The following is a 55,750-nucleotide window of genomic DNA, read 5'->3' on the forward strand; positions in this document are numbered from 1 at the left end:
TGATCTGCTTCGACAGCAGCATGCCATTGCCGAACACATCACCCGACATGTCGCCGCAGCCGATCACGGTAAACGGTTCTGTCTGGATGTCCTTGCCCATCTCGCGGAAGTGACGCTTCACCGCTTCCCACGCGCCGCGTGCCGTGATGCCCATCTTCTTGTGGTCGTAGCCAGCAGACCCACCCGAGGCGAATGCGTCGCCCAGCCAGAAGCCATGCTCAAGGCTGATCTCGTTCGCAATGTCAGAGAAGGTCGCGGTGCCCTTGTCGGCCGCAACCACGAGGTAAGGGTCATCTCCATCCCAGACAACGACATCAGCAGGCTGGTGGACCTTGCCGTCAATCAGGTTGCCGGTGAGATCGAGGAGAGAGCTGATGAAAGTGCGATAGGCCGCGATACCCGCCTGGTTGCGTTCCTCGCGGCTGGCATTCGCCGGGATCTGCTTGGGAAAGAAGCCGCCCTTGGAGCCAACTGGAACGATGACGGCGTTCTTCACCTGCTGGGCCTTCACGAGGCCGAGAACTTCAGTGCGGTAATCATCGCGCCTGTCAGACCAGCGAAGGCCGCCGCGCGCCACCTTGCCAAAGCGGCAATGCACGCCTTCGACCTGTGGGCTCGCCATGAAGATTTCACGGAACGGCTTTGGCGCCGGGAGGTCTGAAATCTCCTGGCTCGCAATCTTGAAACTGATGAATGGGTGGGCCGTGCCATCAGGCCGCGTCTGCCAGAAATTCGTGCGCTGAATCGCCATGATGAGGCGTGCGATGCGCCGGATCACGCGGTCCTCATCCAGCGAGGAGACTTCATTCAGGCGTGCCTCGATGTCGAGGCGCTTTTCCTCGGCTTTCTTCGCGCGGATTTTCAGGTCCTCGCCCGTGCCCGGGTTAAACCGGATTTCGAAGAGTTCGAGCAGGGCGCGGGTCAAGCCGGGATGGCGCTGCAGCGCTTCAATCTGCGTGCCGCGAGCCGGGTCGAGACCCGTCTGGTGCCTGTAAGCACAGAGCGTGCGCAGCAAGGCCGCTTCGCGCCATGTCGCCGAGGCGGTGAACACAAGACCGTTAAAGCGGTCATTCTCTGCCCGCCCATCCCAGATCGCTACAAAGGCCTCTTCGAAACGGGCTGCAATATCCGCTGGGTCGAGCGCCGTGCGGCCAGCGGTACGCATCTTCAGCGCGTGAACCCAGTACGTGTCTGGCCCATCTGCGGCAGGCTTGGGCTTCGGGTTGACCGGATAGCCGGTCTCGAAATCGACGAACAGGCCCATATTTTCAAAGATCGGGACACAGTCCGACAGGGCGATTGCGCCACTGCGCGAATAGATCTTGGCAGAAATCTCCGATTCCGGCGCGCCGTCAGGTCGGAAGGCGCGCAAGCGGATGGGCCGCGCCGGTCCAAGGGCGCGGATCGCTTCGACATCGAGCAGCGCTTCTGCAGGCGGAAAGGCTTCGCGATAGGCGGCGTTGAACGCACCGCGGAAAGCGTTCGCTTTCTCAAACTCGCTGTCAGGGACGCCAAGCCCGGCCAGTGCTTCACGGAAAGCGTCATCCCAGGTCCGCGCAAGGTTGGCCACATCGGCTTCAAGCTGTTCGACATCCGGCTGGACCGTCCCATTCGGCAACTCGATCAACAGGTGCACCCGCGCTAGCGGGGAAGCGTCAAAGCGCGGCTGGAAGGAAATAAGCTTGCCCTTGAACGCCTTCGTGACATGCGCGCTGATACGTTCCCGCACAGCGGAATCGTAGCCATCGCGCGGCACGAAGACGAGGACTGAAACAAAGCGGTTGAACCGGTCACGGCGCACAAAGAGACGCGTGCGCGGACGCCCGACCAGATGCAGCGCACCCTGTAGCAGCGGGATCAGCGTCTCCGCGTCGGCCTGCAACAGTTCATCACGTGGCCAAGTTTCTAATATGTTGGACAGCGCCTTGAAGTCATGGCTGCCTTCAATTGCGCCGGTCGCTTCCAGCACGCTTGCAACGCGCTGGCGCACCAGCGGAATGTCTCGCACGCTCTGATTATAGGCTTCGGCGGTATAGAGCCCGAGAAAGCGCGTCTCACCGACGACGTTTCCTTTGGTGTCAAAATGCTTGACCCCGATATAGTCGCAGAGGGCACGCCGGTGCACGCGCGAGGTCAGCGTCGATTTCGCCGCGATCAACGGGTCAGGCTCCGACAGGAACGCCCCGATGGCCGGGGTCAGCATCAGCGGCTCTGAACCGCGCCGAAGAACGTTGCGGTCCTCGTCGCGCAAGAGGCCCAGATTGGAACCCTCGACCATAAGCGGCTCTTCAGGCAGCACTGTGCCATCTTCGGCGGTTTCGAACCGGTAGTCGCGCACACCCAGGAAGACGAAATGCTCATCGGCCAGCCAGTTGAGGAAGGCGATGGATTCCCTGCATGTCTCGTTTTCACAGGAGGGGTCGTTCTCCAGTCGCTCGATCTCGCGCTGCATGCGTGCCTGCATCTCGCCGAAATCGGCAACTGCCATGGCGACGTCGCGAAGCGTCGCGTCTGCACCGTCCTTCAACGTCCTGCATTCGGCCGCGCTCAACGCTGGCACATGAATCTGGATCAGCGACAGGCGCACGCCTTCGCTTGTCGTCAGGATGGGGTGGAAAAGGGCGCGGACCTCAAGGCCCTGTTCAGCACAAAGACCCAGTAGCGAGTCGACCAGGAACGGCGTGTCACGGGTGACTGTTTCCAGCACGCTCGTGCCGGTCAGGCGGTCTTCATCGCCGCGCCCATCCCGTACGCGGATGCGCGCGCTCTCGCCATCATAGCTGGCGGCAAGTTCCGCCATGCTCGCCGCCTGCACTTCGATGTCCTTTGCAGACAGCAAGGACAGGTGTTCGGTCTCGGCAGTGTCGCGGAAGTTCTGCAGGATATCTTCCAGTCGCACCTCGCCGATGGGCGGGGTGGCGTTTTGACCGGCGTCCGACATGTCGAAGCTCCTGATTGGCTCGTTCAAAGCCCGCTTCTATCTGCGTCGGAAGGCCGGGGCCAGTGCCCTTCGCACGCTGCAGGTGCGAAGGGCAGGGGCGTTTTAGTCCTCAATATCGCCGCTGAGCGCTGCGGAAAGCTCATCAATCTTCTCGCTACGGAAGGCTGAGCAGAGGTTTGCCGCTTCCTCAGCCTGCGCCAGGGAGCGCTCATAACCGGGAATGAGGTCTGCATTGGTCACGAAGAAGTTCTTTGCTTCGGTAACCGCTTCGGCTTCACAGAAGGACGCGACAGCGCCAGCAGACTGGGCCTTCCTGATTTCAGGCGTGCGCGTGATGACATCGTTGAAGTTGGCCTGATAGAGGGCCCAGGCCTGTTCGCGGTTCGCGTCATTACGCAGCGACTGCTGCATCACTGACCAGGCTTCCTGACCCTGCCAGTCCTCGCCGCTGATTTCTTCATAAAGGGCCCGCAGCTCATCTTCCCCGACATTCTGCGCCAGCACGCTGAGGACGATACTGCGTTCACGCTGGTCGCTGGTATTGCGGGCATAGTCGAGCGCGGCCTCATAGAAGGCTTCGCCGCCATTGAGGGCGCCGTACTTCATTGCAGCTGCGAACTCTTCCGGCGACACGGCAGACGGGTCCGCTTCACCTTCGACGCCAATAAAGCTGTCGGCGCGGTCTGCAAGTTCGCTGCGCTCTTCGTCCATCTCACCCATTTCAAGAAGCGCGACATAGAGGTCCGAGAGCAGAAGCGTTTCGTCCTGGCCAAGGCTGTCTTCGCGGGCCTTCAGCGCCTCATAGACGGGCCGATAGGTCTCCTCGACCCAGTCGGTCATGCCGCCGCGGTCCTGTTCAGGCAGGCTGCCATAAAGGCCCCGCGCGATCTTGATCGATTGAAGGGCGACGTCCCATTCGCCCTGCGCGCCAGCGGCCAGTGCATCGAGCAGCGCCCGGGCCGGAGCGTCGCCCGCACGGAAGGAGGCTGAGACGCTGTCGAGCATGGAAAGCTGTTCCTGTGCGCTCAGCGTGTCAAAGTTATCGGTCAGGGCGCTCCAGTTTTCGTCGGATAGGTTGAAGCGCCAATATCCCCCAGCCGCGTTTGGCATGACCCAGTTGGCGCAACCTGCTTCGAGCGGGAACTCGGTCGTCTTGCCGGTGAGCATCCGGCGAACCGTCTGATCGCCCGCCGGGCCGTCGATGCGCATGGAGAATGGCACCTGCCAGGTCTGGCCGTCTGGATTGATCTGCGACCCGAGCGGCGCATAGCGCTGCTGGGTCACGGTGATGAGACCGGTCTCGTCTTCGTTACACGTCGTCTCGACGTTGAGGTACGGAATGCCTGGCTGGAAGATGAAGGAGCGGAAACTCTCGACAACGCCATTGTCGCCGCTGCCTTCAGCCACCGATTGCATGAAATCGTCGACGTCGGCTGCATCGTCTTCGAAGCGCTTCATGTGCAAGCGGATGCCTTCACGAAATTCTTCGACGCCCAGATAGGATTCAAACATCGACAGGACGTGCCCGCCCTTTGAATATGTGATGCCGTCAAAGGCATCATTGATATCGGCGTTGCGTTCGATCGGGTTACGAATCTGGCGCGCATTCTTCAGACTATCTGCGCCCATTGCGGCAATGCCGCGGCGTTGGGTGGCGCGGTCAAAACCCTGGTCAGGATAGATCTCATCCATGGTCTTGTAGCTCATCCATGTGGCGAATGCCTCATTAAGCCAGATATCGTTCCACCATTCAGGGGTGACGAGGTTGCCGAACCACTGGTGGGCAAGCTCGTGCGCATGCGTGGTCAGGATACCGCGCTGGCGGTCCACAGGCGTGCGGTCAGAGATGAGTAACGCGCTCTCGCGATAGATGATCGCGCCTGCATTCTCCATGGCGCCATAGGCAAAGTCGGGTACCGCGATGAGGTCCAGCTTCGCGTACGGGTATGGATAGTTGAAATAGGTTTCCTGCTGGTCGACCATCTCATCGGTGATGTTCATCGCGACCTGAAGCTGGTCGCCTTTGCCGGCGGGGGCAAAGCCGCGAAACGGCACCTGCTTGGCGCGCAGGGAGTTGGCCGCAAGCGGCGCGCCCTCGCGCATGTCGTATGGGCCGACAGCCAGCGCGACGAGGTAGGACTGGATTTCACGCGTCGTCGCGAAGGAGTGGCGCACCATCCCGCCATCGAGCTGGGTCGTGCCGGTCAGCGGCGCATTGGTGATGACCTGATTGCCCGTTGGTGCGGTGACTGTCAGCGTCCACGGCGTCTTGAAGCGCGGCTCGTCGAAGCCCGGGAACATGCGACGTGCGTCGATGGGCTCCATCTGGGTGGCAAGATATGGACGCCCATTCTGCGTCGCCTTGTAGAGGCCCGCGAGACCGAAATTGTAAGGCGCACGATAGTCGATGATGAGCGTCGAATTGCCGGCCGGGACAGGCTCGGCAAAGTCGATCTTGGACACGCCGCCATCGGCAAGGCTGCCTTCGAACGTGCCTTCGATTTCGGTGCCATCGTCAAGGCGTACAACAGCGCTGTTGATCGTCTGGTCCAGCGAATGCAGCCAGATGCGCGCATGCGGTTCTTCAAGTCGGATGTCGATTTCAGCGGTACCGGTAAAGCCATCCTGCGCAGGGTCCGTCGTCAGGTTCAGGCGGTAGGCCGTCGGGCGCACGCCCTCGGGCAGCTGGCCTGCAGGCGGCGTTTCAAGTCGAACCGGCTCATTCTCGGCGGTGGTGGTGTCTTCTGACTGGCCGCCTTCGCCCGGACCACATGCAGCAAGCAGCGCAAGGCTGGCGGCAGTTACTAGGATGGACGTTTTGAACCTGTTAAGCGACATGCACGAGTCTCCGGGCAGAATTAATGGGCGTTGATCGGCGCTACTGATCGCGCAAAGTCGTTACAGATAAAAGGTCTGAACTGGAATGAACGTGTCCAGAAAGGAAACTTCATGAAACGTCTCTGGCACTGGCCGCTCGATCCGGGGTGCAGAACGGTTCGGCTGGCCCTTGAGGAGAAGAAGATCGCGTTCGACGCCAAGGTCACCTGGCCGGGCGCAACGATCAGCGAACTTGCGAACCTGCCGCCCGGCAGCGACCTGCCTGTCCTCCTCGATGCATCCGGCGAACAGAAGATCATTGCCTCCGGCACGCATGCAATCCTCGAATACATAGAGGAAACCGATGCCGCGCCGCGCCTGATGCCGCTGCTCGCAAAAGACCGCGCCGAAGTGCGCCGCCTCTGGCAGTGGAGCGAGACCTCCTTTGCCGAAGTGAACCGCTCCCTCCTGGCAGAGCGTGAGAACCAGTGGGTCCGCCGGTCCAAACAGTCCGACACGACCCGCCTGCGTGAAGGCATTCATGCCCTGAAAAGCAAGCTCGGCTTCCTCGAAGGGCTTGCCGGTGTGCGCACTTATATGGCGGGGCGCACGCTCAGCCTTGCGGACCTTTCCATCGCCGCGCACCTGTCGGCCTACGACTATTTCGGCGATGTCCCGTGGGACCTCACGCCCGATCTCAAGCAGTGGTATGCCCGGATGAAGTCGCGCCCCTCCTTCCGTCCGCTGCTGGCCGACAAGGTGGAGGGAACGCGCCCGCCGCGCCATTATGCTGACCTCGATTTCTAGATGGCAGACGCCGCCGAGACGCTTGAAGCCTGGCTGAAGGAAGCGGCGCTGGAGCTTGGCTTCTCGGACTGCCGCATCTGTCGCGCCGATGAGGCCTGGCCAGTGGGAGAGCGCCTCGCCGAATGGGTTGAGGAAGGCCGCCACGGCGACATGGCGTGGATGGAAGCGACGCTCGAGCGGCGCAAACACCCCACCAATATGTGGGAAAATGCCCGCTCTGCCATCATGCTGGCCGTCAATTACGGCCCCGAAACCGATCCGCTAGAGGCGCTGGAGCAGACCTCCCACGGCAACATCTCGGTCTATGCGCGCGGCGGCGATTATCACGACCTCATCAAGAAACGCCTGAAACAGCTTGCCCGCGCCTTCGTCGAGAAAGCTGGCGCCGAGGTGAAGGTCTTCGTCGACACCGCGCCGCTGATGGAAAAGCCGCTGGCCGCGCGTGCCGGGCTCGGCTGGCAGGGCAAGCACACCAACCTCCTCAGCCGTGAGTTCGGCAACTGGCTGTTTCTTGGCTCCATCCTGACCGATGCAGAGCTGACCCCGGATGCCCCGGAGGCCGACCATTGCGGCTCCTGCACCTCCTGTATCGAAATCTGCCCGACGCAAGCCATCACCGCGCCATACCAGCTCGATGCCCGCCGCTGCATCTCCTACCTCACCATCGAGAATGCAGGGCATATCCCGGTCGAGTTTCGCGCCGCGATGGGTAACCGGATCTATGGCTGCGATGATTGCCTTGCCATCTGCCCGTGGAACAAGTTCGCCAGCCGTTCGGCCGAGACAAAGCTCTGGGCCCGGCCAGAGCTGAAGTTGCCAGAACTCTCGGACCTCGCCGCCCTCGATGATGCAGCCTTCCGTGAGGTCTTCTCCGGCTCCCCGATCAAGCGCATCGGGCGGAACCGTATGCTCCGCAATGTTCTTATAGCTATCGCAAACAGTGGCGACGCCTCGCTGGTAGAGCCGTCCGTCATCCCGCACCTGGATGATGAGGCAGCGATTGTGCGGGGCGCGGCGATCTGGGCGCTCGCATGCCTTGATACCGCCCGCTTTGCAGTCGAAAAGGCCGCGCGCAAGGCAACAGAGACGGATGAGGAAGTGAGCGCCGAATGGCAAAAGACACCGGCATGAGCCAATCCTCGCGCGGCCCAGTCCTCAAGTGGACCCTGCGCATCCTTAAAATCTTAGCCGCCCTCTTCGTGCTGGTTCACCTCTATACGCTCGCTCTCAAATGGGTGCCCGTGCCCGGCACGATCCTGATGGGCCAGCGCATCATTGAGGGAGAAGATTTCCGGCGCGTCATCGTCCCGCTGGAAGAGATTTCGCCCAACCTCGTCTACGCCGTCATCGCCGCTGAAGATGCCCGGTTCTGTGAGCATGACGGGATCGATTTCGAAGCCGTCGGTCAGGCCCTTGAAGAGCGCCGCCAGGGCCGCTCACAGCGCGGCGCGTCGACCATCACCCAGCAGACGGCCAAGAACGCTTTCTTCTGGAATGGCGGCGGCTTTGTCCGCAAGGGTGGCGAAGCCTGGTTTGCGATCTTCATCGACGGCATCTGGGGCAAGCGCCGCGTGATGGAGCAATACCTCAACACGATCGAGTGGGGCGATGGCATCTTCGGCGCAGAAGCGGCGGCCCGCGTTCGTTTCGGCAAGCATGCGAGTGAGCTGACAGAGCGTGAGGCCGCCCTGCTGGCCGCAGTCCTGCCTAACCCGCATGAATGGCGTGTCGACCCGCCCGGCAACTATGTCAGCGGCCGCGCGGGCACGCTGCAATCGCGCCTGCGGGTGGTTTCCAATGACGGTCTGGCGAACTGCGTTCTCTAGGGCGACCTAGCAGCGCTCTGCCGAACTGATGGCAAGTGACCCGGCCATCGACCCTGCCCCCTGAAGGAACGGGCTGTCATTCTCCACCACGACGTCCGCAATGACGCCATCCGCCTCCGGGCACCATTTCTCTTGCACCGGCACATTCAAGTCGGCCCATTCCTTTGGCGCAATCTGCGGCGTCTCTGCGAAGGCAGGGCGCGTCGCCACCTCGATCACATGACTGTCGGCCGCGTCATCACACCAGGCAGGCCGCTCTCGGCCAAGACGCGCACAGGCAAGTGCCTGCAAAGCGTTTTTGGCGCGCGCGTTGGGCGGCGCAAAGACAGGAAGGTCCGCCTCCGATGTATCCTCGATATGCGTACCTGTCATGGCCTCGGCCTCCACGGCTTCGTCAGCCCGTGCGATGACAGGCGACTCGATGGCGCTTCGCGGTTCAGTCTGCGAGGCTGGTGCAGGGCCGGTCGCAGGGGGCGGCGCTTGCTCTGCTTCAATTGGCAGAGGGGTTTCGGGTTTCGACTCAGGTTCGGCCCCTTCATGTGGCAGTTCGACCAGCTCGACCGGAATAAAATCTGGCGCACTCTCCGCACCCTCGAGTGGGTCGGTCGGAAAACCCAGAAATAGCGCAATCATCGCTCCATTGACGCCGATCGACGCCAGCACTGGCCAGCTGCGTCTTGTCAGATGCAGCGGCAAGGCCCCCACGTGTCCGCTCAGCCCTCAGCGTCGACGCGCTGGGCTTCCCGAATGTGGCCCCTCAGGAGCAGCGTGTCGATGTTTTCCCCGTCGAGCAGCAGCGCGCGATTGATATCGGCCTCCGCGGCGTTGAGCTTGTTTTCCTCAAGGAAAAGTTGCGCCCGCATCTGCAGCGCGTCGACAGAATTCGGCACCAGGGCGAGGGCTTCGTCGAGGTCAGCCTGCGCCAGCTCATACTGGTCGGTGCTGAGATAGGCCGCTGCCCTGTCTGTCAGGACGCCGGGGTCCTGTGGTTCGATCTTCAGCGAATTGCTCAGCGCGACGATGGCAGCATCCGGATAACCTGCGATCAGCCAGGCATTGCCAGACTGCGCCAGGTACACTGCGCGGTCACCAAGCCCGCCTGCGTCAGGCGCATTGGCCAGCTCTTCAAGCCGTGCCGCCGCCTCGCGGTACTCGCCAAGACCCAGCAGCGCTATGGCGTTGCAATAGCGCGCTGCTGGCCGCGCGCCCTCACCGATCCAGGCAAGGCTTTCTTCCAGCGCGGCTTCCGGCCTTTCATCGGCCAGCGCGAGACAGTCATTCAGGCGCTCGCGCTCTGCGCGCACGATGTCTGCTGTCGATGTTTGCGCCACTGGAAGCGCGGCGATGAGCAAGGCAATGAAGGCTGACAATTGGAATCTGGTCCCCGAACTCTAATCTGAGGCTCTTGACTAATGGGCAGGAAGACAGGCCGCAAATGACAGTTGTTTCACGCAAGCTATTCCTGATCGGGCCGGGCTATTCCGCCCGCGAACTGGCAGCGATCTGCAAGGCTGAAGGCGGCTGGACGGTGCTCGGCACCGCCCGCAGCGCCGACAAGGCAGATACCTTGCGCGAGCAGGGCATCAAGCCTGTGATGACAGACGATGAAGGCGCCATCGAGGCGGCTTCACGGGATGCACATCTCGTCATTTCCACCCCGCCCGGTGACGAAGGCTGCCCCGGCTTTGAATTGGCCGGTGCGCACGCGGCAAGTGCGGCCTCTGTCACCTACCTCTCCACCACTGGCGTCTATGGTGACCTCGATGGAGGCTGGGCTTTTGAATGGCTACCCGCCAATCCGGGTTCCAACAGGGGTGAGAGAAGAGAGCTCGCAGAGCGCCAGTGGCTCAGTGTGCGCCCCGATGCGCGCCTCATCCGCTTGCCGGGTATCTACGGGCCCGGCCGCTCACCGATAGATCGTCTGCGCTCAGGTAAGCAGGAGCAAATGGTCAAACCGGGACAGGTGTTCTCCCGCATCCATGTCGATGACCTTGCCAGCGGCCTGATGGCCCTGATCGCACGGCCGCATCTGTCCGGCGTCTTCAACCTCTGTGACGACGAACCGGCGCCGCCTGAAACCGTCATGGATTTCGCCGCCGACCTGATCGGCCTGGAGCGGCCAGAACACGTCACTCTGGACGAGGCCGATGCCAGCGCCATGGCTCGCAGCTTCTATGCCGAATGCAAGCGCGTGCCGAACGCAAAGCTGAAGGCGGCGACTGGCTGGCGGCCGCAATACCCGACCTATCGCGAAGGCCTCACCGCCATTTTCGAGGCTGAGAAAAGCTGAACAGTCCTATCACAAAGCCTTGTTCCGATTGAATGCGCCTTGGCGCTCATTACCTCCCTGTGCGACAAGTTCGCACAAAGCGAGGAAGGAACAGCCAATGAGCGATACCGAGTACACCCCACCGAAAGTCTGGACCTGGGACAAGGAAAGCGGCGGGCGCTTTGCCAAGATCAACCGGCCCATTGCCGGTCCAACCCATGACAAAGAGCTGCCCATCGGCAAGCATCCGATCCAGCTTTATTCGCTCGGCACACCCAACGGGGTGAAGGTCACCATCATGCTGGAAGAGCTTCTGGCCGCCGGTCATACGGGCGCCGAGTACGACGCCTGGCTGATCAATATCGGTGAGGGTGACCAGTTCAGCTCCGGCTATGTCGACCTCAACCCGAACTCCAAGATCCCGGTCATGGCCGACCATACGACAGACCCGGTCACCCGCGTTTTCGAGAGCGGCTCGATCCTTCTCTATCTGGCTGAAAAGTTCGGCGCCTTCCTGCCGGAAGATCATCACAAGCGCACAGAGGCCATGAACTGGCTCTTCTGGCAGATGGGGTCAGCACCCTATCTCGGCGGCGGTTTCGGCCATTTCTACGCCTATGCCCCGTTCAAGATCGAATACGCCATCGACCGTTTCGCCATGGAGGCAAAGCGCCAGATGGATGTGCTCGACCGCAACCTCGCTGACCGCGAATATATGGCGGGCGATGAATACTCCATCGCCGACATGGCGATCTGGCCATGGTATGGGGCCCTCGCCAAGGGCATCATCTATGAGTCCGGCGAATTCCTGCAGGTCCACGAATACAAGAACGTGATCCGCTGGACCGATCAGATTGCCGAACGCGAAGCGGTCAAACGCGGCCGCATGGTCAACCGCACCTTTGGCGACCCAAGCTCACAGCTACGCGAACGCCACGACGCCAGCGACTTCGAAACGAAGACGCAGGACAAGCTGGAAGGGTAGCTTTCGGCATGAAGAGAAACGGCCTGCTGCTTTCCGCGCTATTGATAGGCGCATGTGGCAGGCCGTTCGATCTGGAATAAGCTGCCGAGATTTACGAGCGCAATGAAGCACCATTGGCAGAAATAGTTTCGGCGGCCAATGAGGGAGTTGGTGCGGCTGAACTTGAGAAGCAAGCGAAACGTCAATTCGGATTAGAAAGCCTGAGCGTATTTCGGGGTGACGATGGTGTCGTAGACAGCATTCAATTGACACTGAAAACCTATGGCCTTTCGATTAGCGGTCGCGTCGTTAGTCTGTGGTACTCAAATGATATCGACGCTGCTGAATACGAAGCACTAGGCAATCAGTATTTCGACCGTTGCGATGAGACGGCTATCGACGCCTCGAAGAATATGAAGGGAAATGGAGCGGTTCTGTGCCGTTTGTCCGCTAGATGGATGGCGGTCCAGGTTTCCAGCTGAGGCTGTAGGGGGGGCAACTTTTGAAACGCCACAAGCTCATGCTCGCCTCTTGCGCAGTCCTTTTGCTGTCAGGCTGCGGGGCAACATCATCGAAAACAACTATTGCTGACACCGTTGCCTTTTACGAGCAGCATGCAGTTGTGCTTGGGCGCAGTATTGAGGCCCTTCAACAGGGGGCGCCGCACGGTTCTATAGAGGCGGAATTGCGTCAGCAACTCAAGGTCGCCGGCGTCAGTTTTTACCCGGCAGAAGCAGGTGTTTCAGACTTCGGCTACATCACGCTCTCACGCAGCGGATCAACTAATCCAGAACATTCGGTCTCCCTCATGTATTTTGCCGACTATGATCGAAGCATGCTCCCATATTGGACCGGACAGGTGTTCGATACTTGTGGACCAGAAGCTGCCGACGCCGTTGCGCATCCGAAGCCGAATATCTCCCAAGTTTACTGCCGCATAAATGATGAGTGGCTGGTCGTAGAGACATTTACGCCTTCATCGTGAGCCCGGCTGTAAAGGCACAGGATCGGCTGGAAGGGTGGGGCGAGGCTGGGCGGGCGTTCTATCGAAACAGACCGCGCTACCTCGACACCGCCTGATCGCCCTGAAGCGCTGAAACATTTTCCTCATCCGCTGCATCAACAGAAGGGGTGAGGTTATCGTAGCCATAGCGGGAGGCGGTTTCCCCCAGCTCTGTCCAGACCCGGGCCGCTTCCTGTTCTGTCAGGACCTTGCGCCAGCCATTCAAAAAGAGGCCAGGATTGCGGTCGGGATTCATTTCCTTGCTGACCGCCAACGGCATTTTCCGTATAAATTCAGGGATGGGGCGGTCGATGAGCGTACTGACCGGGCGGATCAGGACGCCCGGGTCGCCGACTACGTCTTCATAGCGCACAGTAACATTGGGCATGTCGCAGGCGTCCCAGGCTTCGTGCCAGTCATCATAGCGCCCACCAGCATACGACCCGGCAAGAATGCTGCTAAGGTCATAGCTGGTGCGAAGTTTCCTGAACGAGGCGACGGCGCGGACCGGGTGCCGGGTCATGCAGATATAGGCTTCGCCCTCAATCGGCTCTTCGGGCGGAAGTTCATGGGTTTTGACGAAGAATATTTCGCTGAGAGCTGCGCAGTCACGTCGCAGCTGCGGATTATCTTTGAGGCGCTGAAGCGCGTTGTTCTGGAGACCGATATAGGGCGGGTAACCAACTTGGTAATACCGGACAAAGTCGCCGAAATACTCTGGTTTCAACCGCTCGGATTTGGGCGCGTCTGAAGGGTATCCATTCGCCGTCAAATTGCGAAAGTTGAGAAACAACAGGTTGCGCGTCAGCGCATTTCCGCAGCGCGGCCATGTGGCGACATAGACAAGCATTACAGCTCCTTGGCAGGGCTTCGGTTCCTAGAACACGATGTTCGCCGCGCCAACATCAGACCTAGAAAAAATGCGTGCCGTCAATGCTGGTTGGGGGGCTCGGTCAATCGAAATCGTGAAAGAAACAATTTCATCCACCCCCTTCTTATCCACCATTAGGCTCGCGCCATGATCAGCCGCGAGCAGATACGCCTCATGCACGCCCATGTGCCGCCAGTCTTCTGGCCGGTGCTCTGGCTCTACATCTTCCGGCTCTGGCTAACGCTGTTGAAGGCCGCGCTGGAAGGGCGCGAGACCGTGCTCTATACGGTCGGGCGCACCGGTATCATCTATGTCACGCATATGGCTGACAGCGAGGCAGAGCGCCGCGCGCGTTGCCCGCTCGGCGAGGACTTCGACCGCACGCCGTAGACGCGGCTCCTTCCGCTCGACCTTGGCGAACTTGCCGCGCTCCTCCAGCCGCAGTTTCGTGAAACACCGCTGCTGCACCATGCGTGCACCGCCAGTACACCGTCACTGCACCACCTGGCGGCACCGCCTTAGAGCGGGTGTCCCATCGAAATTGGAAATTGTCCCCGCTGAGCCCCCCGTTCAGCGGCCGCACGTGCTGGCATTGCGTACTTCGCGCCCACCCGGTTGCGGCGAGGGTCGGGGTGGGGCTAGGCCGCCTCGTCCGTATTCACCGCGAATGGATCATAGTTGAGTATCGGGGCGAGCCAGCGTTCGGCAGTCCGGGTGTCCCAGCCCTTGCGGCGCGCATAGTCCTCGACCTGATCGCGTTCGATGCGGCCAACGGCGAAATAGGCGCTTTCAGGATGGGCAAAATAGAGGCCCGAGACCGACGGCGCCGGGCTCATGGCAAAGCTGGTCGTCAGGGAGACGCCGATCCGTTCTTCGGCTTCAAGAAGCTTGAAGATCAGCTCTTTCTCGGTGTGGTCGGGCTGGGCCGGATAGCCGGGGGCAGGGCGGATACCGCGATACTTCTCCTTGATCAGCTCATTATTCTCGAGCTTTTCATCGGCGGCATAACCCCAAAGCTCTTTCCTGACCTTCTCATGCATGTATTCGGCCATGGCTTCGGCGAAACGGTCGGCCAGCGCCTGGACCATGATGGCGGAATAGTCGTCGCCATTGGCTTTGAACTCTTTCGCCATCTCGTCGGCTTCATTGCCCGAAGTGACGCAGAACGCGCCGATATGGTCGCCCTCCGGCGACAGGAAGTCCGACAGCGCCAGGTTTGGCCGCTCATTGGTCTTCTTCATCTGCTGGCGCAGCGTGTGAAGCCTCTCGCCCGAAGCAAGCTCGATGTCGTCCCCAACGCGCTTTGCTTCCCAGAAGCCGATAGTCGCTTTGGGTTTGAACCAGCCTTCACCGAGAAGGCGCTGAAGCATGACCTGCGTATCGCGCCAGAGATCTGAGGCAGCCTCGCCGACTTTCTCATCCTCGAGGATCTGCGGGAAGTTGCCGGCCAGATCCCAGCTCATGAAATAGGGGGTCCAGTCGACATAGGCGGCAAGCTCTGAGAGATCGACGTCCTCAAATGTTCGCACCCCGGTGAAGGTCGGGGCCGGGGCAGAGGCTTCAGTGGCTTTGAATGCCAGCTCGCGAGCTTCGCCAATCGGTAGGCGCGGGGTTGGCGGCCCGCCTGCGCGGCTCTCGCGGATACGGTTATAGCGCGATTTCGTCGCGCCCCAAAGGGTTTCGCGGTCTGCTTCGTTCATCATCGCGCTGACGACGCCAACTGCGCGGCTGGCGTCGCTGACATGAATGACCGGGGCTGAGGGAAAGACCGGGTCGATCTTGACGGCGGTGTGGGCCGGCGACGTCGTTGCCCCGCCAATCAGAAGCGGCAGGTGAATGCCCTGGCGCTCCATCTCTGCAGCGACAAAAACCATCTCATCCAGCGACGGCGTGATCAGGCCGGAAAGCCCGATCATGTCGGCTTTTTCCTCGATAGCTGTCTCTAGGATTTTCTCTGCCGGAACCATCACGCCAAGATCGACAATGTCATAGCCGTTACAGCCAAGAACCACGCCGACAATGTTCTTGCCGATATCGTGGACGTCGCCCTTCACCGTGGCGAGAACGACCTTGCCATTGGACACCTTGTCGAGGCCAAGCCGCTTCTGCTCTTCCTCGATATACGGCGTCAGATGGGCCACGGCGGCTTTCATGACGCGGGCCGATTTCACGACCTGCGGCAGGAACATCTTGCCGGCGCCGAAGAGGTCGCCGACGACATTCATGCCGTCCATTAGCGGGCCTTCAATGACGTGAAGCGGACGCTCTGCTTTCTGGCGGGCTTCTTCCGTGTCCTCGACGACGAATTCGGTAATACCCCGTACCAGCGCGTGTTCGAGGCGTTTTTCGACCGGCTGCTTGCGCCAGCTCATATCCTTTTTTTGCACCTCGCCTTTCTGGCCGCGATACTTCTCGGCAAGCTCCAGAAGGCGTTCGGTGGCGTCGTCTCGGCGGTTGAGGATCACATCCTCGACGGCATCGCGAAGCTCGGCGTCGATATTGTCATAGATATCGAGCTGGCCAGCATTGACGATGGCCATGTCGAGGCCGGCCGGGATCGCGTGATAGAGGAAGACCGAATGCATCGCCCGGCGCACGATCTCATTGCCCCGGAACGAAAAGGAGACGTTCGAAAGACCGCCGGAGATATGGCAGTGCGGCAGAGTCGCCCGGATCGCCTTGCAGGCGTCGATGAAGTCGACAGCATAATTATTGTGCTCCTCGATACCGGTCGCGACAGCGAAGATGTTCGGATCGAAGATGATGTCTTCGGGCGGGAAGCCGACTTCTTCGGTCAGCAGCTTGTAGGCGCGGGAACAGATCTCGATCTTGCGCGCCGCCGTGTCTGCCTGGCCGTCCTCGTCAAAGGCCATGACGACTGCGGCAGCACCATAAGCGCGGATCTTGCGGGCGTGTTCAAAGAACTGGGCCTCGCCTTCCTTCAGCGAGATGGAATTCACGACCGCCTTGCCCTGAACGCATTTCAGACCCGCCTCGATCACCTCCCATTTGGAGCTATCGATCATCACCGGCACGCGCGCGATATCTGGTTCGGCAGCGATGAGGTTAAGGAAAGTCGTCATCGCCTCGACGCCGTCGAGCATGCCTTCATCCATGTTCACATCAATGATCTGGGCACCATTCTCGACCTGCTGGCGTGCGACATCGACGGCGGCATCATAATCGCCCACCTTGATAAGGTTGCGGAATTTGGCCGAGCCGGTGACGTTCGTGCGCTCACCGATATTGATGAAGGTTTGGGAGGCGGATGAATTTGTCATGATTGATCCTTTTACGGACCCTCTTTTCGTCGTCGTGTTGTTGAGAAAACCGTCAGGCGGTTCTTGCTGCGCTTTTGCGGCCAGCTGACCAGAAACCTGATCTTACCATGGGCCGGCCCGCGACCGGACGGTTGTAGACATAGGCCCAGGCTTTCGTGCAGGGGCGGCCAAAATCGTCGAGAATGGAGACCTTCTCGCGCCGGTAAAGGGCTTTTACGGGGGCATCGGTACGCACACCTTCGAACGCGTCGAGTTTGCGGGCAATGCGCGGATGATCGAGCCGGTAAAGCATGCCGTGGCAGATGCCTTCCTTGCGTAATACGCCGGGATAAGACCCCATGTCGAACATCGCGCCCTTGAAGCGACATGGGCCGAGGAATTCACCGTGGCGCTCCAGGTCCACGCCCTTCGGGCCGCCCGGCATACCCTGCTTGAGCAGGCCGTAGAAAACGAAGTGGTCTCCGGCAGATACAGGTGGTGCAATCATTTCGCGGCCTCCGAACGGCGGGTCATACCGGGGAGCCCGTCGATGCTGGAGGCGTTCTTGGTCAGGCGGCTCTCTCGCCATTCCTCGACTGGCTTGTTGTCGACATAGCGCTGCAGCTGATCGCGCTGTCCCTTGAACTCATAGAAGGGGACGCCCCAGCCACAGCTATCCGAGACGCTGGTAATATCGACATAGATTATATTTCGCGCGCGCTCATGGCCTGGCGGGAAGCGACCGATCTCTGCCTCGAAGTCCGGGTGATTGAACTGGAGGGTTCGCCCCTTCCCATAGATGCGGACGATATTGGCCGGGCCTTCAAATGCGCAGAACATGATCGTGATCCGGGCATTCTCATTCACGTGGGCGAGAGTCTCGATGCCTGACCCGCCAAGATCAGCATAAGCGACGGTCTTTTCATCAAAGACGATGAAGCTGTCATAGCCTTTGGGCGAGGCGTTTACGTGCCCATCCTGCGACAGCGGGGCCGTCGCGACGAAGAACATCTTCTGCGCCTTGATGAAGGCGATCAGCTTGTCATCGAGTTTTTCGTACGTCTTGCCCATGGCTCTCCCCGTCAGCTTGCGAGCTGGAAGGGTTCTAGCCCGGAGAGGCGCATGGCGCGAGGTGGCTCCGGGATAATTCGGGGCGCTTTACCCTCAACTGCCTTGGAAATAGCCGCGATGTGCGGGGGAGTGGTGCCGCAGCAGCCACCAAGCAGGTTGACGAGGCCGGATTTCGCCCATTCCTCAAGCTGTGAGGCGGTCTGTTCTGGTAATTCGTCATACTCGCCGAATTCATTCGGCAGGCCTGCGTTCGGGTAGGCGATGACCCGCGTGTCAGCGATCTTGGAGATCGCCGCGATATGTGGGCGCATCATCTTGGCGCCGAGCGCGCAGTTGAGGCCTATGGCCCAGGGCTCGGCGTGGCGGACCGAATGCCAGAAAGCTTCAGCGGTCTGGCCAGAGAGAGTGCGCCCGGAGGCATCGGTGATCGTACCTGAGAGGATGACAGGCGTGCTGTCGCCGCTCTCAGCGCGATAATCCATCACGGCTTTGATGGCGGCCTTTGCATTCAACGTGTCGAAGACCGTCTCGATCAGGAAGAAGTCGATATAGGGCGCCATGGCGCGGGCCTGTTCGAGATAGGCCTCGCGGACATCATCAAATGTGACTTCGCGGTAGCCTGGATTGTTCACGTCGGGCGAAAGCGACAGCGTCTTGTTCGTCGGGCCAATCGCACCGAGTACGCCGACGGGCTTGCCGGCTGCGTCAGCGGCTTCGCGGGCAAGACGTGCACCTGCGGCGGCGATTTCAGCCGCGATGTCCTGCATGTGATAGTCGCCCTGTGCAATCGTAGTGGCGCTGAACGTGTTGGTTTCGATGAGATCGGCGCCCGCCTCGATGAATTTCGTGTGGATGGCGCGAACGGCATCTGGCTGGGTCAGGTTCAACAGGTCATTATTCCCCTGAACCGGGCTTTTCCAGTCAGCGAAACGCTCACCGCGGAACTGCTCCTCAGAAAACGTGTATTTCTGGAGCATCGTGCCCATCGCCCCATCAAGGATGAGGACGGCGCTTTGCGCTTTCTTTTCGAGATCTGCGATCAGTATTTCGCTTCTCATCAGGCTGCCTCCGCCGTTGCAGGTTTAAGGCCGAGCAGGTGGCAGGTGGACAGTGCAAGGTTTGCCCGGTTCAGCGTGTAGAAGTGGAATTGCGTCACGCCGCCATCGGCAAGCTTATGGCAAAGCTCGGCAGCAATGTTTGCGGTGATGAGGTCGCGCGTGTCGGCGTCATCATCGAGACCCTCGTAGAGCTTGTGCAGCCAGTCAGGCACGCTCGCCCCGCAAAGACCTGCAATACGTTTCAGGCCGTTGAAGTTCGGCTGGAGCATGATGCCCGGCACGATGGGCATGGTGATCCCAGCATTGCGGGCACGGTCCAGGAACTCGAAATAGATATCGGGTTCAAAGAAGAATTGCGTGATCGCGCGGTCGGCGCCGGCATCCTGCTTTGCCTTGAGGTGGGCGAGATCAAACTCCCAGCCGCGCGTATCCGGGTGGGGTTCGGGGTAACAGGCGACGGAAACTTCGAACACTTTCCCGAGGTCAGGACGGTGTGCACGAAGGCTCTCGATCAGCTCGATCACATTCTGGAAGCCACCGGGCGCCTGTTTCCATTCAGCGCCCATGCCGTCAGGGGAGTCGCCGCGCAGGGCGACGATGTGACGGACCCCGGCTTCCCAATAGTCCTCTGCGGTCTGCAGCACGTCTTCTTTCGTTGCGCTGACGCAGGTGAGGTGAGCGGCTGGGATGAGCGACGTCTCGCTGGCGATCCGCGCAACGGTGTCATGGGTGCGCTCACGCGTGGAGCCGCCCGCACCATAGGTGACGGAGACAAAATCGGGCTGCATCGGCTCAAGCCGGCGCACGCACTCCCAGAGGCGCTCATCCATGGTTTCATTCTTCGGCGGGAAGAATTCGAAGGAGACGCGTGGCCTCTCCTCGGCCTGACGGGTGGCAACAGACAGATGGCTCATGCTGCGACGTCCTTTTTCTCTTCAGTTTTACGGGCCGACCAGATGAGGACTGCAATCCCCTGGTCGAGATCTTTTGGCGGCTCGAACCGCGTCACATCGTCGAGTTTGAGCCCCGACTGGCTGGTCCAGAAGCTCATCGCATCTTCGCGGATGCCGAGACGGCGATGCCCGAATGCTTCGCGCATGAACTCGTGATTGTGCGAAGCGAAGTCCACGATGATAAGCTTGCCGCCGGGTTTCAGAATGCGGCCGGCTTCGCGTACGACTTTTTCGGGCTCTTCTAGATAATGAAGGACCTGGTGGACGATGACGATATCTGCACTGGCCGTATCGAACGGCGTTGCGGTCACGTCGCCCTGGCGGACGCGGGCCTGTGTAATGCCGGCCTCAGACAGCTGCGAACGGGCTAGCGTCAGCATCTGGTGGGACAGGTCCAGCCCTTCCGCCTCGCGGGCGCGGCCACTAAGAAGGGCGAGCATGCGCCCGGTACCTGTGCCGAGGTCAATGATGCGCTGGAACGGGCCCGGGCCAACCGTTTTCAGGATCGCAGCTTCGATCAGTTCCTCGGGATAGTGCATGGCACGGATGCGGTCCCAGTCGGTTGCGATGGAGCTGAAATATGTGTCGGCCGACGCCTGCCGGGTACGGCGGACGGCGTCCAGCCGGGCGCGATCATTCGGAAAATCGCCGCTCGCTTCATCAATAAGTTCAAACAGGCGGTCGAGCAGCGCGCGTGCCCAGTCCGTACCCGGCAGGCGATAGAAGACCCATGCCCCTTCAGGCAGGCGTTCTGTGAGGCCGGCAGAGGTCAAAGCTTTGAGATGGTGCGACAGGCGCGGCTGGCTCTGGCCAAGGACGGTGACAAGCTCACCAACCGACAACTCGCCATGCTGGAGAAGCGCCAGGATGCGCAGGCGTGTCGGCTCACCTGCCGCGCGCAATGCGTCTACAATGGAGGGCGCTGCCTGTTTCATATCAGCATATAAACATGTCTTTATATGTCTGACAATACGGGGGTGCGTCGTGCCCTTGTTGCAACGCTTTCGGGGCTCCTTGCCCAACTTCCTCTGGGCCGACATTGAAAGCGACGCGTATTCAACTCATATGCTGCGACCAGAAGACGGAAAATATCAATGAAGACTGCAGCCCTCGCCTCCCTCGCGCTTTTGACTGTGACCGCTTGCGCGTCGACCCAAACGGGGGGCGATGCCTCCTCTGGTGTGAACGATCCTTTCGAGGGTGTGAACCGCAATATCTACGCCTTTAACGAAGCAGTCGACAAAGCCGCCATCGAGCCAGTCGCGCGCGGCTATCGCGCCGCAGTGCCTGAGCCGGCCCGGGACGGCGTGCACAATGTGCTGACCAATATGCGCCAGCCTATCGTGTTCACCAATTCGGTGCTGCAGGGGAATGCAAACGCATCCGGCGAGACGCTGAGCCGCTTCCTGATCAACTCGACCATCGGTGTTGCCGGTATATTCGATGTCGCCAGCACGCTGGGCATTGAAGAACATGATGAAGACTTTGGTCAGACGCTCGGTGTCTGGGGTGCGGAGCCCGGACCATTTATCGTCCTTCCACTGCTTGGTCCAAGTAGCGTTCGCGACACGGTCGGCATCGCGACAGACCGTATGTTCGATCCGCTGACCTGGACTGAATTCGAAGATGCCGATCTCGACGATGATATCGCCGTGACCCGTACGGTCCTCGGGGTCATTGATACGCGGTCAAGGCTTATCGAGGTCATCGAAACCCTGCGCTCCCAGCCGGAACCCTATATCGCTCTACGCCGGAATTATCTTGGCCAGCGCGAGGCTGCTGTGAGAAATGGGCAGACTGAGGCAGATCCGTACAAAGATTTGCCTGATTTCGATGTATACGATGATGCTGGCGCCCAGGGGACGGGTGTCGAGGACGAACAGGACTAAACAGATGAAGTTTGCCAGACATGCAGTGGCTGCGCTGGTTTTGGCGGCAGCCACCAGCCCCGTATTTGCCGATGCAAAAACGGAATCCTTCGTTGAAGAGAATGCCAATGAGGTGCTCGAAGCGCTCAATGATCCGACATTGAGCCGCGAGGAACGTACCGAACTCTTCAGTGGATATATGGAAGAATTTGCTGACTTTAACGCCGTCAGCCGTTTTGTGATCGGGCGCTATGCAAACCGTTTCACGCCGCAGGAGCTCTCGCGCTTCCAGCGCGCGTTCCGGAGCTATGCACTTGCGGTCTACGAAAACGAGCTCGATGCCTATCGTGGTGAGCAGGTCGTCGTTGATCGCTCCATTGATCGCACGGCAAACGACTCCATCGTCGATACGCGCATACCGCGCGCCGATGGCCAGGCAATGAATGTGCGCTGGCGTGTTCTCAAGCGGAATGGCGAGTACCAGGTCGTTGATGTTGCGCTGAATGTGAACGGCAACCTCATCTGGCTGGCCATTGAGCAACAGGCACAGTTCCTGTCGCTGCTGGATCGCACGAACGGATCCGCTGACGCGCTGATCCGCAAGATTGAACAGATGACGCGCGAAGTCAGGGCAGGCCGCCGCTAGCGCCAAAGCTTTTTACACGGGTATAAAAAAGCCCTGCCATCGCTGGCAGGGCTTTTTCTGTTCGGTATTAGCGGCGATTAGCCGTTATCGTTCATCGCACCATACGTATCGTCATCCGAAGAGTTGTCCCATTCGGTTGAGCTCTCGCGCTCGGTATCCATGCTGATCTCGTCCTGCTCATAGCGGAAGACCGGCATCATCTCGAGATCTTCTGACGACGCGTTGATCATGATGGTGTCGTTATTGTCAGCATCCTGCTCGACCATGATCATATCGAAGCCAATCTGGCGGTCTTCGCCGAGGATCGGGTCGCCGATGATGGCGTAAAGCGCTTCACCGTCTTCAGACACGATCACATCATTGATGCGGGCCGAGTCGTCGGAATTAGTGAAGTCAGCGGTCGTGCCGATCATCTCGGAGACCAGACGGTAGTCGTTCAGGCCTTCCTGGTCGAACTCGGCAACGTTCTGGATGTTTTCCTCGGTCATGGAGATGGTGAAGGCGGGCTCGCCGTCCTCAACCATCGCTACGTCCAGATCGGAATAGGGCAGGGAGCCCTTCATGCCGGCGAGGTCAATGAAGTCGCCGCTGCGGAACACAACGGTTTCGATCTGACCATTTTCGCCGATCAGGAGGTCGTCGACCGTGGCGATGTCTTCACCGTCCGCGCCGATGACCTTTGCCCCGACGATCTCTCCAGCGCTGAGATTGCCAGCGACCAGATAAACCGTTTCATAATCCGGCGCTTCAGTGTCAGCCTCGGCGTACTCGCCGTCTGTTTCATCGGTTTGCGCCATTTCGGCGGTGTCGGTGTCATAAGCCGCCTCATTCATTTCTGTTTCATTCGAGCATGCGGCTGCCCCGAACATGAGGCCGGATGCTGCTGCAGTAATCATGAGCTTCTTCATGATAAAAGTCTCCTTCTGAACTAGTGGATATAAAACGACAGGTGCGCTCACCTTGTTCCAAGACGGCTATATTTCACTGTGCAGAGTCGAGGGGATAATCTGACTTGGGCGTCTTGTGCCTGACAGGCTGTCTCGCCATTGTGCGCCTCAGTTCAAAGGAGTGCCTCACCATGAAAACCCGCGCCGCCGTCGCCTTCGAAGCCAAGAAACCACTCGAAATTGTTGAGGTAGATCTGGAGGGCCCGAAAGATGGCGAAGTGCTGGTTGAGATCATGGCGACCGGTATCTGTCACACTGACGCGTACACGCTTGATGGTCTCGATAGTGAAGGGCTTTTCCCGAGCATTCTGGGCCATGAGGGTGCAGGCGTGGTGCGTGAGGTTGGCAAGGGTGTGACTAGCGTGAAGCCGGGCGACCATGTGATCCCGCTCTACACACCGGAATGCCGCCAGTGCAAAAGCTGCCTGTCAGGCAAGACCAATCTTTGCACCGCGATCCGCGCGACGCAGGGCAAAGGGGTGATGCCGGATGGCACCAGTCGTTTCTCTTACAAGGGTCAGAAGCTGCATCACTATATGGGCTGCTCGACATTCTCGAACTTCACGGTGCTGCCTGAGATCGCAGTTGCGAAAATCGACCCGGAAGCCCCGTTCGACAAGACCTGCTATATCGGCTGCGGCGTGACCACCGGAGTCGGTGCGGTCACCAATACGGCCAAGGTGACGCCAGGCTCGAACGTCGTCGTTTTTGGCCTTGGCGGTATTGGTCTCAACGTCATTCAGGGCGCGAAGATGGTCGGTGCTGACATGATTGTCGGTGTCGATATCAACCCCGCCAAGGAAGAATGGGGTCGGCGCTTCGGCATGACCCATTTTGTCAATCCGAAGGAAGTAAAGGATGTGGTTGCTCATCTCGTTGAGCTCACCGGCGGCGGCGCCGACTATTCCTTCGACTGCACCGGCAATACCGACGTGATGCGGCAGGCGCTCGAATGCGGCCACCGTGGCTGGGGCGAAAGCATCATTATCGGCGTCGCTGAAGCGGGTAAGGAAATCGCGACCCGTCCGTTCCAGCTGGTCACCGGCCGCGTCTGGAAAGGCTCTGCCTTCGGCGGCGCGCGTGGCCGCACCGATGTGCCGAAGATTGTCGAATGGTACATGAAGGGCAAGATCGAGATCGACCCGATGATCACGCACGTCCTGAAGCTGGAAGACATCAATAAAGGCTTCGATCTGATGCATTCCGGCGAGAGCATCCGGTCAGTGGTCGTCTACTAGACGTCAGGCGCCAATGCCGCACAGTTTTCCAAAGGGAGGAAGAGGAAAAGTATGTACAGTCACATGATGGTCGGATCGAATGATCTCGACAAAGCCAAGACGTTCTATGACGCGACCTTTCAGGCGATTGGCGGCAAGCCCGGCGTGATGGATCCGAAGGGGCGTCTGGTTTACCTGCACAATGGCGCGGTCTTCCTCGTCACCAAGCCAATTGATGGCGCGCCGGCGACGCAGGGTAATGGCATGACAATCGGCTTTGCGATGAAATCGACCGATGAGGCCGATGCCTGGCACAAGGCGGGCGCAGCGGCAGGCGGCAAGGAAATCGAGGACCCGCCAGGCTGGCGCGAAGGCGGCGGCCAGAAGCTTTACCTCGCTTACCTGCGTGACCCGGATGGCAACAAGCTCTGCGCGCTCTGCCGCTGACGGGTTGCGATCTGACCAAGCAATGACTGGCGCCGTCTCGACTTGGTTGAGGCGGCGCTTTTCTTTGAGATGATGGCTGGCGATGCGATCCGTCGGCGGCTCCGCGGCGTATATGGGGTTCTGAGACAGGAGTTTATTCCATGCGCCGTATCTTGTTTGCTGTTTTCATCTTTGCCGGGTTCGCCATGGCAGCCAGTGCCACCGAGGAACCAGAATTCGAAACGGTGGCGAGCGATGGCCGTATCGAGGTTCGTCAATATGAGCCGATCATTGTCGCTGAAACCGAGGTCACTGGGGACATGCGTGCAGCAAGTGGTTCGGGCTTTCGTGTGCTGGCTGACTATATTTTTGGAAATAACACGGCACGCAGCGAAATCGCGATGACTGCACCGGTCACACGGACCCGCTCAACGAAGATCGACATGACGGCCCCAGTGACACGTTCGATGTCCGATGACGGAAACTGGACAGTGTCTTTCACCATGCCATCCAAGTGGACAATGGAAACGTTACCCGTTCCAAACAATCCGGCTGTATCCATTCGCGTAGTTCCGGGTGAACTTCTGGCGACAATCAGGTTTTCAGGGGCCGGGCGCATGGAAACTCACCGCCAGAAACAGGCCGAGCTTGAGGACTGGATCGCAGCACACAGCTACGAGATAACCGGCCCGGCGCGTTATGCCGGGTATGATGCGCCATGGAAGCCTTCGCCTCTGCGCAGGAACGAAGTTCTGATACCTGTCGAACCCACCGGCCCCGAGAGCTGATTTTCAGGCCAGCACAACCTGACAGTTTTCACGTTTGAGGCGGGCAGGCAGGCAGAAGGTTTTCAGGTCCTCGCCGCCAACGCGGCTCAGTAGCGCATCCGCACGCGCACGCTCCGCCTCGTTCATGGACCCATAGACATCAAGCGCGGCCTGAAGGCGCCAGAGCGGAAAGCTGCGTGCCTTGGCAGGGCCGCTATGGCCTTCGATGTCGATCGTGATGTCCCCCAGTGCGCGCGGCACCCGGTCGCCCGAGGCAGCGTTCGCGGCCCAGTCGTTGTACAGCGCGGACGTCGCCATGATAGCGGGGAGTTGTTCCTGCATCTGGCGGTGCAGGATCGGTTCCAACGTCTCTGGCACCGCATCGTCGCTGAGCAACTCACCCCTGCCTTTGCCGCCGCCGGCTTTCATGCGTTCAACCCAGTCAGCAACCTTTGGGGCGAGCTTATGCATAAGCTCACCTGACGCCGGATCGCGGTAGAGGTGCGCGTAGAGCGGGCCGTAGAATGCAAAGTCGGCAAGCGAAGGACGGCTGCCGAGCAAATAGGGATACTGATCCAGATGGGCTGAGAATTCGGAGAGGAAAGCCTCGTAGCTTTTCTCGATGCCGGGCACCGTGTCCGCACTGACACCAAGGATCGGAAGCGCGCCCTTGAACCGTGCGCCATTCTTGCGGCCGATCTCGTATTGCTGCTCCGGTGTTTGGTCAGGCGCTGAAAGCGCGCCAAATTCTGAATAGGCCCAGTCCTCATTATAATTCCAGCGATAGTGCATGGCAGGCAACATGAGCCATTCATCACCATAGAGTTGGAGAAGTTCAGCGACAAATCTCTGAAGGGGGGAAGCGGGCCAGGCGGGCGGCTGGGCGTTTTCGCGCGCTTCAATGGCCCCGATAATGTCAGTCGTGTCCTGAATGACAGTTCCGTCCGGCAGGGTTGCGACCGGTATGACCGGCCAGCCAACATTTGGCAGGATGACGTCGCGATAGACGGCCTGTGTCGCCGGTTTTTCCGTATATTCGACCCCGCGCCAGTCCAGATAAGCGCGTGCCTTACCGGTGAAGTAGCTGACTTCGGCGCCGTATAATGTGTAGCTCGTCATATGATTTATGAATTCCCGTGCCTATCGTGAGCCTGAGGGACAGACAAAAAGGCTATCTGATGTCGGAGTTCAAGCATTTCTGCCTCGTGGCGGGGGGCGAGACCATGGAGGGGCACGCTGTCCCCGATGGCCGCGTCGGCCCATCCGTGATGTCACTGAAGGTCTGGGCGGCCTCAGTTGAAGAGGCGGTCGAGGTCATCATTTCCATAGGGAATGAGATCGGTTTCAAGATCGAGCAGAACGTCGAAGTCATTCGCTCCAAGGCAACGCAAATGGCCCGCGACGAGGCGTTTGCCTATGCAGTCCGGGTCACGCCGTGCACGGACGGTGAACTGGACCTGTGCGTGGCCGAAGAGGCAGAGCGCATCCAGAACGAATAGGTCGGCGGGCGGGAACCGCCTTTGACCACACCCCGTTTTCTTCACATTGGCCCCGGCGTCTGATCGCCGGGCTGCCTGCCAGAATGGAAGGAAACGCTTATGAAGAATCTCACAATGATTGCGGGTGCCATTGGTGCGCTAAGCATGGCGGCATGCGCCGCAAATCCACCGCCAGCACCAGGATCGGGTGGTCCGGGCTATAGTGGGAATGCGGGTTATGACGACGGTTACCGCGGGCCGCCGCGCGCCGACCGAGGCTATGGCGACCCTCGATACGAGGGCCGCTACGGCAATAACCGCTATAATGACCGGCACGACCGCTACGACCCTTACGACGCCCGCTATCATGGCCAGCGCTATTACGATGACCGAGCACGGCGCTATTACTATATTGACGCACGCACCGGCGCGACGATCTGGGTAAATGGCGATTTGAGAGGCCGTTAGAACGCCACTCAATCCCTGACAGGAAAGGGCGCATCCGCCGCGATGCGCCCTTTTCGCATTCGTGCTGCCGGTGGGAAGTCAGCCGAGTTGTGTTACATAAAGGGAGAAGCAACCACAGGAGACCTTCAGGTTTTGGAAACAGTATCAGACTGGACGAGTTTTGGCGGTGATCTCAGCGTTTACGATCATGAAAGCGAGACGCTCGGTTGTACAATGCGGTTCGCCGTATTCGAGCCGCCGCAGACCGATGAGGAGCCTGTTCCTGTTCTCTGGTATCTTTCCGGACTGACCTGCAACTGGTCGAACGTCATGGAAAAGGGCGGCCTGCAGCGGAAGGCGGCTGAGCTTGGCGTGATGATCGTCGCCCCCGACACCAGTCCGCGCGGCGAGGACGTTGCAGACGATGAAGCCTACGACCTTGGCCAGGGGGCCGGCTTCTACCTAACAGCCACGCAGGACCCATGGACCAAACACTACAAGATGGACCAGTATATCATGGAAGAGCTTCCTTCCGTGATCCGGTCAAACTTCGCGGCCGATATGCGCCGTCAGTCCATTTTCGGTCACTCCATGGGCGGGCATGGCGCGCTGGTCCTTGCGCTCCGCAACCCGGGCCACTTCCGCAGCGTGTCGGCTTTCTCACCGATCGTTGCGCCTTCGCAGGTGCCCTGGGGCGAGAAGGCATTTTCAGCTTATCTCGGCGATGAGAAGGAAGCCTGGAAGGAATGGGACGCGTGCGAGCTGGTCAAGAAGACGCAACTCGATACGACCATCCTCATAGATCAGGGCGAGGACGACCAGTTCCTGGAAGAGCAGTTGAAGCCGGGCCTGTTCGAGCAAGCTTGCCGCGAGACGGGGCAGCCGCTCGCGATCAGGCTGCGGCCGGGCTATGACCATTCCTACTATTTCATCTCAACCTTTATGGATGACCACATCATGCACCATGCCAAGGCACTCTACGGCTAGAGTGCTGGCATCTCGAAATGACGAAGCCCGCCCGGAGCAATCCAGGCGGGCTTTTTGTTTGGACGGTAGCTTGAGACCGCTAGGTAGCAGCTTCCTCAGCGGGGCTGTGCTGCAACTCGGCGCGCGTGGCAGGACGTGACATGATCCAGCCGATGACGACCGGGATCAGGATGCCCGGGAAGCCTTCATAGACGCCGCCCTGCCAGCCTAGCCCGAAACGCCAGACAAGCGTGATGCCAATACCGAGCACCATCAGGAAGATGGCGGTTGTCTCACTGACACGGCGGTTCAGCGCGTAGAGCGTCAGAAGCGGTGCGAAGGCCGCCGCTAGTGCCGACCATGCGATGATCACGAGACTGAACACACTCTGGCTGTCCATGAGGGCGAGCGCGAGCGCCAGAACTGTCACTGTGCCCGTCGCGGCCTTGAGCATCCACGGGTGTTCAAGTCGTTCCGGGACGAGGTCGTGGGTGATCGCGGCCGAACAGGAAAGCACGACTGAGTCTGCTGTCGACATTGTCGCTGCAAAGATACCCGCCAGTATCAGGCCCACGAGAACATCCGGCAGCAGGCCTTCGGCCATGCGCGGCAGGGCAAGTTCGACATCGATGTCTGCGGTATCCGGCATGTAGACGCGGGCGAGTAGGGAAAGGCCGGCCGCGAGGATGTAGAAGACGACGAAAAAGCCGTAATACCAGACGCGTGTGCGCCGCATGTTGCGGTCATCGTCCAGCGCCATGAAACGGACCATAATGTGCGGCTGTCCAACGACGGAAAAACCGGCGAAGAGCCAGCCAAGAACAAACAGGCCGACGCCAAGCGCGCCGGTGAGAAGAAGCTCATCCGACTCTGGCATCAGGTTGAGGTAGGTACCGCCATCCATGGTGCTCAGCTGTTCGAACATGCTGCCGAAGCCGCCGGCCCAGCTGACGCCGACGAAAAAAAGCGTGAAGAGCGCGCCAAGCATACAGATTGACTGGATGGCATCTGTCCAGATCGAGGCTCGGATGCCGCCGGCAATGGAATAGGCAAGGATGATGACGGCTGACCCGATCGCGCCAATCCGCCAGTCAAAGCCGTCAAAGACGCCCTCAAGCGCTTTCGCGCCAGCGGTGATCTGGGCCGCGCCATAGACAATCAGTAGCACGACCATGATGACGGCGGCCATCCTGCGCCAGATCGCGAAATCGTCGCCATGCCAACGCGACAGGACCGATGCAAAGGAGGCCTCATTGGTAACGCCTGTGGCGGTTCTCAATTTACGGTGGATGAAAGTGGACCCGATGAAGTCGCCCACGATCCAGCCGAACATCAGCCAGATCGCTGAAAGCCCTGTGGCGTATCCATAGCCGATGACGCCGATAAAGAGATAACCGGAATTATTCGTTGCGACGGCCGAGAGGCCAGCCAGCCAGGGTGAGACCGTCTGGCCGGCAATGTAATAATCTTTTCGTTCCCCGGTCGCCTGCCGGGCAGAGGCAAGCCCCACGCCTAGAAAGATGATCAGGATAACAATGAAGCTCGCAAGTATCATTCTGTGTCTGTCTCTTGTGATGCCATCCAGGCGAGAAACAGGTCGAACTGTTCATTCGTCGCTTCGCCACGTGGGTCTATTTCAGAAATCGCAAGGCTGGTTGCCTGCGTCGCGTTGAAGGGTTCCTTGTCTTCCGGGGTGACTTCAGCGGTATTCACCATCCGTGTGAACATAAGCGCGGCCATGATTGCAAGGCCGAAGGCGGAGAAAGCAAATAGACCGGCGGGCCCCATCGCCGACATCGAAACGCCCGCGATCAATGGTCCGATGATCGAGCCAATACCCCAGATGATCAGAATGCCGGCCATCATGGACGTGGCCTGTTCGGGCTTGGCCCGGTCGGCCGCATGGGCGATGGCGACGGCGTAGTAGGACAGTGCGCCCATGCCGAAGAGAAAGCCGAGTAAGAGAATGACAGGCTGTGTCGCGAGTGGGCTGAGCATCGCCAGAGCCACAGCAGAGACAGCGCCGATAATACCCGCAGCGGCTATGACCAGGCGGCGGTCGATACGGTCAGAGATAAAGCCTGCAGGCCAGAGACCGACCATGGCGCCTGCAAGCAGCGCGCCGTTGAAGCGGGCTGAAAAACCAGCAGCATCTTCGGGTGAAACGGACTGGGCGAAGACTGGATAGAGTTGAGCGACCGAATTGTTCACGGCACCTGCGCAGAAAGCTGCAAAAGCTGCCGCCGGCGCGTATTTCAGGATCTTTCGCGGGCCGAAGGGCGACGCGGCGTGGATATCAGGCTGGATCTGGCGCGTGGCGGTAATCGGCATGATGGTGAACGCGAAGAGCGCGGCAACCATGAGGAAACCCATAATGCCATTTGCGCCCGCCATAACGGCAAAAGGGCCGCCAATGGCGCCCAGCTTCGCGACAACATGATAGAAGCCAAGAATGGCGCCGCGTTTTTCAGGCGGGGAGGCATCTGCGATCCAGCTCTCGCCCGCGGTAAACAGCGCTGAGGTGCATGCACCGATGACCGCCTGAACCAAGGCCCAGAAGATGACGCTTGGTCCCAAGGTCAGGCTGAGAGAGGCGATGATGGCAATCGCCGCAAAAAATGCAAAAGAGCGGATGTGCCCTATCCGTGAAATCTGGATGGGCGACAGAATCGCGCCTGTCAGGAAACCACCAGCATAGAACGCCGCAACCAGACCAAGGGCAGCATTCGATGTGCCGGAGGCCTGCAGGCCCAGAGCAATCATCACGGATAGGGCAGCCGCTGCACCCTGTAGCAGGGTGAGGGAGAGCACGATGGCGAGAACGTTCCGGTATTGACCGAACGTACCTCGCCATCCTGCATGTGTCGTTTCAGACGTAGCCGAATACGTCATCAGGCGGCGGTGCGGATTTCCGCTGAATCGCCATCCCGGTGCGCCGACTCTTCCTCGACGAGTGCCTTGTGAAGCACGCGCACTGCCTCGTCGTAGTCCTCTTTAGCCACAAAGAGCTGAAGGTCGGTGCTGCGTGTCAGCTTCTGAAGGCCGAGCATGTTGATACCAGCGTCATAGAGCGCCGACGTGGCCTTGGCGGTCATGCCGGGCACGTCGAGATTCGCGCCGATCACCGAAACGATCGCAAGCTCGCGCGTCGTGACCTCTGCATTCTCATACAGGGCCTCAAGATCAGCGGCAGCGCGGTTTAGCGACTCACGCGTACAATCGACATAGTGGGTGATCGTATTCGCGTTGGAGCTTTTGGACACGATCCAAACCTTGTGGCGGGTCAGCGCCTTCAGTGCCTCGGCATCGTAACCCTTCACACCGACCATGTCCTGCTCGAACAATTCGAAGGCATAGAGGTTCTTGATACCCGTTACGATTTCGGCGCGCGCCTCTTCCGGGTGGAAATCATCTGTAATGATCGTTCCGGCGTCCGACGGGTCGAACGTGTTCTTGACGCGTAGCGGCACGCCGGCCTGACGAAGGCCCTTCGCGGCTTTCGGGTGAACCGCTTCCATACCCATATTGGAAAGCTGGTCGGCGACATCGTAATTGGTCTTGCCGATCTTCATTACCTTGTCATTGCCAACCAGTTTCGGGTCAGCGCTGGAAAGATGGAATTCCTTATGGATGATGGCTTCCGCGGCATTGGTAAGGGCGCCGATGCGCGAAAATGTGACTTCGGTGTAGCCACGGTCGTAGAGTTTCACCATGCCCTCGATGCAACTGGCGTAGCCGGTGCAAATTGGCAGCTCTTTCGAAAAGTCGATACCCTGCAGGGAGGTTCGGATACGCTCATCGAGCGACATCTTTTCGTCGTCACGCCAGCCTGTGAAGTCGACAAAGACCGAGTTGATGTCACGCTGGCGGAGCAGAAGGCTCGTATTGTGAGCTGAATGCGCTTCGCCGAGGGCGGCCAGCATCTCGCGTACCGTCATCAGATGTTCGTCGAGCCGGAACTGGCCGTAAGAACAGAGGCGATGGAGGTCGATCAGGCAGTTGCGCACACCTTCGACGCGCTCCAGTACGAAGTTATCTGCAACCTTGCGGTCCGGATGGTCGCCAAAGACCTCGTGGTTCTTCTCACGCATGGCTTCTGACAGCTCGGTAAGCGCTTCGCTCCACTGCCACTTGTTTTCGGCCTTGGCGAAAAGTGCATATACGCCTGGCTTGCCGCTTTTCTTGTGTTCCAGAAGAAGATTGGTCATGCCGGCATAGGCCGACACGACGAAAATACGATTATACAGGTCGTCGCCTTCGCGCCCGTTTATCAGGACATTGTCGAGAATGACGGGTGTGTTCGCGATGGACGTACCACCGATTTTTTCAACAGTATGGGTCATGGGATTTTGCCCCGGAGTTTTTGGTCTGGTTGGATGACGAGCAGCCCGAAAACTGGTCGGGCTGCTCGTTCGTAATCAGATCAAGCGTCTAGCCTGCGTCTTCGAGATCTTCTGCGGCGGCGTACGAACCGTCGGGCAGGTGCACTTCCTTGCCGGTGACCGGCGGGTTGAAGCAGCATGCCATATGCAGTTCTTCTTCTGCGCGCAGGGTATGCTTGTCGTGAAGGTTGAGGCCGTACATCACGCCCGGCTTGATCTCGTGGGTCTCGCCAGTGGCAAGGTCCGTGATCGAGCCTTTACCCTTCATGCAGTACACGCTCTCGAAGTGGTTCTTGTAATGAAAGGTGTGCTCCGAGCCTGCTTCCAGCACCGTAATGTGGAAGCTGAAGCCCATCTTGTCGTCGGCCAGAAGCATCCGGTAGGACGTCCACTGTGCGTCAGATACGGCACGATCCGTGCCCTTCAGTTCATTCATATCGCGTACGATCATCGTAACTTACTCCGCTGCGATCTTGTGGCTTTCGACGGTCTCCTGCGCCGCCTCGAACAGGATATCGAGACCCTTCTGAAGCTGGTCTTCAGGAATGGTCAGGGCGGCGAGAACCTTCACGACTTCATCGTCGGCGCCTGATGTCTCAATGATGAGACCCTTCTCGAATGCGCGGCTGCACATGTCAGATGCGATATCACCAGATGTGACGTCGACGCCCTTCATCATGCCGCGGCCTTTGAGTCGTGCGCCTGGAATGAGATCGGCGATTCTCTGCAAACCCGCCTCAAGGATGTCGGCTTTCTTGCGAACGTCCTTCATGAAGGCATCGTCTTTCCAGAACTTGTCGAGTGTGACTTTCGCGGTGATGAAAGCGTGGTTGTTGCCCCGGAACGTGCCGTTATGTTCGGCTGGCTTCCAGATATCGTGCTCCTTCTTGAGGAGTACACAGGCAAACGGCAGGCCCATACCCGAGAGCGATTTGGCCTGAGTAATGATGTCAGGCTTGATGCCTGCATTCTCAAAGCCAAAATAGTCGCCTGAGCGACCGCAACCTGACTGGATGTCATCGACGATCAGTAGTGCGCCGGTCTTCTTGGCGAGATCGGCAATACCTTTCATCCATTTAGCAGACGCGGCGTTGAGGCCGCCCTCGCCTTGGATAGGTTCGAAGATGAATGCGGCGGGCGCATCGACACCGGATGAGCTATTGTCGATCATCATTTCAATCTGGTCGAGCGTGTCGACATCATCGCCGAAGGCGCCCGCGTAAGGCAGGTGCGTCGTGCCGCAGATGCCATTACAGCCTGCGCCGGCACCGGCCCGTTTGCCGGCATTGCCTGTCAACGCAAGTGCGCCGAGCGTCATGCCATGAAAGCCGTTTGTAAAGGCAATGACGTTGCTGCGGCCGGTTACCTTACGGGCGAGCTTGACGGCGGCTTCGACGGCGTTCGTGCCGGTCGGGCCGGTCATCATGATCTTGTAGTCACCCATGCCGCGCGGTTCGAGGATGTTGTCCTCGAACGCTTTCAGCCACTCGGCCTTTGCGTCGGTGTACATATCGAGGCCATGGGCAATGCCATCGCGCTCGATGTGTTCGATAAGAGCTTTCTTCATATCCGGGTCGTTGTGACCGTAATTGAGGGTCGAGCACCCGGCGAGAAAGTCTATATAGGTCTTGCCATTGGCGTCGGTCATCTCCGAGCCCTTGGCGCTGACGAAGACCGTATCAAAATTGCGGCAATAGCTGCGCACGATCGATTCGCGTCTTTCGAAAATGTCTTCCTGAATGTCTGTGAACGGCATGCGTCCTGCTCCTGTTTTGGTCTGGTTTTGAGCGTCTAGGCGCGAGATTGTCGGCTCAGCTTGTGGCCGGCCGAGTGAAAGGCCCGATTGTCACGAGGATCTCGCTGTCGTGACGGCCCTTGAAGTGCTTGTCTTCATCGAAAAATGGGCTCTCTTGCAGGGGGGCATCAAGCCACCGCGCGAGACTTTTGAAGAGTCCCCAGGACGCCTCATTATCCGGCGTGATCGTCGTCTTCAAAAAGCGCACATCCTTGCAGGACGGGCGCGAGAAAATGTCGGCAACGAGGCGCTTGGGAATGCGCTTCCCGCGTGCCTTTTCACCAATCGCGACCTGCCAAAGGAAGAATACCTCCGGCTCCTCCGGTGGAATATGACCGCTGACCCAACCGATGACTTCGCCGTCCTCGCGCGCGAGCGCGCACGTCTCAGCAAAGTGCGTTGTCTGGATCAGGTTCATGTAGAGCGAGTTGGTGTCCAGAGGTGGACAGGCCGCAATGAGGTCGTGAACGGCTGCGCCATCCTCGCTCATCGGCGCTTCAATTGTCACTGAGTCTGTCGTCATCGTTCAGAGCCCGCTTCGCATTCTATAATGGCTGGAGCGCGTGTGGGTTCCACCCAGCCGCGCTTGCCAAATAAATTTTTTTTGACTATCTATATAAGTGCAGTGGATTTGGGGTCAACCCGTGCATCACGAAACTCAAAATTAGGATATAATGCAGGTTTTAAGTTATATTTTAGGGTAAATATCCCGTTAAATCGATTGATGTAAAAATAATTTTTCTAACAAAGGATATTTGCTAACATGGCGCAACTTTCTGAAGGATTTGAATCGGTGCGTCTGTCCGCTGCGCATGCCGATACCTGGAGCGAAGATATGCAGGATCAGGCAGAGACAGCCCTTGTTGCCCTCAGGCGCGTCCTGAAGGCGACCGCTAGCAATGTTAAATCCGTCGCGACGAAGACCGGGCTTACAGCGTCGCAGCTGCTGGTTCTGCAGGTCCTCCGCACACAGGGAGAGACGTTAACCGGCGATCTTGCGCGTGCCGTCGATCTCAAACAGGCGACGATCTCAATTCTGATCGATAAGCTGCAAGAGCAACAGCTTGTCGTGCGCAGGCGGGGCGAGACGGACCGCCGCCGGGTCTGGGTGCGGCTGACCGAGAAAGGTCTCACGGCACTCGACGGCGCCCCCGATCTGCTGCAGGACACTTTCCGTACCCGGTTCGCCCAACTGGCCGAATGGGAGCAGGCCAGCATCACCGCTGCACTGCTACGCGTGGTCTCCCTCCTCAATGCTGAGAAGATTGAAGCCTCGCCAATCCTCGACGTTGCTGGCGTGAACGATCCGCCACTCGGGAATGGGCAATAGCTGCCGATTGTCGACGCTCCTCTCAATACTGTTGAGGCCAGACTTATTTTCTTTTGCAAGCGACGTGCGCTGGCCTAGTGTTAGGTCGTGAATACGGATCAGGTTGATGGGAGAAGCTCCATGAAATTACGCGCAAGCATGATCGCTATCGTCTTTGCTGCAGGGCTGAGTGCCTGTGGCGGAGGCGAAGAGCCGGCTGCCCCAGAGGCGTCGGCACCGCCGGTTGAAACCGGGGCGGACGCAGTCGAGACGTCTGAAGAAACCGTCGCAGAGGAAGCTGAAACAGCTTCGGGTCCGGCGGAAGAGGGCGTGCAGTTTGCGGGCTTTCCGGAGCCTTATGCATCTGCGGACTACGCAACCGGCAAACGCCTTTTCATGCAGTGTTCTTCCTGCCACTCGCTGACCGAAGGTGGCCCAACTCTGCTCGGGCCCAACCTTTACGGGATGTTCGACCGCAAGGTCGGTGAGCACGAAGGTTTCGATTATTCGCAAGCCCTGCAGGAAGCCGATTTTGAATGGACGCCAGGTCAGCTGGACCAATGGCTCGCCAGCCCGCGCAACTTCCTGCCTGGTAACCGTATGAGCTTTGCCGGCGTGCCGCGTGAGGATCAGCGCGCTGCCATCATTGCTTACGTGATGAGCGAGACGGGTTACACCCCGCAATAGTGACGAAGCCTTTCAGGCTCTAAAGGCGCGGCAGGCTGGTCAGGATGATATCCTCCAGCTCGCCGCGCTTTTTTGCTGGCGCGTTCGGGAGACGCCGGAGAAGTGCAGCGCTCGTGACGAAAGGTTTGATCAGTGAACTGTCCTGATCAGGGGCTGGGTCGACTGTCAGCCTGCCGTCATCGGTGAAGGAGGCGAAGGCACGCATATAGTGTTCGCGAGGGCCATTGGTCTCCAGATCGCAGGCCAGTGCCGCCTTGGTAAGGCTGTGGCGCTGACCGGTAATGAGAGGCTTCAAGAAAAGCTGCGCGCAGACCAGCGCCGAGGCCGGGTTCCCGGGCAGGCCGAGGACGCGGGTGTCGCCGCGCGTTGAAAACCAGGTTGGCTTGCCGGGACGCACAGCGATCTTTTCGAACAGAGATTCAAAGCCTGCTTCTGCAAAGGCTGGGCGCATCAGGTCATGGTCGCCCACAGAAGCACCGCCGACCGGCAGGAAGACATCGATATCGCGGGCATTTTCAATGCGCTGAGCGATGGCATCCAGCGTGTCTGCCGCGATGCCGAGGTCGACCGGTTCAGCGCCCCATGAGCGGATAAGGTCTGCGAGGGCGACCGGGTTCGAATTGACGATCTCACCGCGCTTGAGATGGGTGCCGGGAGGCTTCAGCTCATTCCCGTTTGCGAGGATGCCGACGCGGAGGCGGCGGCGTACGTTCACTTCGGCAATGTTGCCAGCCGCGAGCAAACCGAGCTCGCCGGCGCCTAGGATGGCACCCTCGTCTAAAAGTCTGTCGCCCTCATGGAAATCGCGGCCGGCTTTGCGGATGAACCGGGAAGCCTCATAGCCTTCAGAGCATAAAACCTCATCGCCTGTTCGGGCCGTGTCTTCCTGAATGACGATATGATCTGCGCCTGCCGGAATTTCGCCGCCAGTGAAGATGCGGACGGCCTCCCCCTCGCCGAGCGTCTGCTCAAACGGGGCACCCGCAGGCGCTTCACCGATGACGGTCAGGCGCGCACCAGCTGATCGGACGTCCTCAAGGCGAACGGCATAACCATCCATGGCCGACATGTCGGCGGGCGGACGACTGACGCGTGCGGCAACAGCCTCAATCAGCTGGCGGCCATGCGCTTCGTCGATGCTGACGGTCTCAACGCGAACCGGCAAAGCGTTTCGCGCGAGAGCGTCGAACGCATCAGCGACACTGATAAGCCCACTCATGTTCCTGTTTTCCGATAGTCGCCAGACTTGCCGCCTGTCTTTTCCAGAAGCTCGACTGCGTCGATCCGCATCGCCTTGTCGACCGCTTTCAGCATGTCATAGAGGGTGAGGCAGGCAGCTGAGACGGCCGTCAGCGCCTCCATTTCTACGCCTGTGCGGCCGCTGGTCTTTACCCTCGCCGTGACGACAAGCGTGTTTGCTTCTGTGTCCGGTTCGATCTCCACATTTACCGATGAGAGGGGGAGAGGGTGGCAGAGCGGGATGAGGTCTGACGTACGTTTGGCTGCCATGATGCCGGCAAGCTCTGCGATGGCGATGGGATCGCCCTTCTTGGTGTCGCGGCCGAGGGCGAGTTTCAGCGTTTCTGGGTCCATGTGCACGCGCCCATGCGCGATGGCGACGCGTTCGGTGACGTCCTTGTCGCCGACATCGACCATGCGGGCGCGTCCGTCAGGTCCGATATGCGTGAGGCCGGTCAATGAGAATGCCCCATATGCTCCATCAGGCGGGGCATCAGCTCAACGAGGTTGCAGGGCTTGTGACGGCTGTCGAGCTGAAGGGAAATGACCTTGTCCCAGCCATCCTTCACCGCACCGTTCGAGCCCGGTAGGCAGAACACGAAGGTTCCGCTCGCCAGACCTGCAATCGCGCGCGACTGCAGCGTCGAGAGCCCAACGCTCTGATAGCTCACCTGGTGGAAGATGACAGAGAAGCCGTCGATGATCTTGTCGAAGAGGGGGGTGACGGCTTCGGGCGTTACGTCCCGGCCCGTCAGGCCCGTCCCGCCAGATGTAATCACGACATCGACCTCAGGATCTGCAATCCAGGCCGAAACCTGCGCCCGGATAGCGGCCTTGTCGTCTGCAACGATCTTGCGGTCAGCGAGGATGTGACCAGCGTCCTCGATTCGTCTGGCAAGGGTGAGACCGGACGTGTCGGTCTCGAGAGTTCGCGTATCGCTCATTACCAGTACGGCGATGCGCACCGGATGGAAGTCGAGGCTTTCATTTATGCCGTGCATGGCGGTCAGTCTCCGTGTCAGTCTGCGTCCAGCGGGCGCTGTCGATATAGTCTTCGGCGCGCGGTTCGATCCAGCGGCTGCCAGCTTTGGTAAGTTCTTTTTTCCAGAAGACGGCCTCGGTCTTTAAGTAGTCCATCAGGAAGTCGGCCGCCTCAAACGCGGCGCGCCTGTGCGCAGAGGCGGTAGCCACAAAAACGATCGGTTCGAACGGGCCCATGTCGCCTGTGCGGTGAATGATGCGCAGCGCCGTCAGCGGCCAGCGCTTGCGGGCATCTGCGGCGGCTTTCTCGATGCCGTTCTCTGTCATGGGCGAGTAGGCCTGCAGATGAAGGCCCTCGACGTCCGCGTCTCCCGCCCGGTCCCGAACGAGACCGGTAAAGCTGACAATGGCGCCAGCACCGCGCGCGTCTTTCTCAAAAGCGGCCAGTGCCTCTGCCGGGCTGAAGGAGGTTGGGGACAGCTTAATCATGTTTGGCAGCTCAACCGCCGCCAACAGGTGGCATGAAAGCGATCTCATCAGAGGGGGAAATGGGATGAGGGTCGACGACAATTTCGCTATTCACGGCCAGCCGGACACTAGCCTCAAGAAAAGCGCCGCCAGCCGATTTCTCAGTGTCGATCCAGCGGCGTAGCGCAGCTGTGTCCGCAACAGTGGCGGGTATATCGAGATTTTCAGAGTGCGTTCCTGCGACGTCTCCCAGCCGCCCGAAATAGAGAATGTCGGCCATCAGATCAGCCCCCCGTTACCGACATGTGGCGGTCAAGAGCCGGGCCTTGGCCGCGCCGGTTGATCGCGAAATCATGGCGCTCTGGTTTCGCGATCAGTGCGCGGTCGAGCGCTTCGTCGAGGGCAGCCTGCGGATCTGGACTCTCACGAAGCGCCGCGCGCAGGTCGACATGATCATCCTGGCCGAGGCACATATAGATGCGGCCTGTGCAGGTGACGCGTACGCGGTTGCAGCCTGCGCAGAAATTATTGGTCAGCGGCGTTATGAAACCAAGACGTCCACCCGTTTCTGCGATGCGAACATAGCGCGACGGACCACCATTGGCGTCGCCAGCATCTTCTGGCGTGAGCGTGCAGCAGCGCTCCAACTCATCGCGGATGTCAAAGATGGGAATATACTGATCATACCGGTCTTCTCCGGTGATCCCAAGGGGCATGACTTCAATCAACGTCATATCATAGCCGCGCGCATGCGCCCATCCGACCATGCGTGGGATTTCCTCGGCGTTCTGATGGCGGAGGGCGACCGTGTTGATCTTGATCTTGAGGCCTGCCGCCGCGCCAGCTTCGATGCCGCGCATGACCTTTTCATAGTCGCCGCGGCGCGTGATCTCGCGAAACACATCAGGGTCGAGCGTGTCGAGCGAGATGTTCACGCGCTTTACACCAGCTTTCACCAGGGCTTCGGCATGGGTTTCGAGCTGCGTCGCGTTCGTCGTCAGGGTAAGTTCATCAAGGCCGGATCCCAGCCTGTCGCCGAGCCCTTTGAACAAGCCCATAATATCCTTGCGCACCAGAGGTTCGCCGCCGGTAATGCGGATCTTGCGGACACCGCGCCGGATGAACGCGTCTGCCACGGTCTGCAGCTCTTCAAGGCTAAGCAGGTCCTTCTTCGGCAGGAACGTCATGTGTTCAGCCATGCAATAAGCGCAGCGAAGGTCGCAGCGGTCCGTGACCGACAGGCGCAGATAGCTGATTTCCCTGCCAAAGCGGTCGATCAGTGGTGCAGGCTTCAGGGCGGTATGTCCGTCAGGCATGCGTCAGTCCTTTCGCGCGCTCCAAATCGGCAATTGTGTCGATATCAAACGCGTTGTCGGGTGAGAGGTCGACCACAGCGGTGTTGGTCAGTTTCGTGAACAGCGATTTCGCGCCCGCATCACCGGAGAGTGACATCAGGTCGTCAAAGGTCGATCTGTGAAAGATCGCGGGCGGGCAGAGGATGTCGCCCGACTGGCTCATGACCGCCCGGCGGCCTCGGGCGAGTTCCTTCTGAAGCGCTCGAAGGTGAGGCTCGCCGATGTGGGGCATGTCGCCCAGCAGGATGAGCGCCGCTTTTGCGCCCGAAGCCTTCGCGGCGCAGATACCAGTACTGAGTGAGGTTGCCTGGCCATCAGCAGCGTCGGGGTTCTCGACTACCTGCCAGCCTTGCTCGTTAAGCGCGGCCGCACGCGCGGTATCGCCCGAGCTTGTCACGGCAATACGGGCAGCCACTTTCTGATCCGCGAGCAGTCCGGCAACGTGTTTAATGACGGGTTTGCCTTCAAGCTCGGCCAGGAGTTTGTCACCGCGCTCGAAACGCTTCGACTGGCCTGCTGCGAGCAGGATGATGGCCGTTTCGGCAAAGGGCTGGCGAAGCATATCGTGATAGCTGGCGACGACTTCTGCGATGACCGAAATCGCCAGCATGGACGCGTCGCGCATGGAGGGGATGAGGCCGATAGGTCCGCGGATGCGGGCAATCGCCACCTCGTCGCTGCCATCTGCTTTCAACGCTTCGGTGCGCCGCGCGTGCGTTTTTCGGCTACCGACGGCGCCGATATAGAAGGCCGGGCCGTCTAGCGCCTGTTTGAGAAGTGGCCCTTCCCAATGCGTGTCATGGAACATGAGGATGAAGGCGGTCCATTCATCATCATTGGCTGCGGGAATATCTGAAGGAGTCTCAAGCGCTGTCACATCGGCAAAGCCTTGCGCCTGCGCTGCGGCCACGTCTTCGCCGTCACGAAGTTGTAGCCGGACGTCCAGTCCGGCGGCGTTCGCAACGCGGGCAAGGGCAAGGCAGTCCGCGCCGCGCCCGGCAATACGAAGACGAGGCTTGGGTACGTAGTGGGGCTTGAAATCCCTGAGCGCCTTGAGGCTGAGCTGCGCGACCTTTCGCGCGCTGAGTTGGTCGCGAACCGTATTGATCTGGGCAAGATCTGCATCCGGGATAATGGTGACTTCGATCGCGCCGCCGCAGGGCAATGGAAGGTCTGTGAAGGGTGAGCCCGCGCCATAGCGAAGCTGTTTGGCCTTACCGGCGCGCAAGGCGTTCTGCGCCTGCAAGGCGACATCGGAGTCGATACAGCCGCCAGAGATGTAGCCAGCCATTTTGCCATCGGCGCGGACCGCCATCAGGGCGCCCGGTGCGCGCACCGCGCCGCCCTCTATCCCGGTCACAATGACAAGCGCCACAGGACCCGCCTCGTACCAGTCCAGCCATTGGCTGAGCACGTCTTCAGGGTGTTCTGGATAAGTTTGCTGCATCGTCACGATACCTGCCGTTCTAAACCATCATTTAGAACGATGCCAGCAGACTTCTATTCCTGCAGGCTGCAAAGTCGGCCTATGGCCGCAGATGAGGCGGTGCTGGCCGCTTCCGTTATCTCTGCGTAGAGACCCAGAACACCCTCGCCCGTCGGCGTGAGCTCGGAGCCACCACCACTGGCGCCGCCATGACTGGACGCGATGAGCGGCGCGGCGAAGTCACCATTCATTTCGTCGATGAGCTTGAGTGCGCGCGGATAGGACATGGCCAATGCGGCTGCGGCTTTGCGTATCGAGCCATGCTCCGCGATGGCGCGCATGAGGGTGGCTTTCCCCGGGCCAAAACGCCCGCCATTGGGCAGGTCGATACGCACGCTAAGCTTTGCTTTCCCGCTCATCGGCGGACCCCCGGTGTTTCGAGCTTCAGGCCTTCGGCTCGCTTGGCGAGATAGAGTTCCACGGCGAGATAGTCGTCTGATCCGTAGGGGCGCGGTTCTACCCGCACGCCCGAATCGCAATCACGCAGGCGTCGGTGGAGTGAGCCTAGCGACTGCCATTCAAGGCGGTAAGCCGGAAAACCCGTTCCGTGGCCCTGGCTGATCGTGTCGCCGCGAAGCTTCTTTCCCCAATTGTCGTCATGGCATTGGGTGCAGGAAAGATTGAACTGGCCGCGTCGTGTTTCGAAATAGTCGCGCCCTCTCGCGAACCAGACTGCGGCCGCGCCTTCGATGTCGACAGAGATAGGTGTGCCGCGCGAGAGGTAAGCGACATAGGCCGTCAGCGAGAGAAGTTCGTCGCTCTCATATTCGAGCGGCGCCTCGTCCTGATGACGCGTCCGGCAGAGGTTTATCCGCCCCTCCAGATTGATGAGGTCGCCGCTTTCGGCGTCGATCTGGGGGTAGTGGGCGGCAGCACCAGCTAAGGACAATGACGCGTCGTTGTGACAATCGCTGCAGGCCTCGCCAGATGCAGCCGCAGTAGAAAACAGGGCTTCGCCCCTATCGATCCAGAGAAAGCCCGGATTGGCGAAGTCATCATCCTGCAGGGCCTGCGTCTGCGGCTGCAGGAATTTATATCCAGATTGGAGGGGCTGAGGCTGTGCCGGGGGCGATTTCGTGTCGGCCACGACATCTCCGCAGGCAGTAAGGCAAAGCGCCGAAAGGAGTGCGAGCCCAGCCTTCATTCCACTGTGAGTTCGTGAGTCTCCGACCAGCTCTCGCCGTCCTGATCTGTCCATTTGAAGACAATCGGTCCCGAGGTGGTGGCACGGGTGTAGAAGGTGAAAATCGGGTTGGCTGCGATACCGGGTCGGAGGTCTGCTTCGAATACCGTTTCGCCGTCATAAGTGACTTCGAATTTCTCGATGATGTCGCGCTCGATTCGTTTGCCGTCGGGGCCGCTGCGATAGCCTGTCTCCATCGGATGCTGGATGAGGGCTTTTAGCTCAATAACCTCTCCAGCACTTGCGGTGTCTGGCGCAGCAATTCGTATCGTTGCCATGAGAGAGCCCTCCTATCCGATCAGGCAAGCAGCCAGCGTGACCACCGTACTTGCCGAGCCATGCCAGAGTGTGCCGTCGCTCATTTCTGCAACGGCGCGAATCCGCTGTGTGCCCGCCATCCGGATGCGGGTGGATACCTCTGCCTTGCCCGCATGCGGGCTGAGCTTGAAGACCGCGACTTCAGCGATCGGGTTGCGAGGCGAAATGATCGCGATGCGGCGCACATAGTCGTCAGGCGACATCAGGCTTTCTGCAGCAACGGTGATGGCGACCGAGTTGCCATTCTCTGCGATGGGCGGAAGTTTGACGGTAACGCGCCCTTCATTGAGTGGTTTGTCGCCAAAAATTTCGCGGATAGCAGCATCGGCGTCTACTGCGTCGGCGGCAGCCCGAAGCGGTAGCGCGGTTGCTGCCAGACCTGCGGCACCAAGCTGGAGAAAGCTGCGCCTTGCGAAGGATGTTTGTCTGCTAAGGGTCTTCATGTGCGTTCACCGTCGAGCTGTCCGAGGTAGGCAACGAGGTCCTCGATCTGTTGGGCCGTAAGTGCGGGCTCACCCGCATAGGCAGGGGCGACCTGGTTCAGCCCGCCTGCTCTATAATATGATGGCATGAGCGTGTCTGGCCAGAGGGACTGCGCGTCGGCGATGCGAAGCCTTATCTGACCATCGCTCAACCGGGCACCTACACCAGTCAGCGCAGGGCCGACATTACCCTGGAATTCTGCATCCAGACCTTCAACGGCGTGGCAGAGCACGCAGTGGCCTTGTTCGCGCTCTGCGAACACCGCTTTGCCACGCTCCGGATCGCCTTGCAGACCCAGAAGCGGGGCAGCGATACCGTCACCTGTTATCTCTACAGGTGTTGCGAACCGCGAAGTCACTTCGCTGCCGCATCCAGCGAGGAGCGCCATCGCAAGGACAGGAAGCCCCCGTATCATCCAAAGGTCTGCAGCGTGATCTGCTCGAACCATGCTTCGGCCTCGGCTGCTTCAGCGGCGCGGACGCTGGGCGCTGGGTCGGCAGGGCTAAGGCCGCCAGAGCTCTCAATGCTGGAAAGCTGTCCGTCTTTATTGCTGTAGACGCCCGTGATCGAGACAGCCGCATCCGGCGTCACATAGGAATAGCAGGTATTGGCGAGGATGGTCGGCGCGAGCGCTTCGCCCTTCAGTTCCCGCGCAATCTGTAGGGCGCAAAGCTTGGCTTGGAGATTGGCTGAGAAGGCTGATTTCGGCATTGGCGCGGCAATCGTCGCGTCGCCGATCACGTAGATGCCTGGCTGCAGCGTGGAGGAAAAGTCGACCGGGTTGATCGGGCACCAGCCCGTCTGGTCCGCAACGCCAGCACGCGCGGCGATCTCGCCTGCCTTCTGCGGTGGAATGACATTGGCGACATCGGCCTCATAGGTGTCGAAATCGGTTGAAAGCGTCATGGCGCCGGGATCGACCGAAATCACGCGCCCGAAGTCGCTCGCGCCGATCCATTCAAGGTGATCCGGGTAGTGTTCGGCCCATGCCTCAAGGAAGAGTGGTTGCTTGGAAAACTCATCCTTGGCGTCGAGGATGATCAGTTTCGAGGCTGGCTTCCGCGTCTTGAAGTAGTGCGCAATCAGGCTGGCGCGCTCATAGGGCCCCGGCGGGCAGCGATAGGGCGCTGTTGGAACTGACATGATGACGGTGCCGCCATCGGGCATCGCTTCCAGCTGCTCACGCAGAAGCGAGGTCTGCGGCCCGGCCTTCCAGGCATGCGGCATGGCGGTCGCGGCATCCTCATCATAGCCCTCCAGAGCGTCCCAGCGGATATCGATGCCGGGTGAGAGGATGAGCTTGTCGTATGCGAGCCTGTCGCCGGAGCCGAGCGTGACGGTGCGGGCGCCCGCGTCTACGTCCTCCGCCCGGTCGCCAATGACCTTGATACCGATGGCCTTGAGATTGTCATACCCGAACTGCTGGGCCTCCAGACTGCGAAGGCCAGCGATGACGAGGTTGCTGAACGGGCAGGCAGTGTAGCGCGCCTGCGGCTCTATCAGTGTCACCGATGCGCCGGGCAGATAGGTTTTCACATAACGGGCGGCCGCCGCTCCGCCAAAGCCGCCGCCGACGATCACAATTCTAGGCTGAGATTGAGCCAGCGCGGGCGATGAAAGCAGGGGCAACGCAGCAGTGCCCGCGAGCCCGGCGAGGACGTCTCTTCGTTTCGGCGCCCCGGTCATCACCCGTCCCCCGGTGTTGTGAGATAGGCGGCGACTGCAGATATGTCGGCCTCGTCATAGCCCCTCATAAGACGGTGCATGACGGTCTTGCCATTGGCGTCCTCCCTATAGGCGAGCAGGCGTGCCTCCAGCAGGTCGCGGTCGAGGTGCCGATAGTCCGGGACGGCAGCCCCTCCGCCGCCATGACAGCCAGAGCAGGTAAGCGCGAGCGATTGTCCCCTCAGCCTCTGGTCATCAACTGGCGTCGTTTCAGCCGTCTGCGCGGATGTCCCGGACGTCGTGTCCCCGGCGCTACACCCGGCAACCAGAAGGGCCATCGCCGCACTGGTGGCGGCGATAGAAATTGATTTCAGAGCTTTCGGGCTCACGCGTCCCTCAGACTCTGATCCTTGATTGGCAGGTTTCGGATCCGCTTGCCGGTCGCTGCATAGATCGCGTTCAGGACGGCTGGCGCGGCCACGGCGATGGTCGGCTCCCCGACACCGCCCCAGAATCCGCCCGACGGCATGACGATCGTTTCGACTTCCGGCATGTCCCGCAGGCGCATGGAATTGTAGGTGTCGAAATTCTTCTCCTGCACTTCACCATTTTCGAAGGTAATTTCTTCGAAGAGGGCGGCTGAAAGACCGTACACGAAGGAGCCAGCGACCTGCGCATCGACCTGCTGCGGATTGACGGCATAGCCAGGGTCTGTCGCAGCGACGATCCGGTGTATCTTCAGCTGACCGGCATCGTCGACCGTCACTTCAGCGCACGCGGCAGTATAAGCGCCGAACGAGTAGAAAGCGCAAAGGCCGCGGGACTTGCCGTCATCATTACCCCAGCCCGACTTTTCAGCTGCGGCACGCAGAACTCCCGCCAGCTGCGGCGCGTCGCCCATATAGGTCAGACGGAACTCCAGCGGGTCCTTTCCAGCAGCATGAGCAAGCTCGTCCATAAAGCATTCGAGGTAGATCGCATTCTGGTTCGCGTTCACCCCCCGCCAGAAGCCCGGACGCACCGGCGGATTGCGCATGGCGTGATCGAACTTTAGCGCCGGGAAAGTGTATTTCAGGGTCTGGTCTTCGACGCGCTCATCAACGCCGCTTGGCAGGAGGCCCTGAAAGGCAAACGGGTCTGTGCCGTTCTGCAATGCCTGTGGCATCAGACCGGCAAGGATCGACTGGCCAGCAATGCGGATCTTGATTGCGGTCAGATTGCCATCAGCGTCCAGCGCGCCTTCACAGCGTGCCCGCGTTGTCGGATGATAGAAGCCATGCTGCATGTCTTCTTCGCGCGACCAGAGGAGCTTGATCGGCGTGCCGGGCATCTGCTTGGCGATCTTCACGACCTGGCTGACATAGTCGCTCATGCCGCGGCGCCCGAAACCCCCGCCGAGCAGCAGCTTGTAGACGTCACACTGCTCAATCGGCAGGCCAGCTGCTTCTGAGGCTGCGCCAAGTGCGGCCTCGCCATTCTGTGTCGGGCACCAGACTTCGCACTTGTCCTCGGTCCAGATGGCCGTGGCGTTCATCGGCTCCATACAGGCATGGTTCTGATGCGGCACGCGATAAGTGGCTTCAATCGTCTGGGCGGCATTGGCGAACGCTGCATCGACTTCGCCGCTCATATTGGCGACGGCGGCGTCGTCAGCAGTAAGCGCGTTGTCCAGCTCCGTTTCGAAGCTGGCGCTGGAATAGTCCGCGCCTTCGCCATCATTCCATTCGATGGGCAGCGCATCGAGTGCGGTCTTGGCCTGCCACCACCTGTCTGCGACAACGGCGACCGCTGTATCATCGACCTGCAAGACCTTGCGTACGCCCGGCATGGACATGACGGCGTCTGCATCGAAAGAAGCGAGCGTGCCGCCACGTTTCGGGGCCTGCTTGATCGCGGCGTTGAGCATGCCGTCGAGCTGTAGGTCTGCGCCATACTTCTGCGCGCCTGTAACCTTGTCAGCGGTATCTAGCCGTTTGACCGGCTGGCCGATGATCTTCCAATCGGACGGGTCTTTCACCTGCACGCCCGTTGGCGGCGTCAGACCACTGGCCGCTTCTGCCACTTCGCCATAGCGCAGCTTATTGCCGCTAGGGCCGTGGGTAATGACGCCTTTTTCGACCGAACATTCGCCGACCGGGACTTCCCACTGGTTGGCAGCGGCCTGAATGAGCATGGCCCGCGCAACGGCACCGCCTTCGCGGACATAATCCACGCTGCCACGGATGCCGCGCGAGCCGCCGGTGGAAAAGTCACGCCAGACCCGGTCACGGGCGAGGTTCTCACCCGGCGTCGGATATTCGGTGGTGACCTTGTCCCAGTCGCAGTCGAGCTCGTCTGCAACGAGTTGGGCGAGACCCGTCAGCGTGCCTTGCCCCATTTCAGAGCGGGCAATCCGGATTGTGACTGTGTCGTCGGGCGCAATGTGCACCCAGGCATTCACTTCCGGATTAGGTTCGGCATTTGCGGCCTGGTCTGGCGCGGCGCTGTCCTCGCTATTGTTTGAACACGACGCCAGAATGCCGATGGTCAGACCGGCGGCGCCGGTGCCGATGATGAAATTGCGGCGCGAGAGCTTGATCGTATCAGCCATGTGTCAGCCCTCCCTCAGGCTTTTTTCGTCTTGGCGAGGTGGATGCCCTTACGCACCCGTGCGAGCGTCCCGCAGCGGCAGATATTCGTGACCTGCGCGTCGATATCCTCATCGGTCGGGTCGGGTGTGTTGTTGAGCAGGCCTGCCACGGCCATGATCATGCCGGGCTGGCAGTAACCGCATTGTGGGATGTCCAGCTCTACCCAGGCCTGCTGGACCGGATGGCTGCCATCTTCGGAGAGACCCTCAATCGTAGTGATGTCCTCTTCGCCGGAGAGCGCGCCAACCGGGTAGGTGCAAGAGCGGACTGGCTGGCCATCAATGTGGATGGTGCATGTGCCGCACTGGGCGATGCCACATCCATACTTGGCACCGGTGAGGCCTAGATGTTCGCGCAGCACCCAGAGAAGCGGCGTGTTCTCTTCTGCGTCGACGTTTACCGTCTGCCCGTTGACCTTGAGTTCTGCCATGCGCTGATCCTCCTCTCGCATTGCGAAAGGCACCGGCATCAAGCGTTGTTCGCTTGCTGGGCGCGCGAGCCGGCAATTCAGGCATGGCCCTCATTGGTGCGGCTGCGGCCCCCCTCATCCGGGCCTTAACATTGATCAGACTAGTCTGCTTGGCGCGAGGCAGCCAGAGATTTGGCCAAAAAAATCGATCAACTCTGCTTGAGCGCGCCGTAGCCGCCACCGCCGGGCGTCTCGATCGTGATTGTGTCGCCGATGTCCATCTCTATAGTCACGACGCCGTCGATACCTTCCCGGCGCCCATCGGCGCGAACAATCCATTGGCGTCCGCAGTTGGCGTCCCCACCGCCTTCAAGACCGAATGGACCGGTTTGACGGGAGGATGAGACGAGCGTGCAGACGGTGTTCGAGAGCGCACGTATGGTGCGTACCACGCCGTCTCCGCCGGTTTGCTTGCCTGCACCGCCTGAACCACCGCGAAGTGAGAAGCGCTCTAATCGGAGGGGATAGGTCATCTCCATGACCTCAGGGTCAGTGATGCGGGTGTTGGTCATGTGGGTATGAACGCCGGACGTTCCGTCAAAACCGGGGCCCGCCCCGCTGCCACCGCAGATCGTCTCGTAATACTGATAGTCATCATTGCCGAAGAGCAGATTATTCATCGTCCCCTGCGCGGCTGCGCTGACGCCCATTGCGCCGAAGATTACATTACAGACCGCCTGGCTGACTTCCGTATTGCCTGCCACGACAGCTGCGCCATGCGATGGCGAGAGGAAGGAGCCTTCGGGGATCACAAGTTCCAGCGGCCGCATGCAGCCCTCATTAAGTGGCAGCTCATCCTCCACGAGGCAGCGGAACGCATAAAGGACCGCAGAACGGCAAACCACCGGCGGCGCGTTGAAGTTGCCGGGGCGCTGTGGACCCGTGCCGCTGAAATCTATGGTGGCTGAACGAGCCTCCCTGTCGACCTTGATCGACACGCAGAGCGACAGGCCGTCGTCCATCGCGATCTGCATCTCGCCATCGCTCAGCCGGTCGATGACTCTCCGCACGCTTTCTTCGGCATTGTCGAGGACGTGGCCTGCATAAGAAGTCACGCCTGCCCGGCCATACCGCTCAATCATGGCGAGCAGGTCTTTGGAACCTGCGATATTTGCCGCCATCTGGGCGCGGAGGTCAGCGACGTTCTGATCTGGTTTGCGGGCCGGCCATGGCGCATCGGCTAGCATCCGGCGCAAGGCATCCTCGCGAAACTCACCTTCGCTGAGCAGCAGGAAGTCATCAATGACGACGCCTTCCTGTTCCAGTTTCGTGGCGCGTGCCGGGGTCGAGCCGGGTGTCAGCCCGCCAATATCTGCATGATGACCGCGATTGGCGACAAAAAACCAAATGTTCTTTCCACCCTTGTCGAACACCGGCGCGATCACCGTGATGTCGGGCAGGTGGGTACCACCATTGAAGGGGTTGTTAAGGCAGATCATGTCGCCCGGCTTGAGCGTTGCGCCACGGCTCTCCAGAACGGTGCGGACACTCTCACCCATCGCGCCGAGGTGCACGGGCATGTGAGGCGCGTTGGCGAGGAGGCGACCTTGGTCGTCGAACACCGCGCAGGAGAAATCGAGTCTCTCCTTGATGTTCACGCTGGTTGCTGTGTCCCGCAGCACTGCGCCCATCCGCTCAGCAATCGCCATGAACATATTGTTGAACAGCGAGAGGAGCACAGGGTCCGGCGTATCGGTTGCTTTGACCAGTTCACGTCGGGCGGCGCCGACGCGCTGCATGACCAGTTCGCCGCCTTCGGCAACGCGCGCTGACCAGCCCGCATCTATGACGGTGGTGCCAGTGTCTTCAGTGATAAGGGCGGGGCCGACGATGTTGCTGCCCGGTGCGAGGCTGGATCTGTCTATCAGCGGTGCAACTACGACCTCGCCGCGGCTCCACAGCTCGACCTCCTGGTCTTGAGCGGCTTCTCTCTTGCCTGCGAACGGCTTGCTTTCGAAGTCTGGTGCCGCTCTACGTGCTTCGCAGGAAAGCGACTCCAGAACCAAAGTGCGATCGGGGGTTCTGAAGCCAAAGCGTGCTTCGTGCAGCCGCTCGAAATCTTTCCGCATCGTAGCCAGGTCGCCAAATTCCACGCGCAGGCTTGTATCTGTCCCGGCATATCGAACGGCTGCGCTGATACGCCATGTGAGATTGTCTGCGCCTAGTCTTTCGCGTTGTTGTCTTTTGAGGTGTTGAATCCGCCCCAGCGCGTCTTCGGTCGCCTGGTCGTCGAGCGTTTCTTCGACTGAGGTGCGCGCGATATCGATCTCATCTGACAAGCCGATGCCAAGCGCTGACAGCACGCCTGCCAGCGGGTGGATAATGACGGTCTGTATGTCGAGCTCATCAGCGACGAGACAGGCATGCTGGCCGCCAGCGCCGCCGAACGCCTGAAGCGCAAAGTCGGCAGGGTCGCGGCCTTTTTCCAGCGTCACCTTGCGTATCGCTCGGGCCATGTTTGCGACCGCGATTTGCAGGAAACCGGCTGCGAGTTCTTCCGCAGACCGGGCGAGCCCCGTCTCTGCCTCAACCTCGCGCGCCATCTGATCGAAACCGGTGCGCACGGCATCGAGGTCAAGGGGCTGATCCTGCTCCGGCCCGAAGACGGGTGGAAACGCGCTTGGCTGAATGCGGCCGAGCAGAATGTTTGCGTCGGTGACAGTAAGAGGCCCGCCTCGCCTATAGGCGGTTGGCCCCGGATCCGCGCCGGCGCTTTGCGGGCCGGCCTGGAGCTGGCCCTGATCGAAGCGAAGGACGGATCCACCGCCAGCGGCGACGGTATGGATATCCATCATGGGTACCCGCAGCGGGGCGCCCGCGACTTCGGTTTCTGTGACGCGCTCGAACTGACCGTCATAGACCGAGATATCTGTGGATGTGCCGCCCATGTCGAAGCCGATGATGCGGTTATGGCCGAGCAGGGCAGCTGTCTTGGCTGCCCCAACCACGCCGCCAGCGGGACCTGACAGGACCGCATCGCGCCCCCGGAACCGGCTCGCTTCCATCAGGCCGCCATTCGACTGCATGAAGTGGAGGGAGGTCTCCCCGAGACGGCTGGCGACCTGCTCCACATAACGCTGCAGGACCGGGGTGAGATAAGCATCTGCCACTGCAGTGGCAGCGCGCGCGACATAGCCGGCCAGAGGGTCGGCTTCGTGACTTAGCGCGACGGTCTTGAACCCAGCTTTCCGGGCGAGTGCGCCAACCTGTTTTTCAAGGTCTGGATGCTTCCAGGCGTGGAGCAACGAGACTGCGCAAGTCTCAAGACCCCGACTGCGCGCCGCTGACAGGTCCGAAACAATGACGGCTTCGTCCAGCGGTTTCAGAAATTCGCCGTCCAGATCAATGCGGGCAGCCACTTCGAGCACGTCATTATTGAGCGGTGCAGGGCGCTTTATATGGAGGTCGAACAGGCGCGGGCGCGACTGGCGGCCAATGATGAGCAGGTCGCCGAACCCCTCATTTACGACAAAGAGTGTGGGCGCGCCCTTCCTCTCAAGCAGCGCGTTGGTGGCGACAGTCGTGCCCATACGCACCTGGTCAATCTGGTGGAAGGGCAACGGCTCTCCGGCCGGGGCATCGAGCGCGCGCCGGATGCCTTCAATCGCCGCATCTTCATAGACGCCGGGGTTTTCGCTGAGCAGTTTTGAAAGCTCGTAGCGCCCCTCCGGCGTCCGAGCGACGATGTCGGTGAATGTCCCGCCCCGATCGATCCAGAACTGCCAGCCGCTCATGCGCCAATCACCGTGCTTAGCGCTCTCCAGATACCGCGAAGACCAATCATGAGCGTGATAAGGATGACCAGCCCGCCCGCAATATTGGCCGCGAGCCCGTTCACGCTCTCGCCCAGCAGGGCCTTGCGGTTCATCACATAGAGAAGAAAGATCGCGATAAGCGGCAGGAGCAGCCCATTGGCCGCTTGCGCTGTCACAATCAGGGAAACCGCATCAATCCCGAGCAGTGAGATAGCCGCGCCGATGGCGACAATTGTCAGCGCGATGGCGCGGAAGCGTCTGGTCTGTCCGCCTTCCGATTTGGCGGGAAACATCTCGGTGATCGCATAGGCGGTCGCCATGGGCGCGGTGATCGCTGAGGTGAGGCCCGCTGCGAAGAGGCCAATGCCAACGAGATAGCGCGCCGCTGGGCCGAACGCCGGCTCAAGGGCAATCGCCATATCGCGAGCATTGCTCACCTCCATGCCTGCCACGAACAGGCTGCCTGCCGCTGTCGACAGGATCAGGATGGAGACAAGTCCGCCGAGCCCGATGGAGATTGCTGAATCGCGCCGCGCCTCGCTGAGCTTGCTAGCGTCGGTCCAGTGGTTGCGCGCCGCTGCCGCATGCAGGAACAGGTTGTAGGGCACGATGGTCGTGCCGATCAGCGCGACGGCGGTGAGCTGCGCGCCGTCCGGTATGGATGGCACAAGACCTGCCGCAAAAGTCGAAAGATCCGGGCGCACGAGAATGGCAGAGATGATGAAGGCGAGGCTCATCAGGAGGACGAGCCCGATCAGGATGCGCTCAATCGGCTTGTAGGCCCCGATCAGCAGAACGCCCGCCGCAACGATCGCAAGACCAGCAACGAGCAGGCGCCGCGTGCCCTCACCAAGCAGCGCCTCGAGCCCCATGACGCCGCCAGCGAGATTGCCGCCTTCATAGGCGGCATTGCCGACACCGATGGCAAGCAGCACGAGGATGACCGCGCCAGCCTTGCCGATGGGGCCGCTGACGCTTGCCATCAGCGCTTCGCCGAGACCGCGCCGGGCGCCTGCGCCAAGACGCGCTGCCATGTCCTGCAGCGCGATGGTGGCGAGTGTCGCGAAGACGAGAGCCCAGACAAGCGCATGTCCGAAACTCGCCCCCGCAACAGTGCAGGCGGTCACCGTGCCCGGGCCGATAAAGGCCGCTGCGACGAGGGCGCCTGGCCCAATGGATAGCTTCATGTCGTGCCCCGCAGCGTCATTGTGGAGAGCCTGCACGGAGCGGCCTGATTTGTCGATATGGGCTGGAGGACCGGCTAGGGTCTAGCTGCCGCCATCGACGCGCAGAATGGTGCCGGTTGTGAAGCTTGATGCATCGCTCGCAAGACAGAGTGCAGCGGTAACGATCTCTTCCGGTTTGCCGGGGCGGCCAAGTGCATTGTCAGCCGACTGACGCATCTCTTCTGGCCAGGCCTTCGAGATATCGGTCAGGAACGGGCCGGCAGAGATGGTGTTCACGCGCACCTTCGGCCCGTACTCGCGGGCAAAGGAAACTGTCATCGCGTTGAGCGCAGCCTTGGCGCCGCTATAGGGCACCACCTGAGGCAGCGGCATCAATGCGCCGGTCGACGAGATATTGATGATCACTCCGCCATCCCCATCCGCCATACGCTTCCCGACCTTGGCGCCGATACGGAACGGGCCCTTGAAGTTGAGGTTCAGCACACTGTCGAACAGGCTTTCCTCGATCTCATGGCTCGGCGCGCGTGGGCTCATGCCAGCATTGTTGATCAGGATGTCGATCTTACCGAACGCCTCATAGGCCTTCTCGATCATCGGATCTATTTCGGCCCATTTTCCGCAATGAGCACTCAGCGCAAGCGCCTTGCGGCCAAGAGCGCGAACCTCCTCGGCAACGGCTTCGCAGGCATCAAGCTTGCGACTGACGATCACCGTATCCGCGCCCTGTTCTGCAAAGGCCCTGACCATCTGATAGCCGAGGCCGCGGCTGCCGCCGGTCACCAGGACTGTCTTGCCTGAAAAGTCGAAAAGCCTGCTCGCCAGATCCGCCATGATCGCATTCTCCCTGTGTTTTCGGCAAAGTTGCAGGAAGCCTCGCCCAAGACAATCTACTGCGGGGCTTTCCCGCGCGGCAGGCGCTCGACATCCCTTCATCAATGACTTTAGGGTCAAGCCAGCAGCCAGAAGGATACCGCCCCATGCGCCAGTTCTTGACCGGATTACTCGCAACGCTTTTCCTCCTTCTGTCGCCCCAAGCAGGCGCGCAGACAGGCGAGAGCAGCGGTTTCTTCGACCTGGTGATCGATGATGAGAACAAGGCGATTGCCACGCTGCCCGCACCCGAAGCAGATGGCGTCATGTTGCGGATGATCCACGCGGTGCGCCTGAAGGCCGGTCTAGGCTCAAACCCCGTAGGTCTTGACCGCGGCTGGGGCTCCAGCGGCGATATCCTCGTCTTCCGCAAGATCGGCAACCAGGTCGTTCTGGAAGTCGAAAACCAGACCTATCGGGCAAACCCTGATAATCCGCTCGAAGCCCGGGCCGTGGCTGAGAGCTTCGCAAACTCCTTCGTCGCCGCTGCCGACATCACGTCTCAGGGTGCGGGCTCGGTTTCCTTCGACATGACCGGCTTTCTGACAGGTGACCGGCTGAACCTCGTCCAGCATTTGAAGGATGCTGGCCAAGGCACGTTCAGTCTGAAAGAGGACCGCTCGCTGGTCGATCCGGATGGTATTCTGGTCTTTCCGGACAATGTCGAGATCGACGTATTCCTGACTCTGTCGAGCAGCGATCCGGGGCGTGAGGTTGCAACCACGGCGGCGAACGGGACCGACGTCACGCTGGTCCAGCATCATTCTTTTGTTCGTCTGCCTGAAGAAGGCTACACCCCCATCAAATCTGACCCGCGCGCGGGTGTCATCAATCAGGTCCATTTCGATTATAGCGCGGGTCTCGCAGAGCCGGTTGTAACGCGCCT

General features: G+C 60.1%; 57 protein-coding genes (2 of these 57 only partly in view). 19 read left to right on the forward strand and 38 right to left on the reverse strand.

What is annotated here, in order from left to right:
- Positions 1-2,941: the 5' portion of an NAD-glutamate dehydrogenase gene (locus D1224_RS09940; RefSeq protein ID WP_119379718.1), read on the reverse strand. It extends 1,814 nt beyond the left edge of the window; the window shows 2,941 of its 4,755 coding nt (coding positions 1-2,941); its start codon is at positions 2,939-2,941; its stop codon lies off the left edge, out of view.
- Positions 2,942-3,043: 102 nt separating this feature from the next.
- Entirely contained in the window at positions 3,044-5,779 is a 2,736-nt protein-coding gene (locus tag D1224_RS09945) for a M1 family metallopeptidase (protein WP_119379719.1), read from the reverse strand.
- A 111-nt stretch (positions 5,780-5,890) separates the two neighbouring features.
- Here D1224_RS09945 and D1224_RS09950 point away from each other — a divergent pair, with 111 nt between their 5' ends.
- The 3 genes from D1224_RS09950 to mtgA are packed head-to-tail and all read left to right on the forward strand — an operon-like array spanning position 5,891 to position 8,391.
- Positions 5,891-6,565 (forward strand): glutathione S-transferase family protein, encoded by a 675-nt coding sequence (locus D1224_RS09950; protein WP_119379720.1) that lies wholly within the window; start codon positions 5,891-5,893, stop codon positions 6,563-6,565.
- Positions 6,566-7,696 carry a tRNA epoxyqueuosine(34) reductase QueG gene (gene queG / locus D1224_RS09955; protein WP_119379721.1) on the forward strand — a complete coding sequence of 377 codons (1,131 nt, stop codon included), beginning with the start codon at positions 6,566-6,568 and terminating at the stop codon, positions 7,694-7,696.
- Positions 7,693-8,391: a monofunctional biosynthetic peptidoglycan transglycosylase gene (gene mtgA, locus D1224_RS09960; RefSeq protein WP_407647459.1), complete on the forward strand. Its 699-nt coding sequence runs from the start codon at positions 7,693-7,695 to the stop codon at positions 8,389-8,391. The genes queG and mtgA overlap by 4 nt, the downstream gene beginning before the upstream one ends.
- Positions 8,392-8,397: 6 nt before the next feature.
- Here the strand turns inward: mtgA and D1224_RS09965 are convergent, their stop codons facing one another.
- Together D1224_RS09965 and D1224_RS09970 are read right to left on the reverse strand one after the other, a co-directional pair.
- Positions 8,398-9,054, reverse strand: a complete 657-nt coding sequence (locus tag D1224_RS09965) for a hypothetical protein (RefSeq protein ID WP_147372362.1) — start codon at positions 9,052-9,054, stop codon at positions 8,398-8,400.
- Between the two features lie 50 nt (positions 9,055-9,104).
- Positions 9,105-9,761, reverse strand: coding sequence for a tetratricopeptide repeat protein (locus D1224_RS09970; protein ID WP_119379724.1), 657 nt, complete (start codon positions 9,759-9,761; stop codon positions 9,105-9,107).
- Between the two features lie 65 nt (positions 9,762-9,826).
- Between D1224_RS09970 and D1224_RS09975 the strand changes: the two genes are divergently transcribed.
- The 4 genes from D1224_RS09975 to D1224_RS09990 all read left to right on the forward strand — a co-directional run bounded on the left by D1224_RS09975 (position 9,827) and on the right by D1224_RS09990 (position 12,609).
- Positions 9,827-10,681, forward strand: coding sequence for a Rossmann-fold NAD(P)-binding domain-containing protein (locus D1224_RS09975; RefSeq protein WP_233350475.1), 855 nt, complete (start codon positions 9,827-9,829; stop codon positions 10,679-10,681).
- Positions 10,682-10,778: 97 nt separating this feature from the next.
- A complete protein-coding gene (gene yghU, locus D1224_RS09980) occupies positions 10,779-11,645 on the forward strand; it encodes a glutathione-dependent disulfide-bond oxidoreductase (protein WP_119379725.1) in 867 nt (288 codons plus the stop codon).
- Between the two features lie 113 nt (positions 11,646-11,758).
- Entirely contained in the window at positions 11,759-12,106 is a 348-nt protein-coding gene (locus D1224_RS09985; protein WP_119379726.1) for a hypothetical protein, read from the forward strand.
- Positions 12,107-12,126: 20 nt separating this feature from the next.
- Positions 12,127-12,609 (forward strand): LPS-assembly lipoprotein LptE, encoded by a 483-nt coding sequence (locus D1224_RS09990; protein WP_147372363.1) that lies wholly within the window; start codon positions 12,127-12,129, stop codon positions 12,607-12,609.
- A 76-nt stretch (positions 12,610-12,685) separates the two neighbouring features.
- On the opposite strand, the gene D1224_RS09995 is transcribed toward D1224_RS09990, so the two are convergent.
- Positions 12,686-13,477, reverse strand: coding sequence for a sulfotransferase family protein (locus D1224_RS09995; protein WP_119379728.1), 792 nt, complete (start codon positions 13,475-13,477; stop codon positions 12,686-12,688).
- A gap of 168 nt (positions 13,478-13,645) precedes the next feature.
- Between D1224_RS09995 and D1224_RS10005 the strand changes: the two genes are divergently transcribed.
- On the forward strand, positions 13,646-13,888 hold the full coding sequence (locus D1224_RS10005) for a hypothetical protein (RefSeq protein ID WP_147372364.1): 243 nt from the start codon (positions 13,646-13,648) through the stop codon (positions 13,886-13,888).
- Between the two features lie 248 nt (positions 13,889-14,136).
- On the opposite strand, the gene metH is transcribed toward D1224_RS10005, so the two are convergent.
- From metH to D1224_RS10035, 6 genes are read right to left on the reverse strand one after another with little or no spacing between them, the layout of a single operon-like run.
- Positions 14,137-16,779: a methionine synthase gene (gene metH, locus D1224_RS10010; RefSeq protein ID WP_119379731.1), complete on the reverse strand. Its 2,643-nt coding sequence runs from the start codon at positions 16,777-16,779 to the stop codon at positions 14,137-14,139.
- A gap of 52 nt (positions 16,780-16,831) precedes the next feature.
- Positions 16,832-17,266 carry a gamma-glutamylcyclotransferase family protein gene (locus D1224_RS10015; protein ID WP_182482229.1) on the reverse strand — a complete coding sequence of 145 codons (435 nt, stop codon included), beginning with the start codon at positions 17,264-17,266 and terminating at the stop codon, positions 16,832-16,834.
- The gene (locus D1224_RS10020; protein ID WP_119379733.1) at positions 17,263-17,829 is read right to left on the reverse strand and encodes a pyridoxamine 5'-phosphate oxidase family protein; all 567 of its coding nucleotides are present in this window, start codon (positions 17,827-17,829) and stop codon (positions 17,263-17,265) included. Before D1224_RS10020 ends, D1224_RS10015 begins: the two co-directional genes overlap by 4 nt.
- 11 nt (positions 17,830-17,840) lie before the next feature.
- On the reverse strand, positions 17,841-18,887 hold the full coding sequence (locus D1224_RS10025) for a homocysteine S-methyltransferase family protein (protein ID WP_119379734.1): 1,047 nt from the start codon (positions 18,885-18,887) through the stop codon (positions 17,841-17,843).
- Complete coding sequence (gene metF, locus D1224_RS10030) at positions 18,887-19,801, reverse strand: methylenetetrahydrofolate reductase [NAD(P)H] (protein WP_119379735.1); 915 nt, start codon at positions 19,799-19,801, stop codon at positions 18,887-18,889. The genes D1224_RS10025 and metF overlap by 1 nt, the downstream gene beginning before the upstream one ends.
- Positions 19,798-20,775: an ArsR/SmtB family transcription factor gene (locus D1224_RS10035; RefSeq protein ID WP_119379736.1), complete on the reverse strand. Its 978-nt coding sequence runs from the start codon at positions 20,773-20,775 to the stop codon at positions 19,798-19,800. Before D1224_RS10035 ends, metF begins: the two co-directional genes overlap by 4 nt.
- Before the next feature lie 159 nt (positions 20,776-20,934).
- Here D1224_RS10035 and D1224_RS10040 point away from each other — a divergent pair, with 159 nt between their 5' ends.
- Entirely contained in the window at positions 20,935-21,729 is a 795-nt protein-coding gene (locus tag D1224_RS10040) for an MlaA family lipoprotein (protein ID WP_199288460.1), read from the forward strand.
- Positions 21,730-21,733: 4 nt separating this feature from the next.
- Entirely contained in the window at positions 21,734-22,354 is a 621-nt protein-coding gene (locus tag D1224_RS10045) for an MlaC/ttg2D family ABC transporter substrate-binding protein (protein ID WP_119379737.1), read from the forward strand.
- Between the two features lie 77 nt (positions 22,355-22,431).
- On the opposite strand, the gene D1224_RS10050 is transcribed toward D1224_RS10045, so the two are convergent.
- Positions 22,432-23,262 (reverse strand): PRC-barrel domain-containing protein, encoded by an 831-nt coding sequence (locus D1224_RS10050; RefSeq protein ID WP_119379738.1) that lies wholly within the window; start codon positions 23,260-23,262, stop codon positions 22,432-22,434.
- A 170-nt stretch (positions 23,263-23,432) separates the two neighbouring features.
- On the opposite strand from D1224_RS10050, the gene D1224_RS10055 reads away from it, so the two are divergent.
- The 3 genes from D1224_RS10055 to D1224_RS10065 all read left to right on the forward strand — a co-directional run bounded on the left by D1224_RS10055 (position 23,433) and on the right by D1224_RS10065 (position 25,732).
- A complete protein-coding gene (locus D1224_RS10055; RefSeq protein ID WP_119379739.1) occupies positions 23,433-24,539 on the forward strand; it encodes an S-(hydroxymethyl)glutathione dehydrogenase/class III alcohol dehydrogenase in 1,107 nt (368 codons plus the stop codon).
- Between the two features lie 51 nt (positions 24,540-24,590).
- Entirely contained in the window at positions 24,591-24,965 is a 375-nt protein-coding gene (locus D1224_RS10060; protein WP_119379740.1) for a VOC family protein, read from the forward strand.
- A 140-nt stretch (positions 24,966-25,105) separates the two neighbouring features.
- Positions 25,106-25,732 carry an SOUL family heme-binding protein gene (locus D1224_RS10065; protein ID WP_119379741.1) on the forward strand — a complete coding sequence of 209 codons (627 nt, stop codon included), beginning with the start codon at positions 25,106-25,108 and terminating at the stop codon, positions 25,730-25,732.
- A 3-nt stretch (positions 25,733-25,735) separates the two neighbouring features.
- On the opposite strand, the gene D1224_RS10070 is transcribed toward D1224_RS10065, so the two are convergent.
- Complete coding sequence (locus tag D1224_RS10070; protein ID WP_119379742.1) at positions 25,736-26,830, reverse strand: glutathione S-transferase family protein; 1,095 nt, start codon at positions 26,828-26,830, stop codon at positions 25,736-25,738.
- Positions 26,831-26,889: 59 nt separating this feature from the next.
- Between D1224_RS10070 and D1224_RS10075 the strand changes: the two genes are divergently transcribed.
- The 3 genes from D1224_RS10075 to fghA all read left to right on the forward strand — a co-directional run bounded on the left by D1224_RS10075 (position 26,890) and on the right by fghA (position 28,623).
- A complete protein-coding gene (locus tag D1224_RS10075; RefSeq protein WP_119379743.1) occupies positions 26,890-27,210 on the forward strand; it encodes a hypothetical protein in 321 nt (106 codons plus the stop codon).
- Between the two features lie 99 nt (positions 27,211-27,309).
- A complete protein-coding gene (locus tag D1224_RS10080) occupies positions 27,310-27,657 on the forward strand; it encodes a hypothetical protein (protein WP_119379744.1) in 348 nt (115 codons plus the stop codon).
- Between the two features lie 132 nt (positions 27,658-27,789).
- Positions 27,790-28,623, forward strand: coding sequence for an S-formylglutathione hydrolase (gene fghA / locus D1224_RS10085; protein WP_119379745.1), 834 nt, complete (start codon positions 27,790-27,792; stop codon positions 28,621-28,623).
- A gap of 79 nt (positions 28,624-28,702) precedes the next feature.
- On the opposite strand, the gene D1224_RS10090 is transcribed toward fghA, so the two are convergent.
- From D1224_RS10090 to ectA, 6 genes are all read right to left on the reverse strand, one after another.
- Positions 28,703-30,157: a sodium/proline symporter gene (locus D1224_RS10090; RefSeq protein ID WP_119379746.1), complete on the reverse strand. Its 1,455-nt coding sequence runs from the start codon at positions 30,155-30,157 to the stop codon at positions 28,703-28,705.
- Positions 30,154-31,494, reverse strand: a complete 1,341-nt coding sequence (locus D1224_RS10095; protein WP_233350476.1) for an MFS transporter — start codon at positions 31,492-31,494, stop codon at positions 30,154-30,156. The genes D1224_RS10090 and D1224_RS10095 overlap by 4 nt, the downstream gene beginning before the upstream one ends.
- Positions 31,494-32,945: an aspartate kinase gene (locus tag D1224_RS10100; protein ID WP_119379747.1), complete on the reverse strand. Its 1,452-nt coding sequence runs from the start codon at positions 32,943-32,945 to the stop codon at positions 31,494-31,496. The genes D1224_RS10095 and D1224_RS10100 overlap by 1 nt, the downstream gene beginning before the upstream one ends.
- Positions 32,946-33,033: 88 nt before the next feature.
- Complete coding sequence (locus D1224_RS10105; protein WP_119379748.1) at positions 33,034-33,435, reverse strand: ectoine synthase; 402 nt, start codon at positions 33,433-33,435, stop codon at positions 33,034-33,036.
- Positions 33,436-33,441: 6 nt separating this feature from the next.
- Positions 33,442-34,740: a diaminobutyrate--2-oxoglutarate transaminase gene (gene ectB / locus D1224_RS10110; protein ID WP_182482230.1), complete on the reverse strand. Its 1,299-nt coding sequence runs from the start codon at positions 34,738-34,740 to the stop codon at positions 33,442-33,444.
- A 55-nt stretch (positions 34,741-34,795) separates the two neighbouring features.
- Complete coding sequence (gene ectA, locus D1224_RS10115) at positions 34,796-35,302, reverse strand: diaminobutyrate acetyltransferase (protein ID WP_119379749.1); 507 nt, start codon at positions 35,300-35,302, stop codon at positions 34,796-34,798.
- Positions 35,303-35,542: 240 nt separating this feature from the next.
- Here ectA and D1224_RS10120 point away from each other — a divergent pair, with 240 nt between their 5' ends.
- On the forward strand, positions 35,543-36,109 hold the full coding sequence (locus tag D1224_RS10120) for a MarR family winged helix-turn-helix transcriptional regulator (RefSeq protein WP_119379750.1): 567 nt from the start codon (positions 35,543-35,545) through the stop codon (positions 36,107-36,109).
- Positions 36,110-36,229: 120 nt separating this feature from the next.
- Entirely contained in the window at positions 36,230-36,775 is a 546-nt protein-coding gene (locus D1224_RS10125) for a c-type cytochrome (RefSeq protein WP_119379751.1), read from the forward strand.
- 19 nt (positions 36,776-36,794) lie between these two features.
- Here the strand turns inward: D1224_RS10125 and D1224_RS10130 are convergent, their stop codons facing one another.
- The 19 genes from D1224_RS10130 to D1224_RS10220 all read right to left on the reverse strand — a co-directional run bounded on the left by D1224_RS10130 (position 36,795) and on the right by D1224_RS10220 (position 54,825).
- Positions 36,795-37,994: a molybdopterin molybdotransferase MoeA gene (locus D1224_RS10130; RefSeq protein ID WP_119379752.1), complete on the reverse strand. Its 1,200-nt coding sequence runs from the start codon at positions 37,992-37,994 to the stop codon at positions 36,795-36,797.
- The gene (gene moaC, locus D1224_RS10135; protein WP_119379753.1) at positions 37,991-38,473 is read right to left on the reverse strand and encodes a cyclic pyranopterin monophosphate synthase MoaC; all 483 of its coding nucleotides are present in this window, start codon (positions 38,471-38,473) and stop codon (positions 37,991-37,993) included. Before moaC ends, D1224_RS10130 begins: the two co-directional genes overlap by 4 nt.
- Positions 38,470-39,015, reverse strand: a complete 546-nt coding sequence (gene moaB / locus D1224_RS10140; RefSeq protein ID WP_119379754.1) for a molybdenum cofactor biosynthesis protein B — start codon at positions 39,013-39,015, stop codon at positions 38,470-38,472. The genes moaC and moaB overlap by 4 nt, the downstream gene beginning before the upstream one ends.
- Entirely contained in the window at positions 38,999-39,484 is a 486-nt protein-coding gene (locus tag D1224_RS10145; protein WP_119379968.1) for a molybdenum cofactor biosynthesis protein MoaE, read from the reverse strand. Before D1224_RS10145 ends, moaB begins: the two co-directional genes overlap by 17 nt.
- 10 nt (positions 39,485-39,494) lie before the next feature.
- The gene (locus D1224_RS10150) at positions 39,495-39,743 is read right to left on the reverse strand and encodes a MoaD/ThiS family protein (RefSeq protein WP_119379755.1); all 249 of its coding nucleotides are present in this window, start codon (positions 39,741-39,743) and stop codon (positions 39,495-39,497) included.
- Positions 39,744-39,747: 4 nt separating this feature from the next.
- Positions 39,748-40,779, reverse strand: a complete 1,032-nt coding sequence (moaA, locus tag D1224_RS10155) for a GTP 3',8-cyclase MoaA (protein WP_119379756.1) — start codon at positions 40,777-40,779, stop codon at positions 39,748-39,750.
- A complete protein-coding gene (locus D1224_RS10160) occupies positions 40,772-42,265 on the reverse strand; it encodes an NTP transferase domain-containing protein (protein WP_119379757.1) in 1,494 nt (497 codons plus the stop codon). Before D1224_RS10160 ends, moaA begins: the two co-directional genes overlap by 8 nt.
- 53 nt (positions 42,266-42,318) lie before the next feature.
- On the reverse strand, positions 42,319-42,663 hold the full coding sequence (locus D1224_RS10165; RefSeq protein WP_119379758.1) for a winged helix-turn-helix domain-containing protein: 345 nt from the start codon (positions 42,661-42,663) through the stop codon (positions 42,319-42,321).
- Complete coding sequence (gene soxA, locus D1224_RS10170) at positions 42,660-43,391, reverse strand: sulfur oxidation c-type cytochrome SoxA (protein WP_233350477.1); 732 nt, start codon at positions 43,389-43,391, stop codon at positions 42,660-42,662. Before soxA ends, D1224_RS10165 begins: the two co-directional genes overlap by 4 nt.
- A 53-nt stretch (positions 43,392-43,444) precedes the next feature.
- Complete coding sequence (gene soxZ / locus D1224_RS10175; protein ID WP_119379760.1) at positions 43,445-43,765, reverse strand: thiosulfate oxidation carrier complex protein SoxZ; 321 nt, start codon at positions 43,763-43,765, stop codon at positions 43,445-43,447.
- A gap of 12 nt (positions 43,766-43,777) precedes the next feature.
- On the reverse strand, positions 43,778-44,248 hold the full coding sequence (locus D1224_RS10180) for a thiosulfate oxidation carrier protein SoxY (RefSeq protein WP_119379761.1): 471 nt from the start codon (positions 44,246-44,248) through the stop codon (positions 43,778-43,780).
- Entirely contained in the window at positions 44,245-44,703 is a 459-nt protein-coding gene (gene soxX, locus D1224_RS10185) for a sulfur oxidation c-type cytochrome SoxX (protein ID WP_119379762.1), read from the reverse strand. The genes D1224_RS10180 and soxX overlap by 4 nt, the downstream gene beginning before the upstream one ends.
- On the reverse strand, positions 44,700-45,974 hold the full coding sequence (locus D1224_RS10190) for an NAD(P)/FAD-dependent oxidoreductase (protein ID WP_119379763.1): 1,275 nt from the start codon (positions 45,972-45,974) through the stop codon (positions 44,700-44,702). The genes soxX and D1224_RS10190 overlap by 4 nt, the downstream gene beginning before the upstream one ends.
- Positions 45,974-46,342 carry a c-type cytochrome gene (locus D1224_RS10195; RefSeq protein WP_147372365.1) on the reverse strand — a complete coding sequence of 123 codons (369 nt, stop codon included), beginning with the start codon at positions 46,340-46,342 and terminating at the stop codon, positions 45,974-45,976. Before D1224_RS10195 ends, D1224_RS10190 begins: the two co-directional genes overlap by 1 nt.
- The gene (locus tag D1224_RS10200; protein WP_119379765.1) at positions 46,339-48,543 is read right to left on the reverse strand and encodes a xanthine dehydrogenase family protein molybdopterin-binding subunit; all 2,205 of its coding nucleotides are present in this window, start codon (positions 48,541-48,543) and stop codon (positions 46,339-46,341) included. The genes D1224_RS10195 and D1224_RS10200 overlap by 4 nt, the downstream gene beginning before the upstream one ends.
- A gap of 14 nt (positions 48,544-48,557) precedes the next feature.
- Entirely contained in the window at positions 48,558-49,013 is a 456-nt protein-coding gene (locus D1224_RS10205; RefSeq protein ID WP_119379969.1) for a (2Fe-2S)-binding protein, read from the reverse strand.
- 188 nt (positions 49,014-49,201) lie between these two features.
- Complete coding sequence (locus D1224_RS10210; protein WP_119379766.1) at positions 49,202-52,786, reverse strand: hydantoinase B/oxoprolinase family protein; 3,585 nt, start codon at positions 52,784-52,786, stop codon at positions 49,202-49,204.
- Entirely contained in the window at positions 52,783-53,994 is a 1,212-nt protein-coding gene (locus tag D1224_RS10215) for an NRAMP family divalent metal transporter (RefSeq protein WP_119379767.1), read from the reverse strand. The genes D1224_RS10210 and D1224_RS10215 overlap by 4 nt, the downstream gene beginning before the upstream one ends.
- A gap of 81 nt (positions 53,995-54,075) precedes the next feature.
- A complete protein-coding gene (locus D1224_RS10220; RefSeq protein ID WP_119379768.1) occupies positions 54,076-54,825 on the reverse strand; it encodes an SDR family NAD(P)-dependent oxidoreductase in 750 nt (249 codons plus the stop codon).
- Between the two features lie 146 nt (positions 54,826-54,971).
- Between D1224_RS10220 and D1224_RS10225 the strand changes: the two genes are divergently transcribed.
- A protein-coding gene (locus D1224_RS10225) for a zinc-dependent metalloprotease (protein ID WP_182482231.1) crosses the window boundary here: on the forward strand, positions 54,972-55,750 show its start. The gene runs 1,615 nt beyond the window's last position; 779 of the gene's 2,394 nt are visible here — the first part of the coding sequence; the start codon lies at positions 54,972-54,974; the stop codon falls past the right edge of the window.

Source organism: Henriciella barbarensis (genome assembly GCF_003576345.1).
GTDB lineage: Bacteria > Pseudomonadota > Alphaproteobacteria > Caulobacterales > Hyphomonadaceae > Henriciella > Henriciella barbarensis.

What these genes read in the sequence shown, in the direction of transcription:
- D1224_RS10100 (WP_119379747.1), bottom strand. Translation starts at nt 32,945, where the DNA reads ATGACCCATACTGTTGAAAAAATCGGTGGTACGTCCATCGCGAACACA.
- D1224_RS10095 (WP_233350476.1), bottom strand. Translation starts at nt 31,494, where the DNA reads ATGACGTATTCGGCTACGTCTGAAACGACACATGCAGGATGGCGAGGT.
- D1224_RS10035 (WP_119379736.1), bottom strand. Translation starts at nt 20,775, where the DNA reads ATGAAACAGGCAGCGCCCTCCATTGTAGACGCATTGCGCGCGGCAGGT.
- moaB (WP_119379754.1), bottom strand. Translation starts at nt 39,015, where the DNA reads ATGCACGGCATAAATGAAAGCCTCGACTTCCATCCGGTGCGCATCGCC.
- D1224_RS10145 (WP_119379968.1), bottom strand. Translation starts at nt 39,484, where the DNA reads ATGATTAAGCTGTCCCCAACCTCCTTCAGCCCGGCAGAGGCACTGGCC.
- D1224_RS10205 (WP_119379969.1), bottom strand. Translation starts at nt 49,013, where the DNA reads ATGGCAGAACTCAAGGTCAACGGGCAGACGGTAAACGTCGACGCAGAA.
- D1224_RS10160 (WP_119379757.1), bottom strand. Translation starts at nt 42,265, where the DNA reads ATGCAGCAAACTTATCCAGAACACCCTGAAGACGTGCTCAGCCAATGG.
- D1224_RS10215 (WP_119379767.1), bottom strand. Translation starts at nt 53,994, where the DNA reads ATGAAGCTATCCATTGGGCCAGGCGCCCTCGTCGCAGCGGCCTTTATC.
- soxZ (WP_119379760.1), bottom strand. Translation starts at nt 43,765, where the DNA reads ATGGCAACGATACGAATTGCTGCGCCAGACACCGCAAGTGCTGGAGAG.
- D1224_RS10210 (WP_119379766.1), bottom strand. Translation starts at nt 52,786, where the DNA reads ATGAGCGGCTGGCAGTTCTGGATCGATCGGGGCGGGACATTCACCGAC.
- D1224_RS10150 (WP_119379755.1), bottom strand. Translation starts at nt 39,743, where the DNA reads ATGGCCGACATTCTCTATTTCGGGCGGCTGGGAGACGTCGCAGGAACG.
- D1224_RS10065 (WP_119379741.1), top strand. Translation starts at nt 25,106, where the DNA reads ATGCGCCGTATCTTGTTTGCTGTTTTCATCTTTGCCGGGTTCGCCATG.
- D1224_RS10045 (WP_119379737.1), top strand. Translation starts at nt 21,734, where the DNA reads ATGAAGTTTGCCAGACATGCAGTGGCTGCGCTGGTTTTGGCGGCAGCC.
- D1224_RS10025 (WP_119379734.1), bottom strand. Translation starts at nt 18,887, where the DNA reads ATGAGAAGCGAAATACTGATCGCAGATCTCGAAAAGAAAGCGCAAAGC.
- D1224_RS10050 (WP_119379738.1), bottom strand. Translation starts at nt 23,262, where the DNA reads ATGAAGAAGCTCATGATTACTGCAGCAGCATCCGGCCTCATGTTCGGG.
- D1224_RS10105 (WP_119379748.1), bottom strand. Translation starts at nt 33,435, where the DNA reads ATGATCGTACGCGATATGAATGAACTGAAGGGCACGGATCGTGCCGTA.
- D1224_RS10120 (WP_119379750.1), top strand. Translation starts at nt 35,543, where the DNA reads ATGGCGCAACTTTCTGAAGGATTTGAATCGGTGCGTCTGTCCGCTGCG.
- ectB (WP_182482230.1), bottom strand. Translation starts at nt 34,740, where the DNA reads ATGCCGTTCACAGACATTCAGGAAGACATTTTCGAAAGACGCGAATCG.
- D1224_RS10055 (WP_119379739.1), top strand. Translation starts at nt 23,433, where the DNA reads ATGAAAACCCGCGCCGCCGTCGCCTTCGAAGCCAAGAAACCACTCGAA.
- D1224_RS10020 (WP_119379733.1), bottom strand. Translation starts at nt 17,829, where the DNA reads ATGGGCAAGACGTACGAAAAACTCGATGACAAGCTGATCGCCTTCATC.
- D1224_RS10180 (WP_119379761.1), bottom strand. Translation starts at nt 44,248, where the DNA reads ATGAAGACCCTTAGCAGACAAACATCCTTCGCAAGGCGCAGCTTTCTC.
- D1224_RS10040 (WP_199288460.1), top strand. Translation starts at nt 20,935, where the DNA reads ATGAAGACTGCAGCCCTCGCCTCCCTCGCGCTTTTGACTGTGACCGCT.
- D1224_RS09950 (WP_119379720.1), top strand. Translation starts at nt 5,891, where the DNA reads ATGAAACGTCTCTGGCACTGGCCGCTCGATCCGGGGTGCAGAACGGTT.
- D1224_RS10165 (WP_119379758.1), bottom strand. Translation starts at nt 42,663, where the DNA reads ATGAGCGGGAAAGCAAAGCTTAGCGTGCGTATCGACCTGCCCAATGGC.
- D1224_RS10080 (WP_119379744.1), top strand. Translation starts at nt 27,310, where the DNA reads ATGAAGAATCTCACAATGATTGCGGGTGCCATTGGTGCGCTAAGCATG.
- mtgA (WP_407647459.1), top strand. Translation starts at nt 7,693, where the DNA reads ATGAGCCAATCCTCGCGCGGCCCAGTCCTCAAGTGGACCCTGCGCATC.
- metF (WP_119379735.1), bottom strand. Translation starts at nt 19,801, where the DNA reads ATGAGCCATCTGTCTGTTGCCACCCGTCAGGCCGAGGAGAGGCCACGC.
- D1224_RS10220 (WP_119379768.1), bottom strand. Translation starts at nt 54,825, where the DNA reads ATGGCGGATCTGGCGAGCAGGCTTTTCGACTTTTCAGGCAAGACAGTC.
- D1224_RS10060 (WP_119379740.1), top strand. Translation starts at nt 24,591, where the DNA reads ATGTACAGTCACATGATGGTCGGATCGAATGATCTCGACAAAGCCAAG.
- queG (WP_119379721.1), top strand. Translation starts at nt 6,566, where the DNA reads ATGGCAGACGCCGCCGAGACGCTTGAAGCCTGGCTGAAGGAAGCGGCG.
- D1224_RS09945 (WP_119379719.1), bottom strand. Translation starts at nt 5,779, where the DNA reads ATGTCGCTTAACAGGTTCAAAACGTCCATCCTAGTAACTGCCGCCAGC.
- D1224_RS10190 (WP_119379763.1), bottom strand. Translation starts at nt 45,974, where the DNA reads ATGACCGGGGCGCCGAAACGAAGAGACGTCCTCGCCGGGCTCGCGGGC.
- ectA (WP_119379749.1), bottom strand. Translation starts at nt 35,302, where the DNA reads ATGACGACAGACTCAGTGACAATTGAAGCGCCGATGAGCGAGGATGGC.
- D1224_RS10005 (WP_147372364.1), top strand. Translation starts at nt 13,646, where the DNA reads ATGATCAGCCGCGAGCAGATACGCCTCATGCACGCCCATGTGCCGCCA.
- D1224_RS10130 (WP_119379752.1), bottom strand. Translation starts at nt 37,994, where the DNA reads ATGAGTGGGCTTATCAGTGTCGCTGATGCGTTCGACGCTCTCGCGCGA.
- moaA (WP_119379756.1), bottom strand. Translation starts at nt 40,779, where the DNA reads ATGCCTGACGGACATACCGCCCTGAAGCCTGCACCACTGATCGACCGC.
- D1224_RS10125 (WP_119379751.1), top strand. Translation starts at nt 36,230, where the DNA reads ATGAAATTACGCGCAAGCATGATCGCTATCGTCTTTGCTGCAGGGCTG.
- yghU (WP_119379725.1), top strand. Translation starts at nt 10,779, where the DNA reads ATGAGCGATACCGAGTACACCCCACCGAAAGTCTGGACCTGGGACAAG.
- D1224_RS10090 (WP_119379746.1), bottom strand. Translation starts at nt 30,157, where the DNA reads ATGATACTTGCGAGCTTCATTGTTATCCTGATCATCTTTCTAGGCGTG.
- D1224_RS10070 (WP_119379742.1), bottom strand. Translation starts at nt 26,830, where the DNA reads ATGACGAGCTACACATTATACGGCGCCGAAGTCAGCTACTTCACCGGT.
- metH (WP_119379731.1), bottom strand. Translation starts at nt 16,779, where the DNA reads ATGACAAATTCATCCGCCTCCCAAACCTTCATCAATATCGGTGAGCGC.
- soxX (WP_119379762.1), bottom strand. Translation starts at nt 44,703, where the DNA reads ATGATACGGGGGCTTCCTGTCCTTGCGATGGCGCTCCTCGCTGGATGC.
- D1224_RS10075 (WP_119379743.1), top strand. Translation starts at nt 26,890, where the DNA reads ATGTCGGAGTTCAAGCATTTCTGCCTCGTGGCGGGGGGCGAGACCATG.
- D1224_RS09995 (WP_119379728.1), bottom strand. Translation starts at nt 13,477, where the DNA reads ATGCTTGTCTATGTCGCCACATGGCCGCGCTGCGGAAATGCGCTGACG.
- D1224_RS10015 (WP_182482229.1), bottom strand. Translation starts at nt 17,266, where the DNA reads ATGATTGCACCACCTGTATCTGCCGGAGACCACTTCGTTTTCTACGGC.
- D1224_RS10200 (WP_119379765.1), bottom strand. Translation starts at nt 48,543, where the DNA reads ATGGCTGATACGATCAAGCTCTCGCGCCGCAATTTCATCATCGGCACC.
- D1224_RS09975 (WP_233350475.1), top strand. Translation starts at nt 9,827, where the DNA reads ATGACAGTTGTTTCACGCAAGCTATTCCTGATCGGGCCGGGCTATTCC.